Source organism: Kineococcus endophyticus (assembly GCF_040796495.1).
Taxonomy (GTDB): domain Bacteria; phylum Actinomycetota; class Actinomycetes; order Actinomycetales; family Kineococcaceae; genus Kineococcus; species Kineococcus endophyticus.
In genome coordinates, this window is record NZ_JBFNQN010000001.1 from 342,549 (window position 1) to 400,219 (window position 57,671).

The following is a 57,671-nucleotide window of genomic DNA, read 5'->3' on the forward strand; positions in this document are numbered from 1 at the left end:
GTCGTACGGGGCGTTGTGGGCGACCAGCACGGCCCCGCGGTCGAAGCCGGCGAACTCCAGGAAGCTCGGCAGCACCTCCGGCGTCGAGGGGGAGGCCGCCACCATCCGGTTGGTGATGCCGGTCAGGACCTGCACGAAGGCGGGGATGGGGGAGGCGGGCCGCACGAGCGTCTGGAACTCCCCGAGGACCTGACCGCCGCGGACCTTCACGGCGCCGATCTCGGTGATCTCCGCCCCCGACGGCGGCCCGCCGGTCGTCTCGAGGTCGAGGACGACGAAGGTCACGTCCGCCAGCGGCTGCCCGAGGTCCTCGAAGCTGGCCTGGAAGCTCGCGGGTGCGGTGGTGCCGGGCATGGGGCGGACGCTAGGCGAGCGCTCCGACACGACCCCGCCGCGACACGCGGCGGACCGTCCGTCAGGGGGTCTGGAGGGCCGTGGCCGTCCGCACGACCCTGACCCAGGCGGCGAGGGCGACGCCGAGCACGGCGACCCCGAGGAGCTGGACCGTTCCCGCGGCCGGACCCACCCCGCCGCCCACCCAGCTGCTGGTGCTGGTCAGTGCCTGGCTCGCCACCCAGGTGCCCCACCACAGCGCCAGCGGGGGCCGGGGCAGCCGCCCCGGGTGGGCCGCGGCCGAGGCGGTCAGGGCGTCGCGGACGACCTGGAACGGGAACCACCAGCAGACGACGGGGACCATCCAGCCCGCCCACGCCCAGCCGCGCGAGCGGACGTGGTGGTGGAAGGGCGACATCCGCTCGGCGTTGCGGCGCACGCGCAGCAACCAGACGGAGGTGACGACGAGGGTCGCCAGCCAGCACACCGTCGACAGGGCGAAGACCTCGGGCGCGACGCCGAAGGCGCTCGTCGGATCGGCGCCGAAGGACGAGAGCGCCGTGAGGAGGTCCACCGCCACCACCACGGCCGACAGCACCAGGACCGCGGTGGCCAGGCCGCCGACGGGTTCGAGGGGGCCGGCCGGGGGCGGGGTGAGGACCCAGGGCGAGCCCGGGTCCGACTGCTGCCACGAAGCCTGCGGTCCGTCCACGTGTCCCCCTCGTCGTCGGTCGTGACGACCGTAGCGAGCGTCCTGCCGGCGCGAACGGCGTTCCCGAGAGGGACCGGGTGCCTCAACGGGTTGAGGGGTGGGGTGGGCACGTCGCCGGCACGGCCCCTCGAACCCCTGTTCGACCCTCGTGTCGGAGGTGGGTGCTTCAGTGCGCAGCACCGGTCGCGGTGGCCGGTCCTGACGAGCTGGAGGTCCCCCGGTGCTCATCGACTGCGACAGCTGCACGGCCCGCCCCCTGGCCTGCTCCGAGTGCGTCGTCTCCGTCCTGCTGGGCCCCCCGCAGGAGCGCTCGCTCGACGCCGAGGAGGTCGGCGCGGTGGAGGTGCTGGCCGCCTCCGGCCTCGTGCCGCCGCTGCGGCTGCAGACCGGTCCCGCGCACCGCTCGCCCCGGGTGGCGCGGGTCGTGGGGCTGCCGTCCGCCCCGGCGCCGGGACGCCAGGCGGGATGATGGGCCCGTGCCCCCGCGTCCGCCGGTCCCGCGGCGCTCACTCCTCTTCGTCCCGGCCCTCGCCCTCGCGGCGTGCGGGCCGGGGGACCCCGCCGGCCCCACCGTGCCCCCGTCCCCGGGGGCGGCACTGGCCGCTCGCCGTCGGGCACTGCTCGCGGGCGACCTCGACCGTGCCGTCGCGGTGGTCGGCCCGGACGAGCGGGAGGCGCTGCGCCGCGCCGACGCCACGGCGCTCGCCGCGGGGTTGGACGACTGGGCGGTCGAGGGGCTCCCGGGGGCCGTGGAGTCCGCCGGTCAGGGGCGGGGTCTGCTGCGCGTGCGGGTCGCGGGGGAGGCGCGCGCGGTCGCGTCCGGGGTGGTGGTCCGCTGGGACGGCGCGCTGCACCTCGCCGCCGACACGCCACAGCCCTGGGACCTGTCCGCACCGGTCACGGCCCAGCGGGTCGCGGGCGGGGTCGTCCTGCACGTGGGCGACCCGTCGGCGGTCGGCCGGGAGGTCGCAGACGGTCTGGCCGACGCCACCGCGCGCGTCGACGCCGCCTGGGGCACCGACTGGCCGCGGGGGACGGCCGTCGTCGTCGTCCCGGACGCGGCCGACGTCACCCGGCTGGCCGGGACCGGCGGCGACGTCGACGCCGTCGCGGTCGGGCTCGACGCCGACCTGGCCGACGGGGCGCCCGCCGGTGTCCGCGTGGTCCTGTCGACCGAGCGGTTCACGGCCCTGTCGCCGCTGGGACGCGCCGTCGTCCTCACGCACGAGCTCGTCCACGTGGCGACCCGGGCGACGCCCCGCCCTCCGGGGGCCGTCGTGCCGCGCTGGCTCACCGAGGGCCACGCCGACCACGTCTCCCGTCGGGGCCGGGACGTCTCCGCCACGGCCCTGGCCGCCGCCCTGCTCGCCGACCCGGGCCGGCCGCAGGTCCCGGCCGACGCGGACTTCACCGCGGCCGACCCGGGCCGGGTCCAGATCGCCTACGCCGCCGCGTGGACGCTCGTGACGTCGGCGGCGCGCGCCGTCGGGCCACTGGCCGGGACCCCGGCCGTCACCGCGCTCGTGCGGGACGTGTGGACCGGCACCCCGCTGGAGGCGGCGTGCTCCGCCCGTCTCGGGCGGCCGTTCGCCGACGTCGTCGCGACCTGGCGCCGCGACGTCGCGACTCACCTGGTGGGGTGGGTGCCGTGAGCACCCTCGTCGTCACCAACGACTTCCCGCCGCGCACCGGCGGCATCGAGTCGTTCGTCCACGCCGTGGTCCGGCGGCTCCCCTCCCAGGGTGGCGGGCCGGTCGTCGTGCACACCGCCCGCCAGCGCGGGGACGCCCGGACCGACGCGGCGCTGGCGGAGGCGGGCGTCACCGTCGTGCGGGACCCCTCGCCGCTCCTGGTGCCGACCCCCGGGATCGTGCGCCGCGTGCAGCGCACGGCCCGCGAGCACGGTGCCGACCGCGTCTGGTTCGGGGCGGCCGCACCCCTGGGCCTCATGGCTCCCGCCCTGCGCGCGGCGGGGGTCGGGCGGACGGTGGCCACGACGCACGGTCACGAGGTGTGGTGGTCGAGCCTGCCCGGGTCGCGGACGGCGCTGCGCCGCATCGGTGAGGGCAACGACGTCGTCACGTACCTGGGGGACTGGTGCCGCTCGCAGGTGCAGCGCCCGCTCACGCCCGCCGCCCGGTCGCGGATGCGGCGGCTGACACCCGGCGTCGACACGGACGTGTTCCGGCCCGACGAAGGGGCCCGGCGCGCGGTCCGCAGGCGGTACGGCCTGGTGGAGCGTCCCGTCGTCGTCTGCGTTTCGCGGCTCGTGGCCCGCAAGGGCCAGGACGTGCTCGTGCGGGCCCTGCCCGCGCTGCGCCGGCTCGTCCCGGACGCGGCGCTGCTCGTCGTCGGCGACGGCCCGCACCGGACGGTCGTGGAACGGCTCGCGGACCGGACCGGCGTCCGCGAGCACGTCGTGTTCACCGGTGCCGTCCCGTGGGAGCAGGCTCCCGCGTTCTACGCGGCCGGGGACGTGTTCTGCATGCCGACGCGCACCCGCCTGGGCGGACTGGAACCGGAGGCGCTGGGCATCTGCTACCTCGAGGCGGCCGCGTGCGGCCTGCCCGTCGTGGCGGGCGACTCCGGCGGCGCGCCCGACGCCGTCCTGGACGGTGTGAACGGCGTGGTCGTCGACGGCCGGGACGAGGCCGCCGTGGCCCGGGAGGTCGCGGGCTTCCTCGCCGACCCCGTCCGGTCGCAGGCCTTCGGCGCCGCCGGGCGGGAGTGGGTCAGCCGCCGCTGGAGCTGGGAGGAGCAGACGCGGCGGCTCGCGGACCTCCTGGCCGGGACCGACGTGCCGGCCGACCCCGCGGGACCGTCGCGCTGAGCCGCGGCACCGCGCCGTCGCCGGCGGAGGCGGCAACGGCGAGCAGCAGGAGCGCCCCGACCAGCCAGAACTGGTTGTAGAACGCCTGCTTGTTGACGAGGTTGGCCGCGAACAGGACCGCTGCGCACCACGTCAGCAGCCCCGCGAGCCCGACGGGGTGCCGGCGCAGGGTCACCACGGCCGCTCCCAGCACGCCGAGGACGACGAGTCCCACGACCGGCAGCGGCAGCTGCACCCCCGTCTCGTTGAGCACGAGCGTGTAGAGGGTGTCGGCGAAGCGCAGCGGCGGCAGCCCGAGCATCGTGCGGACGGTGTCGTGCCAGAACACGCCGAGGTCGGCCAGGATCCACGGGGCCATGAGCACACCCGCACCCCCCGTCGCCGCGAGCGCGCGGCGCCAGCCGAACCGGGGCCAGACCGCCAGCAGCGGCAGCAGGGCCACGACGTGCTGCTTGCTCGCCAGGGCCACGGCGAGCGGAACGACCGACCACCACGCCCGGTCGGCCCGGACCAGCCACGCCCACAGCGCCAGGCCCACGAGCACGGTCGGCTCGGTCCACGCCTGCTCGACCAGCGTGCTCGACCCGGGCGCCAGGAGGAGCAGCGCCGCGGCGGCCACCGCACCCCGGCGCCAGCGCCCGACACCGGCCACGGCGAGCGCGCTGACGACGACGAGCGCGAGCATCGCCCAGCGGACGTCGCCGGCGATCCAGCGCCCCGGGGCCGACAGCACGGCCGTCCACGGCAGGTAGGCGAACGCGTCGGAGATGCCGGGGGAGCCCACCCACTGCCGGCCGTACACCGACTCGCCGCGGGCCGTGGCGTCCGCGGCCTGCTGCAGGATCACCCACACGTCGATCCGCGGCGCGGGGTCGCCGAGCACCACCAGAGCCCCGCTCGCCACCGCACCGACGAGCGCGACGGCCCCCGCCAGGACGCGCGAGGCGCCCCGCCCGGGCAGCAGCAGTCCCGCCGCGGCGATCGAGGCCACGCCCAGGGTCAGCTGCACCCCGGACAGCGCACGGGCGTCGAGGTAGGAGAACGGCGTCACCGTCAGGTGCACCAGTCCGACGACGGCCAGGACGGCCGACGGCACCCAGGCCCCCGTCCGGGGGGCTGAGCGGTCGGCGTCGTCGCGGGCCGTCCGGGCGAGCGCCACGACGACCGCCGCGACGACGACGTAGCCGGCGACGATCCACCAGCGGTAGCGGACGACGCTGTGGGTGGCCAGAGCCATCAGCGCCGTCCACGCCGCGAGCGCGGCCGCGTCCCGACGGGTCACCAGGAATACCGGATCGTCACGAGCTGTAGAGCGCCTCGACCTCGTCGGCGAGGTCGTGCAGGACCTCGTGCCGCTTCACCTTCAACGACGGCGTCAGGTACCCGTTCTCCACGGTGAAGTCCTCGGTCAGGACCCGGAACTTGCGGATGGACTCCGCCCGGCTGACCGACTCGTTGGCCTTGTCGACGGCGGCCTGCAGCACGGCCAGGACGTCGGCGTCGGCGCGTGCGGTGCCCAGGTCCAGCCCCGGCTTGCCGTGGTTGGCGCCCCAGGACGGCAGGGCCTCCTCGTCGAGGGTCAGCAGGCAGCCGACGTAGTGCCGCTGGTCGCCGACGACGACGGCCTGGGAGATGAGCGGATGGGCCCGCAGCCGGTCCTCCAGCGCCGCCGGCACGACGTTCTTGCCGTTGGCGGTGACGATGATCTCCTTCTTGCGCCCGGTGATCCGCAGCAGGCCGTCCTCGTCGATCGAGCCGAGGTCGCCGGTGCGGAACCAGCCGTCGTCGAAGGCGTCACGGGTCTCGTCGGGGCGTCCGCGGTACTCGGTGAACACCCCGACGCCGCGGGCCTCGACCTCCCCGTCGGGCGCGAGGCGCAGGTCGGTGCCCGGCAGCGGCGGCCCGACCGTCCCGATCTTCAGCCGCGAGGGGCGGTTCACCGTCAGCGGTGCCGTCGTCTCCGTCAGGCCGTAGCCCTCCAGGACGACGAGCCCAGCGCCCCGGAAGAAGTGCGCGAGGTGCTCGCCCATCGGGGCGCCGCCGGAGACGGCGAACTCGACGCGGCCGCCCATGAGAGCGCGCAGCTTGGAGTAGACGAGGCGGTCGAACAGCAGGTGCCGGACGCGCAGCGCGGGCGAGGGCCCGCCCGTGTCGAGCGAGCGCGACCAGGCGTCGGCGGTCGCGGCGGCCTGCTCGAAGATCCGGGCGCGCAGCTTCCCGCCCGCGGCGGCCTTCTGCTCGGCGCCGTTGTAGACCTTCTGGAAGACGCGCGGCACGGCGAGGATGAACGTCGGCCGGAACCCGCCGAGGTCGGGCAGCAGGTCCTTGGCGTCCGGGGTGTGGCCCACGCGGATCCGGCACACGAGGCAGAGCGCCTGGATGAACCGGGCGAAGACGTGGGCCAGCGGGATGAACAGCAGGGTCGCGGCGTCGGGACGGCGCAGCACCTCGGGGATCGCGGCCTCGGCGTTGCGGGAGAGGTCGAGGAAGTTGCCGTGCGTCAGCACGCAGCCCTTGGGGCGGCCGGTCGTCCCGGAGGTGTAGATGACCGTCAGCGCGTCACCCGGCCCCGCGACGGCGCGGGAGCGGTCGACGTCGGCGTCGGGGACCTCGCGGCCGGCGGCGCGCAGCTCCTCGAGCCCACCCGACTCCAGCGTCCAGACGTCCCGCAGGCCCGGCAGCCGGTCGCGCACCGAGGCGATCCGCGCCGCGTTGGCGCTCGTCTCGACGAAGCAGGCGACGGCGCCGGAGTCGGACAGGATCCACTCGAGCTGCTCGGGGGAGCTCGTCTCGTAGACGGGGACGGTCACCGCACCCGCGAACCAGCCGGCGACGTCGACGAGCGTCCACTCGTAGCTCGTGCGCGCCATGATGCCCACCCGGTCACCGGGCGTGATCCCGGCCGCGAGCAGCCCCTTCGCCACGCCCATGACGTCCCCGAGGAACTCGGCGGCCGTGACGTCGCGCCATCTGCCGTCGGCCAGCTTGCGGCTCGCCGAGACGTGGCCCGGGTCCTCGCGGGCCGTCTCGGCGACGCAGTCCGTCATGTTCCCTGTCGTGGCAGGAGGGACGAGCGGGGGCTCGCTGCTGCTCGGCACGGTGGTTCCTCCCGGGTCGGCCTCGCCGCTCTGCGAGGACGTGGTGTGCGGTCGTCGTGCGGTGGTGCTGGTGCCGCAGGTGGCCGGGGGGCCTCGCGGGTGGCAGCGACCCTACCGGCGGGCCCACCGCGCGCCCCGGGCACGCCACCGCGTCCCCCGTCCGGGTCAACGATCGCGGGCGCCCAGGGTTCCCCGGGCGCTCAAGGTGCGGGGCCCGGTTGCCGACGACGACAGGTGTGAGCCAGGACTCCCGCGCGCCGCAGCCCACCTCGTTCCTCGACGCGCTGCACCCCGCCGACGGCGACGACACCGACCTCGGCTGGGCCCCCCGCCGCGGCCCCCGGCACGACACGTCGACGTCGGCCGCGTTCGGCGGTGTCGAGGTCGGGCCGCCCGTCAGCCGGCTCGCTGCCCCCGAGGAGGCGCCCGCCCCCGTCGAGCCCAGCCCCCTCGCGGCGGCCCCCGTCGCCGCCGTGCCGGAGCGCTGCCCGTCCTGCGGGTCGCGGACCCGCCCCGAGGAGCGGTGGTGCTCGCTGTGCCACACCTCCCTGCTCCCCGTCCCGGCCCCGGTCGTCGCCGCGCCCGCTCCGACGGCCGTCCGACCGACCGCCGTCCCGGCCCCGGCAGCGCCTCGGGTGCTGGAGGACGAGGACGGCCAGCTCGCCCTCGACCTCGAGACCCTCGGCGAGACCTCCGGCAGGACCCCTGGCGGGACCCCTGGTGAGGCGCCCGACGCGCCGGCCCTCGACGAGGCCGAGGTCGACCGGATGCTCGGCGCCCTGTCCCGCGCGGGCGGCGCGGGCCTGCGGGGCCTCGGCAGCCGTCGCGCGAAGGTGCTGGTGGCGGCCGGCGGTGCCACGGGTCTGACGGCCCTGCTGCTGGGCGGGATGGCGGTGCTCGGGTCGGTCCTGGGCTGAGGCCACCGGGCGAGGGTCCGACGGCGCCGACCGGGTAGCCTCGGGCGGGCCCCGCGACTGCGTGGCCGCCCTGCTGCGCCGCGGGGCCGACGTCGCAGGGAGAACCGCACCGGCATGGTCGAGCTGGCAGCCCAGAACCCCGTCCCCCACCCGGTGCAGAACGCCGTCGGCGTCGACATCGGCGGCACCAAGATCGCGGCCGGGGTCGTCGACCACCGTGGCGAGATCCTCGTCCAGACCCGGCGCGAGACGCCCGCCTCGCACCCCTCGGCCATCGCCGACGCCGTCGCGGACGCCGTCGCGGAGCTGCGCACCACCCACGTCTTCGGCCCGGTCGGCGTCGCGGCCGCCGGCTTCGTCGACGCCGCGCGCCGGCAGGTCGTGTTCGCGCCGAACCTGGCGTGGCGCGACGAGCCTCTGGCCGACCACCTCGAGGCGCGGATCGACGCGCCCGTCGTCGTCGAGAACGACGCCAACGCGGCCGCCTGGGCCGAGTACCGCTTCGGCGGCGGCCTGGACGAGCACGGCAACGCGGTGGACGACCTCGTCATGCTCACGCTCGGCACCGGCCTGGGCGGCGGCATCGTCACCGGCGGCGTCCTGCAGCGCGGGGCCAACGGGGCGGCGGCCGAGCTGGGCCACGTCCGCGCCGTCCCCGGCGGGCGCGCCTGCGGCTGCGGGAACTCCGGCTGCTGGGAGCAGTACGTGGCGGGCAACGCGCTCGTGCGCGACGCGCGCGACCTGCTGCGCTCGGGCGACCCGGACGGTGCGCCGCTGCTGGCGGCCGTCGGCGGGGACCCCAAGGCCGTGAGCGGCCCCGTCGTGACCCGCCTGGCCCAGGCCGGCGACCCCGGCTGCGCGCGGCTGCTGGCCGACGTCGGCCGCTGGCTCGGGGAGGCCGTGGCGAGCTTCGTCGCCATGCTCGACCCCGAGGTCGTCGTCATCGGCGGCGGCGTGTCGAGCGCCGGTGACCTGCTCCTGGGCCCGGCACGGGTCAGTCTGGCCGAGAACCTGTCCGGCCGGACCCACCGCAAGCCGCCGCCGCTGCGCACCGCGACCAAGGGCAACGACGCCGGCATCATCGGCGCCGCGGACCTCGCCCGCGTCTGAGCCCCGGCCACCTGACGACCCCGGGAGACCGCATGGCCACCCCCCGCACACCCCGCGTGCCCGGCACCCCCCGCCGCCGACGCGCACCCGACCCGCGGCGCGTCGCGCTGCAGCAGCGGCTGCGGCAGCAGACGCGCCGCGTCTTCATCGGGGACGGCCCGGCCGTCGGCGTGGACATCGGCGGGACGAAGGTCGCCGCGGGCGTCGTCGACGGGGAGGGCCGCGTCGTCGCGCAGCTGCGCCGCGAGACCCCCACGACGAGCCCGCAGGGCGTCGAGGACACGATCGCCGAGGTCGTCGAGGAGCTCGCGGCCCACCACGACATCGTCTCCGTCGGCATCGGCGCCGCCGGCTTCGTCGACGCCGAGCGCGCCAACGTCCTGTTCGCCCCGCACCTGGCCTGGCGCAACGAGCCGTTGCGCGAGGCCGTCGAGCGGCGTGTCCGCACCCGCCTCGGCCGGCGCGTCGGGCGGCGCACGGTCGTCGAGAACGACGCCAACGCCGCCGCCTGGGCGGAGTACCGCTTCGGGGCCGGCCGCGGGGAGTCCCGTCTCGTCTGCGTGACCATGGGCACCGGCATCGGGGGCGGGATCGTCACCCAGGGCCGCGTTGTCCGCGGCCGCTACGGCATCGCCGGCGAGTTCGGGCACATGATCGTCGTCCCCGGCGGGCACCGCTGCGAGTGCGGCAACCGCGGCTGCTGGGAGCAGTACGCCTCCGGCAACGCCCTGGTCCGCGAGGCGCGCGAGCTGGCCCGGTCGAACTCGCCCGTGGCCCACCACCTGCTCGACCTCGCCGGCGGCAACCCCGAGGCGATCAGCGGACCGATGGTCACCGACGCCGCCCGCGCGGGGGACCCGGCCGCCGTCGAGCTCTTCGAGGACGTCGGGCGCTGGCTCGGCATCGGCGTGGCCAACCTGGCCGCCGCCCTGGACCCGGGGACCGTCGTCATCGGCGGCGGGGTCTCCGACGCCGACGAGCTGCTGCTCGGCCCGTGCCGGGACGCCTACCGCCGCACGCTGACCGGTCGCGGGTTCCGCCCCGAGCTGACCATCGCCCGCGCGAGCCTCGGCCCGGCCGCGGGCCTGGTGGGGGCGGCGGACCTGTCCCGCGGCTGGGGGTGAGGACCGCGCAGGCCCCGGTGCGGGTCGCCACCTTCAACGTCCGGGAGCTGCTCGACGACACCGTCGCCGTCCGTGAGGTGCTGCGGGCGGTGGCCGCCGACGTGGTGTGCCTGCAGGAGGTGCCCACGCACGTCCTGGCCCGGCACCGGCTCGGGGTCCTCGCCGCCGACACGGGGTTGTGGGTGGCCGCCTCCGGCCCCGAGGGGGCGGGCACCGCGGTGCTCACCGCGACGCGCGTCGACGTGCGGGCCGCCGGCGTGCGCGCCTTGCCGACCCCGCGGCGGCGCGGTTGGAGGCCGGTCCGACCGCGCGGCACGGCCGAGGCCGTCGTGCGGGTGCCGGTGGAGCAGGGCTGGTCGGCGGCGGTCCTCGTGCGCAGCGTGCACCTCGGCCTGGATGCGGGGGAGCGGTTCGGCCACCTGTCCCGGCTCACCCCGGGGTGCGCCGTCGACGGGGAGGTCGGCCGGTGGCGGGACGCGCCCACCGTCGTCGCGGGTGACCTCAACGAGGAACCGGGCGGCCCGGTCCACCAGCGGCTGTGCACGGTCCTCGTCGACGTCGCCGAGGCCGTGGGCGACCCGCAGCCCACCTTCCCGGCCCGCTCCCCGCGGCGTCGGCTGGACCTGCTGCTGGCGGACCGTCAGCTGAGCGTCGTCGGCGCGCACGTCCCGACCGGGCACCCGGGCGCGAGCGACCACCTGCCCGTGGTGGCGGACCTGCTGGTGCCCGTCGGACCCCGCTGAGGGTCAGACGACGGCACCGTCGTCATCGTCGTCGTCCCGGCTGCTCGGCAGGCGGATGACGAGGGTCGCGAAGCCGGCGACGAAGACCGCCGCCGTGATGGCCGTCATGAGCTGGGGGACGTCGTTCCAGCCCAGCGCGACGACGAGGAGGAACAGCGGGGAGCCGACGACGGCGATCCAGGCGGCCCAGCCGACGACGTCGCGCGGCAGCGGGGACGGGTCGGCCGGGACGAAGCGGTCCTCCCCGAGCGCCCGCAGCTCGGCGGGTTCGTCGTCGCGCTGACGGGGGGTCGCGAACCACTCCGGGGACGGGACGTCCTCGCGCGGGGCCGGCGGCAACGGTGCGGCCGGCCGGACGAGCCGGGTGCGGTCCTCGGGGGACTCGGCCGGTTCCTCGGCTCCGGCGCGGTGCCGGGGGGACCGGTCCTCGGCGGACTCGGTCGCGGTGGTGGCCTCCTCGGCCGCGGCGGGGGAGTCCTCACCCGCCGGGTCTCCTGCGTCGGGCGCGCCCGTGGGCTCGGCCGGGGTCGTGTCCCGCGCGTCCTCGGTGCGTTCCGGCGCCGCGGCGTCGTCCCCCCAGTGCGCGACGATCTCGGCGAACGCCGCGTCGACGTCGAGGGGGCCGGATCCGTCGTCCGGGGTGCGGGACACGCTGTCATCGTGTCACGCCGGGACCGGACCGGTCGAGGTCGACGCGAGGTCGACGCGATGTCGACGTGGGCTCGACGCGAGCCGGACCTGTGGTCGCGGTGCCCCCTGGTGCCGGTGCTCACAGGTAGCGTTCCGGAGGTGCCCCGGTTCCCGGTCCTGTACTGGCCGATCAAGCTGCTCGTCGCCGAACCGCTGGTCACCGCCGTCTTCCGGCCGTGGGTGCGCGGGCTCGAGCACGTCCCGACCTCCGGCCCGGCGATCCTGGCCAGCAACCACCTCTCGGCGGCCGACACCGTGCTGCTGCCGACCGTCGTGCGCCGCCGCGTCACGTTCATCGCCAAGGCCGACCTGTTCCGGGGCACGGGCGTCAAGGGGAAGCTGACGGCCGGGCTCATGCACGGCATCGGGCAGCTGCCCGTGGACCGCTCCGGAGGTCGCGCGTCCTCGGCGGCGATCGACAGCGCGGTGTCGGTGCTGCGCGACGGCGAGCTGTTCGGCATCTACCCCGAGGGCACGCGGTCGCCCGACGGACGCCTGTACCGCGGGCGCACGGGGGTGGCCCGCATCGCGCTGGCCTCGGGGGCCCCCGTGCTGCCGGTCGCGATGGTCGGCACCGAGGACCTCCTCCCGACCGGCCGCGTGCTGCCCAAGGTGCGCCGCGTCGGCGTCGTCATCGGTGAGCCGCTGGACTTCTCCCGCTACGCCGGGCGGGCCGACGACCAGCTCGTCGTGCGCTCGGTCACCGACGAGGTGATGGCCGCGATCCAGGCGCTCTCGCACCAGGAGTACGTCGACGCCTACGCCGAGCGCAGCCGGCTGCGCGCCGAGCTGTCGCGGGGGACGGGCGTGCCCGAACCGACCACGCCGTCCTCCGGTGGGCCCGGTGGCCGTGCCGCCCCGACGGGGGAGCCGCCACGGCCCCCGGCAGCGGGCGACGACGCGCCGGGCGGGGGTGCCGCGACGCGCTGACCGCGCGGTGGCAGAGTGCTGCCGTCCAAGGGTCGTCCCGCGGGTCTTCCCAGGGGTCAGGCACGCCGGCGAGGACGCCGGGGAGTGGAGTCCAGGATGCGGGTCGGGATCCTCACCGGGGGCGGCGACTGCCCCGGTCTCAACGCCGTCGTGCGGGCGGCGGTCATCGCCGGGACGCAACGGCACGGCATGGAGTTCGTCGGCTTCGTCGACGGCTGGCGCGGGGTGCTGGACGGCGAGACCGTGCCGCTCGACGAGGCCGCGGTCCGGCCGCTGCTGACCGTCGGCGGCACCGTCCTGGGCTCGTCCCGGACCAACCCGCTCAAGGACGGCGAGGAGCAGGGCGTGGCCCGGGTGCGGGCGCAGCTGTCCGCCCTCGGGGTCGACGCGCTGCTGGCCATCGGCGGCGAGGACACGCTCGGCGTCGCGACGGCGCTGCACGAGGCGGGCGTCCCCGTGGTGGGCGCGCCGAAGACCATCGACGACGACCTGTCGGCCACCGACGCGACCTTCGGCTTCGACACCGCCGTCCAGACCGCGGTCGACGCGTGCGACCGCCTGCGCACGACGGGGGCCAGCCACCACCGCGCGATGATCGTCGAGGTGATGGGCCGGCACGCCGGGTGGATCGCCCTGCACACGGGCATGGCGGCGGGCGCGCACGTCACGCTGCTGCCCGAGGAGGACGTCGACCTCGACGCCGTGGGTGCCACGGTGCGCGAGGTGCTGGCCCGCGGTGAGGCGCCGCTCGTCGTCGTCAGCGAGGGCGCCAAGGTGCACGGCGCCGAGGCCGTCAAGAACGCTCCGCGGGACGCCTTCGGGCACGTCCAGCTCGGCGGGGCGGGCGACGCCCTCGAGCACGAGATCGCCGCGCGGGTGCCGGGGCTGTCCACGCGCGTCACCGTCCTGGGCCACCTGCTGCGCGGCGGGACGCCGTCGGCCGCGGACCGCATCCTCGCGACGCGGTTCGGCCTCAGCGCGATCGAGGCGCTCGCGTCTGGGAACCTGGGGACCATGGCGTCGCTGCACGGGGTGGACGTGGTGCAGGTGCCGCTCGCCGACGCGACGGGCGTCCTGCGAACCGTTCCCGAGAGCAGGCGCGCGGAGACGGCGGGGCTGCACTGGTGAACTCCGGCGCCCGCGGGGGCGCCGGGGTGCGACACTGGCCCGCGTGAGCACGCACACGACCGCGACGACCGCCCCGAGCTCGATCCCGGGTCAGTCCAGCACCAGCTGGCCGGACCTGCCCGCCGCTCAGCAGCCGCAGTGGCCGGACGCCGCCGCGCTGGCCGAGGTGCAGGCGGAGCTCGCGTCGTATCCGCCGCTCGTGTTCGCCGGGGAGGCCGACCAGCTGCGCGCGCAGCTGGCCAAGGCGGCCCGCGGCGAGGCGTTCCTGCTCCAGGGCGGGGACTGCGCCGAGACGTTCGCCGGCGCGACGGCCGACGGCATCCGCCGCCGGCTCAAGACGATGCTGCAGATGTCGGCCGTCCTGACGTACGGCGCTTCGTTGCCCGTGATCAAGGTCGGCCGCATGGCGGGCCAGTTCTCCAAGCCGCGCTCGAGCAACGACGAGACGCGTGACGGGGTGACGCTGCCCGCCTACCGCGGTGACGCCGTCAACGACTACGCCTTCACGCCCGAGTCGCGGACGCCGGACCCCCAGCGGCTGCTGCGGGCGTACCACACGTCCTCGGCGACGCTGAACCTCATCCGCGCCTTCACGACCGGTGGCTACGCGGACCTGCGCAAGGTCCACGAGTGGAACCGCGGTTTCGCGGCGACGGCGGCCAACGCCAAGTACGAGGCGCTGGCCCGGGACATCGACAAGGCGATGAAGTTCATGATCGCTTGCGGCGCCGACTTCGACGCCCTGCAAACGGTCGACTTCTTCGCCAGCCACGAGGCGCTGCTCCTCGACTACGAGCGGCCGCTGACCCGCACGCTGGACGAGGAACCGCCGCTCAGCGGTCCGGCCGGCACCGACGTGCGCCAGGGCGGTCCCTACGACGTCTCGGGGCACATGGTGTGGATCGGGGAGCGCACCCGTCAGCTCGACGGCGCGCACGTCGACTTCGCCTCCAAGATCCGCAACCCCATCGGCATCAAGCTGGGGCCGAAGACGTCCGTCGAGGACGCGCTCGCGCTCGTGGAGAAGGTCGACCCGTACCGCGAGCCGGGCCGGCTGACCTTCATCACGCGCATGGGCGCCTCGACGATCCGCGAGGCGCTGCCCGCGCTCGTCGAGGGCGTCACCCGCGCCGGGGCGCAGGTCACCTGGGTCTGCGACCCGATGCACGGCAACACGATCACCTCGACCAGCGGCTACAAGACGCGCCGGTTCGACGACGTCGTGGACGAGGTGCGCGGGTTCTTCGAGGTGCACCGCGCGCTGGGCACCGTGCCCGGCGGCCTGCACGTCGAGCTCACGGGGGACGACGTCACCGAGTGCCTCGGCGGTGCGTTCGACATCGACGACGCGGCCCTGGCGACCCGCTACGAGTCGCTGTGCGACCCGCGCCTGAACCACCAGCAGTCCCTCGAGCTGGCGTTCCTCGCGGCGGAGATGCTCTCCCAGCGCTGACCGGTACGACGAAGGGCCCGGGACCTCGAGGTCCCGGGCCCTTCGTCGTGCTCAGGGTCAGACCACCGTCAGGGTGATCGTCGAGCCCTTCGGGACGCTCTGGCCGGCGGCGGGGTCGCTGCTGCGGACGGTGCCGAAGACGCCGCCCAGGATGTTGTCGCGGGCCACCTTGAAACCCAGGGCCTGCAGCTGCTGGGTCGCCGCGTCGACGTTCTTGCCCTGGACCTGCGGGACCTGGACGAGCGGGGGTCCGGCGGACACGACGAGCCGGACGGCGTCGCCGCGGAAGAGGGTCCCGTCGGCGGGGGTCTGGGAGATGACCTGCCCCTTCGGCACCGTCTCGCTGATCTGCTGGTCGACGCCGCCCACGGTGAGCCCGCGGTCGGTGATCGCCGTGGCCGCCGCGTCCTGCGGCTGGTCCACGACGTTCGGGACGTCGATCGGCTCGCGGCCCTTGGAGACGACGAGCGCGACGGGGCTGTCGTGGTTCACCACCGTCCCGGCGGCCGGGTCGGTGCGGATCACGGCGCCCTCGGGGACGTCCTCGCTGAATTCCTGGCTGACGGCGCCCACGCCCAGACCCGTGTCGCGCAGCCGGGACTCCGCGTCGGACTGCGAGGCCCTGACGACGTCCGGGACGGCGAACTGCTGGATCCCGCGGCTGACGACGATGGTCACCGTGCCGTCCTTGCGGACGCGGTCCCCGTCCTCGGGGTCGCTGGAGGCGACGAGCCCGGTGGCGACCGTGTCGCTGAACCCCTGCTGCTCGTCGACGCCCAGCCCCGCCGACTGCAGGATCGAGCGCGCCTCCTGCGGTGACTTCCCGGCCACGGCGGGGGTCGTCGTGTACGCGCCGGGCCCGGCGAGGAAGTACCAGGAGATGCCGGCGCCGACGGCCAGGACCAGCAGCACGAGGCCCACGAGCAGGCCCCGGCGCGAGCGGTGGCCCTCCGAGGACGGCACGGTGTCCGCCTCGTCCTTCGCCGCCAGGGCCCCGATGCGGGTGGTGCTGCCCGGCGCGGACGGGGTGGCCGGACGGGGTGCCCGGGCGCCGAGCTGCTCCGGCGTCAGGGACGACCGCACGGCGCGCAGCTGCTCGAGCATCTCCCCGGCGTCGGCGGGCCGTTCGTCGGGGTCCTTGGCCAGGGCGTCGAGGACGAGCGCGTCGAGCGCCTTCGGCAGGCCCGGCGCCTTCACCGACGGCGGTGGCACGGTCTCGTGGACGTGCTTGTAGGCGATCGTGAACGGGCTGTCGCCGGTGAAGGGCGGCGCGCCCGTGAGCATCTCGTAGAGCATGACGCCCACGCCGTAGACGTCGCTGCGCGCGTCGGTCTCGCCGGTCTCGAGCTGCTCGGGCGCCAGGTACTCGGCGGTGCCCATGAGGTCGCCCATGCCGACGGTGGTGCTCTGCCCGCCGCCGGCGGAGGCGGCCCGGGCCAGGCCGAAGTCGGCCACCTTGACCCGGCCGTCGTCGGCGACGAGGACGTTGGCCGTCTTGACGTCCCGGTGCAGGACGCCCTTGCGGTGCGCCTCGGCGAGGGCGTCGAGGACGTCCGCCGTGACGCTGAGGGCCTCGCCGGGAGTGAGCGCGCCCTTGTCGAGGACGACGTCGCGCAGCGTGCGCCCGTCGATGAGCTCCATGACGAGGTAGGCCGTCTCGGTGCCGCCCTCGTGGTCCACGCCCTGGTCCAGGACGGCCACGATGCCCGGGTGCGTCAGACGTGCCGCGGACTTGGCCTCCCGGACGAACCGGGAGCGGGCCGTCGGGTCGTGGGCGAGGTCCGCGCGCAGGACCTTGAGGGCGACCACGCGCTCGAGGCGCTCGTCCTCGGCCCGGTAGACGACGCCCATGCCCCCGCGGCCGACACGGCCCAGGACGTGGTACCGCCCGTCCAGGCGTCGTCCGACGAGGGGGTCGGAGAGGGTCGCGTCCACGGTCAGCGAGTCTAGGTCGACTCAGCGTCCGATCCGGTCCGCGACTCAGCGGAAGCGGGCCTGCAACGTCTGGACGTTCGCGACGTAGCGCCGGGTGTCGTCGTACATCCCGCGGGAACGGACCGAGGCCTGCCCCTGGTAGTACGACGCGATCGCGACGTCCGGCGGGTTGTTGGCGACGAGCGTGCGCAGGATCGCGACGCCGGCCTTGGCGTTGTCGCGGGCGTCGAAGAGGTCGATGGGTTCCCCGAGCAGGTTCGAGGCCCACTCGCCCGAGCTCGGGATGACCTGCATCGCCCCGATGGCGTTGGCGTGCGAGACGACCTTCATCTGGAAGCCCGACTCCTGCATGCCGATGGCCAGGGCGAGGGAGGGGTCCACCCCGAGCCGCACGGCCGTCGAGCGGATGATCTCCCGCATCTCCGCCTTGCTCGGCTGCTTGCTCGCCTGGATGCGGGCGCGGTTGGTCGAGACGGCGTCCGAGACGGCGGGAGCCTGGGTGGTGGGCTTCGGCGTCGTGGCCGGCTTGGCCGACTGGCCCGCGGCGCCGGTGCGCAGCGTCTGGCCCTCGACGATGAAGCCGGCCGCGTCGAGGCCGTTGAGGGCCACCAGGTCGGCCACGCTCGTCCCCGTCGTCAGGGCGATGTGCGAGAGCGTGTCACCGGCCGCGACGGTGTAGGTGCCGCCCGCCGCGGGGGCGCGCCCGCCCGAGGTCGAGGCCCCGGCCGTGCCGCCGGGCAGCGTCAGCACCTGACCGGCCCGCAGGAAGCCGTCGGCCGAGAGCCCGTTCGCGTCGCGCAGAGCACCGACGGTCGTGCCCTGCGCCAGGGCGATGTGGGAGAGCGTGTCGCCGTCCTGCACGGTGTACGAGCCGCCCCCCGACGTGCTCTGCGGCCCCGGGACGCGCAGCTGCTGCCCCTCGACGACGAAGGCGTCCGCACCCAGCCCGTTGGCCGTGACGACGGCGTCGACGGTGGTGCCGTGCGCGGCCGCGATGGCCCCGACGGTGTCCCCGGCCTCGACGGTCACCACGGTCTCGCCCGGGGCCGCGGCGGCGTGCGCGGCGGGGACGAGGGCGGTGGGGGCGGCGGCGCCGACGAGCGCGGCGGCCAGCCAGCGTCCGCGACGCGCACCGGGGGTGGGGGTGTCAGTGGTCTCGTCGGCCATGGCGTCCCTCGCAGTCGTGACGGGTGGTGCAGCTGGTGCGGGAGTGCACCGGTGGGGCAGGGCTGAACCTAGCGGACCCCTCCGACACTCCGCCGTCCACGATGTCGGAGGAGCAGCGCCGAGCACGGGAGGTGACCGGGCGCGTCGCGCGGTGACCGGTGTCGTCCCCGCGGCGGACACGGCAGACTGGTGGGGTGGTTGCACCGCTGAGAGCAGAGATCGCCCGGGAGAAGAGCACCGAGGAGCTGGACGGCCTCGTCCCGGAGTGGCTGACCGTCCCCGACGTCGCCGAGCGGACCGGCCAGGACCAGCGCGTCGTGCGTCGCTGGCTGCAGGAGCGCGAGCTCGTCGCGGTCCGGCGGGGCGAGCGCTCCGTGGCCCAGGTCCCGGCCGCGTTCGTCACCGACGAGGGGCCGCTGAACCACCTCAAGGGGACCCTGTCGGTCCTCATGGACTCGGGGTACACCGACGTGGAGGCGCTGGCCTGGCTCTTCACTCCTGACGACACCCTGCCGGGGACCCCCATCGACGCGCTGCGGGCCAACCGCAAGACCGAGATCCGGCGACGGGCCCAGGCGCTCAGCTTCTGAGCCGCCCGAGCCCGGTGCTCAGGAGGCGGTGGTCCAGCGCGCCTCGTCCCGGCGGGCGAGGCGCGCGCGGACCAGGCCGGGCACGGCGACGGCGAGCCGCCGGCCCATCCCGACCTTGACGCGGCGCGACAGCACGTCGAAGCCCGCGGCCTCGACCTCCCCGAGGATCCCGCCGTACAGCAGGTAGGCCGTGCGCAGGCAGTCCCGCGACGTGGGGTGGACCATGTCCAGCCCCGGCTCGGCGTACGCGTACAGCTCCCGCGTCCGCTCGGCCTCGAAGGCGAGCACGTCGCGGACCGCCTGCGGGGTCGTGCCCGCGGCCCGCGCGGCGAAGAGGTCCTCCCGCGTGAGCCCGAAGCGGGCGAGGTCCTCCTCGGGCACGTACACGCGTCCGCGGTCCAGGTCCTCACCGACGTCGCGGACGAAGTTCGTCAGCTGGAACGCCTCGCCGAGCGCCCGGGCGCGCGGTACCGCGTCCGGGGTCAGCGGTTCGAGGATCGGCAGCATCTCCAGCCCGATGACGGCCGCCGAGCCGTAGACGTAGTGGCGCAGGTCCTCGTACGTGGCGTACCCGGTCGTCGTGATGTCCATCCGCATGGACTCCAGGAACGCCTCAACGTGCTCGCGCGGCAGGTCCCAGCGGCGCATCGTCGCCGCCATCGCCCGCCCCACGGGCTCGGCGGCGTCCTGAACGTCGAGGGACGCGAGGAACTCGTCCGACCACCGCACGAGGGCGTCCGGGTCCGGGTCCGTCAGGGAGTCCACGAACTCGTCGGCGTACCGCGCGAAGCCGTAGAGCGCCCAGACGTACGGCCGCTTGGCCGGCGGCAGGAGGAGCGTCGCGAGGTAGTACGTCTTGCCGTGCTCGGCGTGCAGGAGGCGGCACGCCTCGAACGCCTCGCGCAGGTCCGGGTCCACCAGGGCCGGGTCGTCCTGCGCGGCGGCGTCGAGGCAGACGGCGCTGCTGCGGGGGATCACACGCTCCGCCAGGCGCGGGAGGTGTAGCTGCGGTCGCGGCCGGTGACGCGTTCGGCGGCCAGTCGGCCCGACACCAGGACCATCGGGACCCCGACGCCGGGCTGGGTGCCGGACCCGGTGAACACGACGTTCTCGCCCCAGAGGTTGCCGGGCCGGAACGGGCCCGTCTGGCGGAAGGAGTGCGAGGCCGCGAAGGGCGCGCCGTCGGCCATGCCGCGCCGCTCCCAGTCGGCGGGCGTCGTCACGTCCTCGACCTCGACGCCCTCGGCGAACCCGGTGTACCCGCGCTGCTCGAGCGTCGCCATGACGTGCTCGCGGTACCGCGGCGCGATGCGGTCCCAGTCCAGCGGGGAGGACCCCGCCGACAGCGACGGGGTCGGGAACAGCACGTAGTAGATGTGCTTGCCCGCGGGGGCCAGGGACGGGTCGGACACGGTCGGGCGCGACACGAGCACCGACGGGTCGCTCATGAGGCGGCCGTCGAGCAGTTCGGCGAACACCTCCTTCCACGCGTTCCCGAAGTGGATGGAGTGGTGCACCGGGTCCGGGTAGTCCTTCGAGGACCCGGCCAGCAGCAGGTAGCAGCTGGGGGAGTACGACAGGTTGCGGCGCACCGGCTTGCCGAGCAGCTTCTCGCGGGCCACGGGCAGGTCGGGGTTCAGGACGACGACGTCGGCCGGGAACCGGCGCCCGTCCGTCGTCGTGACGGCCGTCGCGCGCCCGCCCTCGCGCTCGACGCGGTCGACCGTGGCGCCGTAGTGGAACTGGACGCCGTGCTTCTCGGCGGCCGCCGCCATCGCCGTCGGCAGGGCGTGCATGCCGCCCTTGGGGAAGAACACCCCCGCGACGGAGTCCATGTACGCGATGACCGCGTACAGCGCCAGGGCGTCGTACGGCGACAACCCCGCGTACAGGGCCTGGAAGGAGAACATCCGCTGGGTGCGGGGGTCCTTGAGGAACTTGCCGACCTCGGGGGCCAGCTTCTTGAACCCCCCGGCCGCCAGCAGCCGCACGAGGTTCGGCTTGAGCAGGTCCAGCGGGGTGTCGATGTTGCTGTCGATGAAGTCGCGGATCTCCCACCGGTACAGGTTCGCGACGTGGTCGACGAAGCGGCGGTAGCCGTCCGCCTCGGCCGCCCCGCACAGCTCACCGATCGCCTGCGCGGTGCGCTCGACGTCCGCCGAGACGTGCAGCGAGGTGCCGTCGGCGTAGTTGCCCCGGTAGAGCGGATCGACCGGGTGCAGGTCCAGCCAGTCGTGCATGTCCTCGCCGAGCGCGTCGAAGCAGTCGGCGATGAGGTCCGGCATCGTCAGGACAGTCGGCCCGGTGTCGAACCGGTACCCGTCCTTGACGACCAGCCCGGCCCGACCGCCCGGGACGTCCTCGCGTTCGAGGACCGTGACGTTGCGCCCGGCTCCGGCCAGCCGCATGGCTGCGGACAGCCCCGCGAGGCCGGCCCCCACCACCACGACGTCGTCGGTGCGTCCGGCGACGTGCCGGGTGCGGCCCGGCAGCCAGTCCAGCGCGCTCACGAGCGCCTGCTCGTGGCCGCCACGACGAGGGCGTGCAGCGCCCCGCGGGCGTCCTCGGTGAGGTCGGCGCCGTCGAGGGTCGCGCAGGCCACCCCGACCTGCTGCTCGATCAGCGCCTCCACCCCCGCGAGGGCCCCGGTGTCCGTCAGGACGTCGCGCAACATGTCCACACCTTCCGTCGTCAGGTCGGGGTCCCCCAGCAGCCGGCGCACCGTCTCGGCCTGCGCGGGGGTCGCGTTCTGCACGGCCAGGCCGACCAGGACGGTCCGCTTGCCCTCGCGCAGGTCGTCGCCGGCCGGCTTGCCCGTCTCGGCCGGGTCGCCGAAGACGCCGAGCACGTCGTCGCGCAGCTGGAACGCCTCCCCGAGGGCGAGCCCGAAGCGGGAGTAGTCCGCCAGGAGGTCGGTCGAGGCCCCGGCGAGGGACCCGCCGAGCAGCAGCGGGTGCTCGATGGAGTACTTGGCGCTCTTGAACGTCAGGACCCGGCGGGCCCGGTCGACCGCGCCGTCGCTGCCGCGCTGCGTCGAGGACGCCTGCTCCAGCATGTCGAGGTACTGACCGCCCATGAGCTGGGTGCGCATCGTGTTGAAGACGCGGCGGCCGCGCAGCATCGCCTCGGCGGGCAGCTCGCTGCGGGAGAACAGCTCGTCGCTCCAGCTCAGGCACAGGTCGCCCGCGAGGACGGCGCCGGCCAGGCCGAAGCGCGTCCGGCTGCCCTCCCAGTCCTGCTCGCGGTGCAGCGCCTCGAACCGGCGGTGCACGGCGGGCTGGCCGCGGCGCGTGTCGGAGTCGTCCATGACGTCGTCGTGGATGAGCGCGGCCGCCTGGAACAGCTCCAGCGCCGCGGCGGCCGTGACGATGCCGTCGTCCGGCAGGTCCTCGGCCACGCCGTGGTACCCCCAGAAGCAGAACGCGGGGCGCAGCCGTTTGCCCCCGCGCAGGAGGGCCGCGATCGCGTCGAGGACGGGGTCGCAGTCGGCGCTGACCTCGCGCAGGACGGCGGTCTGGTCGTGGAGGAACTCCTCGAGGACCCTCGACACGGCGGTCCGCAGTTCAGCCGTCGCCCGGAGCGGGGAACTCATCTCGACAGCCGTTGACTCGACACTGGGGGTGGGCGGCACAGGGGCACTCTAGGCATGACCCCCGACACGGGCGAACGGACGTCGGTGCTGGTCACAGGCAGGTCACGGGGGGTCGTCTCCTACGGTGGGAGGCGTGGTGATGGACCGGGAGGCGTACCTGCAGCGCTGGAGCGCGCTGCACGGCGGCACGCACGCCAACGCGCTGGTGCGCGGCTGGCTCAGCGGCGCCCACGTCCTGGCCCGACCCCTGGCGGCGGCCGGGACGGCGCCCTGGGTCGTCACCCTGGTCGGCGCGGCGCTGGCCGTCGCCGCCGCGGCGCTCGCCGTCGCGGGTGGTCGCGGCGGGGCCGCCGCCGTGGGGGCCGGGGTGCTGCTCGCCGCGGCCGGGGTCTTCGACAACCTCGACGGTGCCGTGGCCGTCATGACCGGCCGCACCTCCCGGCGGGGCGCGCTGCTCGACGCCGTCGTCGACCGGATCGGCGACGGCGCCTGCGCCGTCGTGCTCTGGGGGTGCGGGGCCCCGGCGTGGCTCGTCCTCGTCGCCGGTGGCCTGGCGCAGCTGCAGGAGTACGTCAGGGCTCGGGCGCAGGGCCTGGGCGTGGACGACGTGACCGTCGTCTCGGTCGCCGAACGTCCCGTCCGCCTGGCCCTGGCGGCGAGCTGCGCCATCGCCACGGCCATCGTCGTCTGGCTCGACTGGGCGACCCTGGGGGCCGGGGTCTGGGCCGTCCTCGGGCTCATCGGCATCGTCCAGGTGACCGGCGCGGTGGTCCGCCGGCTCTGAGCCGCGCCGCCCTCAGGCGGGGCCGACGAGGTCGGTGACGATGCGCGCCGAGAGCCCCACGAGCGGCAACCCCCCGCCCGGGTGCGACGACCCGCCCACCAGGAACAGCCCCGGGACGGGAGAGCGGTTGGCCGGGCGCAGGAACGCCGAGCGCGCCCCGTTGCTCGCCGTGCCGTAGATCGCGCCCCCGTCGCTGCCGGTGCGTTCTTCCAGGTCGGCCGGGGTGCGGACTTCCGCCCACCGCAGCCGGGACCGCACGTCCAACCCGCGGCGGGCGAGCGCGTCGAGGACGACGTCGGTGTGCCGGCGCACCAGGTCCTCCGAGCGCCAGTCCGTGCCGCCGTGCTGCGGGTCGTGGACGGGCGCGTTGACCAGGACGAACCACGCCTCGGTGTCGTCCGAGGGCCGTAGCGCAGGGTCGTCCGGGGCGCTGACGTAGACGGTCGGGTCGGCCACGGGACGGCCCGCGGCGAGGTCGGCGAACTCCGCGTCGTAGTCGTCGGGGAAGAGCACGGTGTGGTGCCGCAGCCCGGGGGTGCGGCCCTCCAGGGCCAGCAGCAGGACGAACCCCGAGCTGGACCGCAGCCGGCGCGGCGGCCGCAACCGGGGCCGGGGCAGCAGGTCGCCGTAGAGCCGGGCGGCGTCGACGGCCGAGACGACGACGTCGGCCCGCACCTGCCTCCCGTCGGCCAGCCGCACGCCCGCCGCCCGGCCGCCCTCCTCCAGCACGCGGTCGACGGGGGCGTCCGTCGTGATGCGCGCCCCGCGCTCGCGGGCGCGGTCGGCCACCGCCTGGGCCAGCAGGTGCAGGCCGCCGCGCACGTACCAGGCGCCGAAGGCCTGCTCGACGAACGGGACGGTGGCCAGCGCCGCGGGGGCCCGGCCCGGGTCGGACCCGGAGTAGGTCGCGTAGCGGTCCAGCAGTGTCCGCAGCCGCGGGTCATGCAGGTACTGGCGCCCCACGCCCCGCAGCGACGACCACGGCGCGACCGTCCGCAGCCCGCGGACGTCCTTCGCCAGGCGCAGCAGCGTCTTCGGCCCCTCGAGGGCGGACTCCAGGAACGGTTCGCGCGCCACGTCCCAGATCTCGGCCGCGCGGCGCTGGAACGCCGTCCACTGCGCCCCCGTGCCCGCGCCCAGCGCGTCGTCGAGCGCACGCGCCACCTGCGGCAGCCCGCCGCCGGGCAGGTCGACCTCGGTCCCGTCGGCGAAGCGGTAGTGGGCCACCGGGTCCAGCTGGACGACGTCGAGCACGGACTCGACGGGGTCGCCGGTCTTGAGGAACAGGTCGCGCTGGACCGCCGGGAGCGTCAGCAGCGAGGGGCCGGTGTCGAAGGAGAAGCCGTCCCGGCTGAACCAGCCGAGCTTGCCGCCCACCTGCGGCCCCTGCTCGAAGACCTCGACCGCGTGCCCCTGCGCGGCGAGGCGTGCCGCGACCGACAACCCGCCGAACCCGGCGCCGACGACCACCACGCGGCTCAGAGCGACCGCCCCTTCCAGACCAGGCCGCCACGGCGGCGGCGGCGCCAGGAGTCCCCGAGCAGCCCGAGCAGCAGCGCCACCGAGGCGGGGTGCCAGAACGCGTCCGGCACGGAGCGACCACCGGTGCGCTCGGCCGCCGCGTACCGCCCGACGACCCCCGCGAGGTAGCCGACGGCGCCGACGGGGGAGCCGGCCAGCGCCGCGGCCGGCGGGACGAGGTACGTCACGACGAGCCCGGCGCCGACGGCCGCGGCCGCCGGGGCGGAGCCGAACGCGGACCAGAGCGACTTGGTGTACCCGTCCCGCAGGTCCCCCCAGCCGCCGTACATCCGGCAGGTGGCCAGCGCGGTCCCGTCGGCGACGCCGCCGCGACCGCCGACGGCCTTGACCGCCCGCAGCAGCGCGAGGTCGTCCAGCACCTCACCCCGCACGGCCGCGTGCCCGCCCGCCCGGCGGTACGTGGCGGCGTCCACGACGAGGAACTGCCCGTTCGCCGCCGCCAGCGACGGCCGGGGCGAGACCTCCGCCCTCCGCAGCGGCAGCGTCGTCAACCACGACCACTGCAGCAGCGGCTGCACGAGGCGTTCGCTCCACGTCAGCGCGAGCTGCCGGGGGTAGGGGCAGACCACGTCGAGACCGGTGCGGCGCAGCAGGTCCACCGCCGCCGCCACCGCGTGCGGGGCGAGCACGACGTCCGCGTCCACGAACACGAGCACCTCGCCCGTCGCGTGGCCGGCGGCCTCGTCGCAGGCCGAGGTCTTGCCCAGCCAGCCCGGGCGCGGCCCGCCGCTGCGGACCAGCCGCACCCGCGGGTCGGCCGCCGCGAAGGCCTCGACCACCTCGGCCGTCCGGTCGCTCGAGGCGTCGTCGACGACGACGACCTCGTAGTCGGGGACCTCGACCTGGTCGAGCAGGGAGGCCAGGCACGCCGGCAGGTCCTCCTCCTCGTCGCGCGCGGGGACGAGGACGCTGACGCGGCCCGGCACCGGGGGCGGGTCCAGGACCGGCACCCGCAGGCCGCGGGCGTTGAGCAGCGAGTGCACCGTGAGCGCGACGGCGCTCGCCGACCCGGCCCAGGTCAGGGCGCGCCACGCCCTCACGGGCGCGTGCCCCGGCCGGCCAGGACCGAGCGCAGGTAGGGCAGGACGGTGAGGCCCATGGCGACGCCGCCGTAGGCGGCGACCACCGGCCGCCGGAAGAACACCGCGTTGCCGAGCGTGGACCCGAGCCACGTCCAGCCCAGGAGGACCGCGGGGACGGTCTGCGGCGCGGTCGTGCCGGGGGTGTCGCGGGTCGTGGCGTGCGCAGCGCCGCAGATGGCCACCGCCGTCAGCAGCCAGCCGGCGTAGTTGGTCAGGGGGATCCCCGGCACGCCGGGCAGGTGCGGCCGCGGCGTCTGGAAGGCCCAGTGCCCGGCAGCCGTCATCTGCGGGTCGAGGAAGAGGTCCCAGGACGCGAGCGTCCACGCTGCGGTCGCGACCGTCGCGACGTCCCGGACCCCGGCCGGCAGGTCCCTCGCGAGGTGCCGCCCGAGCCGCACCGAGGGGTGGGCCATCATCGTCCAGGCCAGCGGCACCACGACGGGCACGTCGAGCACCTGGGGGCCCAGCGTCCCCGCGTAGCGGTACGGGCCGAAGGGGCGGCCCGTCCGCGTCCCGACGGCCTCGGCGACGAGCCCGAGACCCCCGGCGACGGCGAGCGTCGTCGCGGCCGCGCGGGGCCCGCCCCGACGTGCGGCGTCCGTCACCGACGCCGCCGCGAAGGCGACGACCGACCCGATCGTGGTCCGGCGCAACCTCTCCCCGCGCAGCAACGGGTGAGCGACCTGGGTGAGCACGGCCCCGGCCGCGAGGGCACCGCTGAGCGTCCGGGACAGGGAGGAGGGCACGGCGAGCACTCTAGGAGCGGGGTCCGACACGGGCCCTCCGGGGCCGGACGACGTCCTCCGGTTCCACGGGGTTCACGGGGTGCGACCGTCCAGGGTGCCGCGGACCTCGACCACCCCGAACCGGGCGAACAGCTCCTCGGCGTACCAGCCCTCCGTGGGCGTGCGCTGCATGACGTCGCGGTGGGCGGCCCGGCGGTGGGCGAACTCGCGCAGCGCGTCCGTCGAGTCCCACAGGGAGAACGTCCCCTGGTAGCCCAGCGGCGCCTCCCCGATCCCGAACGCGCAGCGCAGGCCCGGCACGGTGTGCAGCTCCTCGGCCACCGGCGGCACCGCCCGCCAGAACGAGGCCGCCCGGGTCGGCCGGAGCCGGGCGCGGGTGATGGAGGCGACGGGGCCGTCCTGCGGGGGGTGCGCGGTAGCGCCGAAGGGTTCGCGGCCGGACCACCGCCCGCGGCTGCCGGCCGGGGCGAGGCGGAACTGCGCGTGCTCGCGGGCTATCCGGCCCCAGGCGCGCGCCGGCGCCGAGCCGTCGAACCGGTCGGCGTCGGCGGCCGAGTCCCACGCCACGAGCGCCGCCCAGCGCAGCGGGTCGGCGTCGCGGACGGTGAAGGTGCGGCCGTCCCCGGTGCCCAGGAGCTTGGCGAAACCGGCCCCGGGCAGCCGCCGCAGAGCGCGGCGGTCCGCCGCCATCCGCCACACGGCGCGGGGAACGTCGTGCGCCGCAACGGTCCAGACGTCCAGCGTCACGAGTTCCGGGGGTCTCACGCGGTGAGGCTATCCGCGGTCGGGACCGTCCACCTGCTCGCGCACCACCCGGGCGCACTCGGCGGGGTGGTCCCACGTCGGGACGTGCCCGCAGTCCGGCCACTCGATCCAGCGCGTGTGCGCGGGGGCCGCCTCCCGGCGGCAGAACTCAGGCGGCAGCACCCGGTCGCGTCCGCCCGCCACCACCGTCACGGGGGCCCGGACCTCGGACGCGCGGGTGAAGGCGCCCGTCGCGATGCCCGCGTCGGCGGCGACGTAGCCGGGCGCGGTGGCGATGGCCCGCAGGGCCTCGCGCACCACCTCGGCGGGCAGGTTGCGCGGGGCCGTGCTCGTCGTCGCCAGCGCGAGCGTGACCCCGAGCCGCGTGGTGAGGACCTGCGGCGGCAACCGGCCGGCCCAGCGCGCGAACTGCTGACCGGTGGGCAGCAGCGGTGGCCGCCGTCGCGGGGTGGACCACAACCCCGCCGGGGTGAAGGCCGTGACGTCCGCGACCACCCCGTCGCGTTCCCCGGCCGCGGCCTCCAGCGTCACCCACCCGCCGAGGGAGTGACCCACGAGGTGCACCGGTTCGCCCTGCGCCGTCGCGAAGCGGTGCAACCGGTTCCCCAGCGACCGGGGGGTCATGGAACCCGGCGGGACCGGCGGGGCCTGGCCGTGCCCCGGCAGGTCCAGCAGGAGGAGGCGGTGGTCGGCGGCGAGGTGGGGCACGACGAGCGACCACGCCGTGGCGGCGCCACCGAGCCCGTGCACGAGGACCAGCAGGGGGTCGGCGGGGTCGGTCGACCCGGCGCGGTGGACGGCGAAGCCCTCGAGCAGTCCGCTCGTCCCGGTGCGGTGGGTCATCCGAGTTCGACGGGGTGTCCGCTCGTGAGGCGGAGGAGTTCGTCGTAGCGGGTGCGGAAGACGGCGTGCGGGTGGCCCGCCGGGACCCAGACCTGGGGGTGGGGGGCGAGGGCGACGTCGACGAAGGTCGGCAGCGGCTCGGCCAGTCCCAGCGGTGACGCCGACCCGAGGACGGACCCGGTGCGGCGCAGCACGTCCGTGTCGTCGTCCTGGAACAGCTCCGGTTCGCACAGCACGGCCGCCAGCGCCGGGGCGAAGAGCGGGTGCGCCGCGGAGGAGATGACGAAGAGGTGCCGGTCGTCCCGGGTGCGCAGGACGGCGGTGGCGGCCACCGCGGCCAGCGGGACGCCGAGGTGGCGGGCGAGCCCGGCCGGGCCCTGCAGCGTCGCGGGGACCTCGACGACACCGCCTGCCGCGTCGAGGTCGAGGAGCGCCTCGGCGGTGCTCTCGACGGCCGGGACGGCGAGCACGGAGAGGGAGGGTCCTGAGGGTGCGGTCGTCAGTGAGCCGCCGCCCTCGGCGGGTCCCTGGCGCACCGTCCACCTCATGCACCCTCAGCGTAGAACCGTTCTCGCCCCCCGTCGCGCCGAGCGACGCCGTGTGTGACGTTGCAGCACCTCCCGGGTCCTCGGGGGTGTCGGGACGTCACGCACGAGAGGCGGTCCCTCAGTCGTCCGGAGCGGTCAGGACGTTCCGCCCGGCGAGGACGTGGACGCCGACGCCGGGGGAGACGGTGGTCGCCGTCCCCTCGACGGGTCGGTACGGCAGCCCCGCGATGGAGTACTCCCCGGACCACGTCGTCGTCAGCGTCACCGTCCGGTCGCCGGGGGTGGTGTACGTGTGCGTGAGCGTCTGGCGCGGGTACGCCCGTCCCGGGTCGCTCGTCGGTCCGAGCCGGCTGCCGTCGCCCAGGTCCCACGTCCAGCTCGTCGGCGTCGCCCGGATGCGGACCGGGAAACCCAGGACCGTCGTGTCGCGGACCACCGTCCCGCCCGTCGTGCGCAGGACGAGGGGGACGTTGAGGAGGGCCTGGCCGTCGTCCGGCTGCAGGTGCACCGGGCTCGCCGGCAACCCCACCCGCCGCAGGTCCGAGACCGTCACCGTCGGCAGGACCACGGGCGCCGCGTCCGCGGCCCCGGTCGTGCAGCGCGTCCCCTGGTTGATCCACTGCGCCGCGTCGCCCGTCCGCGTCCACGTCGTCGAGAACGTCTGGCCCGGCGGGCAGTTGGCGCGCGACGCCCCGCAGAAGTCGTCGCCGAAACTCCCCTCCGGTCCGTTGCGACCGCAGGCCGGGGTGCGGACGACGGTGGTGGGTGGGGCGCCTGTTCGGCGAGAGCCATGTTGTGGACTTGCAGCGGCGGGTTTCTTGACCCTCCTTGCTGTGATCGAAACATTGTCGTCAGCTGCGATGGCGGAGGAGTCGTGCAGGGGACGCGCGGCGCTGGCTGGGTTTGCGTCGAGCACCAAGACCAGGGGGGCGGACAGGAGCACTGTCGAGATGTGGACCCGGAGGCGGTTGAGGTGCAATGTCACTCAACCTCCAGCGCCATCCAGTGTCCTTGCTGCCAGACGACTTCCATCCAGAACTCGGAGTCGGGGGCGGCTTCATCAGAGCTGATCATCGAACCATTTCGGTCGAACGTGTTGTATGCCGGTCGATCGACAGTGACCGTGAGTTTCGCGTAGTCAGATGCTGGATCCCATGCGTCGATGCTCGTGCCGGTGAACTGCAACACGAACTGAGGAGTTGTGTACCCCTTCTCGCGGTACTCGTCGATGACGTCCGAGTAGAACCTGCATCCGGTGCACGACTCGACCGAGATCGAACGCAAGGTCGATGAGTCAGCCGTTTCCCGAGCGTGGTTGAGGACGCGTAGGAAGTATGCAGCGAAGAGGCTTGCTCCAGTTTCGTCCTGCACTTTGGCGCGCTCATCCAGCGTAGGGACAGAAACTCCTGCTGTCGCGGGAGAAAGAGTCGGGTCGTCCCTCATCTCGGGCGTTCTGGTGGCCTGCGCGTCGCCGTGCTCGTGGTGAGTTCCCCCAGGTGTCGAGGCCGCTGTCGAGGTCGCCGCCGCGGCGGGTGCCGGGGCCGCCGGCGCCTCCTGCGAACACCCCGCGAGCAGGCCGGCGAGGGCGAGGCCGGCGGCGGTCGCGACGAGGGGGCGGGCTGGGATCACGCCAGGCACGGTCGCACGTTCCGGGGGCGTGCGGAGCCGCTGGACGGGGTGCTGTGGATAAGTGCTGGGCCGTCCGGGTGACCCCTCGCGGCCAGTGACCCTCCGTCGCCGAGGCTCGACGCTGTGTCGTGTGGACAACCCGGTTCGCCGTTGACGCGTCCTGAGGGCGGTGGTGTAGCTTCGAGATGTGTTCGAACCGGTGTTCGAACATGATGAGACCGCTCGAGGCGCGGTCCGGGGAGAGGGGAAGCTCCGCGGGCCGCGCCCCGAGTGCGTGCTCGCGAGCCGCTTCCCCCGGCTCGCCGCACCGCGCGCTCCGCCGCGGTGCCGGCTCGAGACAGGGGAAGGGTGACGACGGTGCGACGGTTCTCCGACGCGGTGCACGTCCGCTACGGCGATGCGGACGAGGGGGAGGAGACCCCCGTGCAGTTCATCTGGCGCGGGCGGCTCTACGTCGTCCGCGAAGTCCTCTCCCGCTGGCGCGAGCGCAGCGCCTGGTGGGAGCACGCGGCCGTGGCCGCTGTCCACGGTGACGTCACCGACTCCGACGCCACCGGCCCGGGCGGGCGGCCCGCCCGCCGCCGCGTCCTCGAGATCGGCGACCTCGAACGCGAGGTCTTCCGCGTCGAGGCCAGCGTCGGCCGGGCGGGCGGCGCCGGCGTCTACGACCTCGCCCGCGCCGTCGCCCCGGGGACGGCGGCCGTGTCGGAGGTCGCTGGTACCTCTTCGTCCGAAGCGTCGGGGGACTGGCAGCTGCTGCGCGTCAGCGACTGACACCACCGACCGCCAGACCAGACCGCACGACCGGAGGAGAACGCGATGCCCACCACCTTCGACGTCCCTGCGGGCGTCCCGCGCCCGCTGACGACGGCCGCCCTCGACCTCCTCGCTCGCTGCGAGGACGAGCTGATCGCGGCGCTGCGCACGGACGACGTCGCCGAGCGCTACGTCCACGCCCACCTGGCCGCCCTGCGGGCCGGGGCCGCGATCGTCGCCGTGCACGGCCGGCCCGCCCGCGGCCGGCGCAGCGGGGGGCCGCGCAGCGTCTGGGAGATGCTGCCCGCCCTCGACCCGGGCCTGCAGGAGTGGGCCGACCGGTTCGCCGCGACGGCCGCGGTCCGGTCTGCGGTCGAGGCCGGCCGCACCGGGGTCGTGGACGCCGCGGCCGCCGACGACCTCCTGGCCCACGCCGAGCAGTTCCACCGCGTCGTCGAGGTCACGCTCGGTCTCAGCGCCCTCCAGCCGCTCGCCGGCTGACCGCGCCCGCTCCACCGCTCCACCCGTACGGTCCAGCAACTCCCGCACCACCCGGTCTTCCCCACGGGCGCGTTCCAGAAGGACGTCCCATGACCACCCTCGCTCCACCCGCCGCACCGTTCCCGCACCTGCACGTCGCCTCGGGGTACTCCCTGCGGTACGGCACCTCCACCCCCTCCGCCCTCGTGGCCCGGGCCGCCGACCTCGGCATGCCCGTCCTGGCGCTGACCGACCGCGACGGCCTCTACGGCGCCGTGAAGTTCGTCCGCGCCTGCGGTGAGGCCGGTCTGGCTCCCGTGCTCGGGGTCGACCTGGCCACCACCCCGACGGGGCTGGCCGACGGTCTGCCCGCCTGGGCCGATCCCTCCGTCGCGGTGCGCCGCACGGCGTCCCGCGCCCCGGTCCGCGGTGGGGCGGCCGTCGACCTCAGGCTCCCGCGCGTCACCGTCCTGGCCCTCGGGGCCGATGACGCCGGAGCGGGACGGGGCTGGGCGGCGCTGTGCCGACTGGTGAGCGCCACCCACCTCGGCGGGGAACGGGGCACCCCCGTCAGCAGCCTCGACCTCGTCGCCGCCCACGCGGGCGGCTCCGACGGCCGCCCTTCACTGGCGGTCCTGCTCGGGCCGGGGTCCGAACTCGGCCGGGCACTGCTGGCCCGCCGGGAGGACCTCGCCCACGCGGTCCTGCGCCGGTGGCGCGAGGTGCTGCCGGCTGGCTCGCTGCACGTGGAGGTGGTCTGCCACCACGCCCCGCCGGGCACGGCCGGCAGCGTCGAGCACGCCGCCCGGATGCTCTCCTTCGCCCGCGCCGCAGGGGTTCCGGCTGTCCTGACGGCCGCCGTCCGCTCGGCCGGGCCGGACGGCGGCCTGACCGCCGACCTGCTCGACGCGGTCCGCCGCCTCGTGCCGCTCGACACCCGGCACACCGACCGGGTCAGCGGGCAGGGCCACCTCCTGCCCAGCGTCGACATGGTCCGCACCGCGGCCGACGTCGCCCACGCCGTCGGCGACCCGTCCGCGGCCGCCGACCTGCTGACCACCACCGCCGGGCTCGCCGCCCGCGCCGTGCAGGACCCGGCCACCGACCTCGGCATCGGGGGACACCACCTGCCCGACCCCGAGGCGCTCGGGCTGACCCGCGACACCGACCAGGACGCGGTCCTGCGCGCCCGCTGCGAGGCCGGGATCGCCCGCCGGTACCCGGGGGCGGACCTCAAGGGAGAGGCGAAGGTCCTGCGCCGCCTCGACGACGAGCTCGACATCATCCGCAAGGTCGGGTTCGCCAGCTACTTCCTCACCGTCGCCGACGTCTGCGACCTCACCCGCTCGATGGGCGTCCGGGTCGCCGCCCGCGGGTCCGGGGCCGGCAGCCTCGTCAACCACCTGCTGCGCATCTCCGACGTCGAACCCCTCGGGCACCGGCTGCTCATGGAACGGTTCCTCAACCCGCGCCGCGGGCAGCTGCCCGACATCGACCTCGACGTCGAGTCGGCCCGCCGCGAGGACGTCTACGCGGCGGTCCTGGACCGCTTCGGCGGCGACCGCGTGACGTGCGTGTCGATGATGGACAGCTACCGGGTCCGCCACGCCGTGCGGGACGTCGGTGCGGCGCTGGGACTGCCCCCGGTGGAGGTCGACGCCATCGCCACCGCGTTCCCGCACCTGCGGGCCCGCGACGCCCGCAACGCCATCGCCGAACTGCCCGAGCTGCAGCGCAGCGGGCTGGGTGAGGAACGCCTCGACGTGTTCTTCGACCTCGTCGAGCGCCTCGACGGTCTGCCCCGCCACATCGCCCTGCACCCCTGCGGCGTCGTGCTGTCCAACCCCGCGCTCATGGACCGGACTCCCGTGGAGGCCAGCTGGAAGGGCTTCCCCATGAGCCAGTTCGACAAGGACGACGTGGAGGACATGGGGCTGCTCAAGCTCGACGTCCTCGGGATCCGGATGCAGTCCGCCATGGCGTACGCGGTGCAGGAGATCGCCCGGGTCGAGGAGACGGACGTCGACCTCGACGACCGGGCGCAGGTCCCGCTCGACGACCCGGCGACCTACAAGCTCATCCAGTCCACCCGCACCCTCGGCTGCTTCCAGATCGAGTCCCCGGGCCAGCGCGAACTCGTCGGCAAGTTCGGGCCGCAGACCTTCGACGACATCATCATCGACATCTCCCTCTTCCGGCCCGGGCCGGTGAAGTCGGACATGGTCACGCCCTTCCTCAAGGCCCGGCAGGGCTGGACCGCACCGCAGTACCTCGACGACCGGCTCAAGCACGTCCTCGAACCCACCTGCGGCGTCGTCGTGTTCCACGAGCAGGTCATCGAGCTCATCCAGGCCACGACCGGCCACGACCTCGCACTGTCCGACGAGTACCGCCGCCACCTCGGCACCCGCGCCGGCCAGGAGGAGATGGAACCCCAGTTCCGCCGCGGGGCCCTCGAGCACGGCTACCCCGAGGAGACGGTGGACCGGATCTGGGCGGTGCTCAAGGCGTTCGCCTCCTTCGGCTTCTGCAAGGCGCACGCCGCGGCCTTCGCCCTGCCGACCTACCAGTCGGCCTGGCTCAAGACCCACCACCCGGCGGCGTTCCTCGCCGGGGTCCTCACCCACGACCCCGGCATGTACCCCAAGCGGCTGATCCTCGACGACGCCCGCAACCTCGGGATCGCCGTCCTGGGCCTGGACGTCAACGCCTCCGGCGACACCTACCGGGTGGAACGGGTCGACCCGCCCGACCCGCTCGTCGCCGGCGACCCCGAGAACCTCGACCCCTGGCTCGGTGGCCGGGGTGTGCGCAACCCCGACGGGCTCGGCGCCGGGGTCGCCGACGGCACGGGGTTCGGCATCCGCCTGTCCCTCACCGACGTCAAGGGGATCTCCGAGGCGGAGGTGGCGCGGATCGTCGCCGGTCAGCCCTACCGGTCGCTGGCCGACCTGTGGCAGCGGGCCCGCCCGTCCCGCCCGGTGACCGAGCGACTCGTCCTCGCGGGCGCGCTGGACTCCCTGCACGGGATGCGTCCCGTCGGCCGCGCCGGGGACGCCGTGCCGCGCCGGGGTCGGACCACGCGGCGCGACCTGCTGCTGCAGGTCGCCGAACTGGACCGCTGGAGCCGTTCCGCGGGCACCGCCCCGGCGCGGGCGAGCGCCCGGCAGGTCCGCAGACCGATCGACGCCCGCGCCCTGGAGGGCGGGTCGGGGGGCCGGACGCTCGACGTGCGCGCGGCCGCGGCCTCGCAGTCGCAGGCCGCGCGGCCCGTCGACGACTCCGCCCGCACGGTGCAGCTGGCCCTCGACCTCGGCGACGCCCCCGAGGAGGTCGCGCTCAGCGGGCTGCCGGACATGACCGGTCCCGAACGGGTCCGCGCCGAGCTCGACGTGCTCGGGTTGGACGCCAGCGCCCACGTCGTCGACTTCTACACGCCGCTGCTGCGGGCGCTGCGGGTCACCCCGGCCCGCGACCTGCGCTCCCAGCGCAGCCGCGCCGAGCTCCTCGTCGCCGGGGTGAAGGTCGCCACCCAGACACCGCCCGTCCGCTCAGGGCGCCGCGTCGTCTTCCTCACCCTGGACGACACGACCGGCCCGCTGGACGCCACCTTCTTCGAGGACGCCCAGGGTCCGTACGCGGCGACGGTGTTCCACTCCTGGCTGCTCGTCGTGCGGGGCGTGCTGCGCCGGACCGGCCCGCGCGGGGTGTCCTTGCGGGCCACGGGCGCCTGGGAGCTGCCGGCCCTGTGGGACGCCTGGACCGCCGGCGGGATCGAGGCCGTCCACGAGCTGATCGCCACGGCCCCGAACCCCGAGTACTCCCGCGCCGCGACGGAGGGTGCGGCCGCGAGCCGGTCGAGCCGACCGGTCGTCGCGAACCCGCCCGCCGGCGCCCCCACGCACCTGGAGGAGCACGGCTCGGCGGCCGGGGGGATGGGGCGGCGGCGCGTCCTCGTGCACGCCAGCGGTTTCCGGCAGTCGCCGTACGCCGACCTCAAACCGGCGGGGGAGGACACCCGCAACTCCCGCTCCATCGGCCGGGCCGCCGCGGCGCAGCCGTCCGACAGCGCACCGGAGCGCAAGCTCTGGCACTCCAGCTCCGGCAGCTCGGGGAGGTGACGAGCGAGGTGGTGAGCGAGGTGACGGCGGAGGTGCACGGGCGCGCCGGGACGGGGTGTCTAGGGTGGAGGCGCGCAGTGCCGGACGCACCACACCCGGCACGGGGAACCGCACGAGGCTGGAGGAACGAGTGGCGAAGGAACGGGGCCGCCCCCGCACGTCGACGGTCCTCTGGGAGGGGGTCCAGCGACTGCTCGCCGCCGCGAGCGCGGACCTGGGCACCACCGAGCTCACCGTGGTCGACCTCGGTGGTGGCACCGGTGGTCTCGCCGTGCGCGTGGCTGCCCTCGGGCACCGCGTCGTCGTCGTCGACCCCTCGCCCGACGCACTCGCGGCGCTGGAGCGCCGCACGGCGGAGGCCGGTCTGTCGGACCGGGTCCGGGCGTTGCAGGGGGACGCGACCGAGCTGTCCGCCCTCCTCGCCCCCGGCAGCGTCGACGTGCTGCTCTGCCACGGGGTCCTCGAGGTCGTCGACGACCCCGCTGCCGCCCTGCGCGCCGCCCACGAGACCCTCCGCCCCGGCGGGCGGCTCAGCCTCCTCGTCGCCCAGTGGCCGGCGAGCGTCCTGGCCCGCGTCCTGGCCGGTCAGCTCGGGCAGGCCCTGCACGTCCTGTCCGGCGAGGAGCACCGCTGGGGTCCGAGCGACCCGCTGTGCCGCCGGTTCGACCGTGCCGGGGCCACGGCGCTCGCCGAGCAGGGCGGCTTCACCGTCACCGCGGTCGAAGGCACCCGGACGTTCAGCGACGTCGTGCCGTCCGCCGTCACCGAGTCCGACGACGCCCTCGCCCTGCTGCGGGAGCTGGAGTCGCGCGCCGCGGGGACCGAGGAGCTGCTCGCCCTGGCCGCGCACCTGCACCTGCACGCCACCCGCTGACCCCTTCCCCGGGGCCGGCCGGGGGAGCACGCGGTGAGCCGCCGGCAACTGGTCCGCCCCGACCCCTCCACCGGGTGGGGCCTGGACGACGACGACACCGGGTGCACGGTGCTGCACGTCGACATGGACGCGTTCTACGCCTCCGTGGAGCTGCTGCGCCGGCCCGACCTCGTCGGCACCCCCGTCATCGTCGGCGGGGGCGACCGCGGCGTCGTGCTGTCGGCCACCTACGAGGCCCGTCGGTACGGCGTCCACGCCGCGATGCCGATGGCCCGCGCCCGCCGCCTGTGCCCGACCGCGACCGTCCTCGTGCCCCACCACGAGGACTACGCGCGGATCTCGGCGGGTGTCATGGAGGCGTTCCGCTCGGTCACCCCCGTCGTCGAACCGCTCAGCCTCGACGAGGCGTTCCTCGACGTGTCCGGCGCGGTCCGCCGGCTCGGCAGTCCCGCCCGGATCGGGCAGCTCCTGCGCGACCGGGTCGCCGACGAGCAGGGCATCACCTGCTCGGTCGGGGTGGCCTCGACGAAGTTCGTCGCCAAGCTGGCCTCCGGCGGCGCCAAGCCCGACGGCCTGCTGGTCGTCCCGCACGCCCAGACGGTCGCCTTCCTGCACGCCCTGCCCGTCGAGGCGCTGTGGGGGGTCGGTGAGCGCACCGCCGAGGCGCTGGGGCGGCTCGGGCTGCGCACGGTCGCCGACATCGCCCACACCCCCGTCACCACGCTGGTCCGCGGGCTGGGGGAGGCGACCGGCCGGCACCTGCACGCCCTGGCCTGGGGGCGGGACGAGCGGCGCGTCGTCGCCTCGGTCCCCGAACGCAGCATCGGTTCGGAGGAGACGTTCCCCCGCGACGTCGACGACCCCCGCTACGTGCACCGCGAGCTGCTGCGCCTGGCCGAACGGACCGCCTCCCGGGCCCGGGCGCAGGGGATGGCCGGACGGACGGTCGTCCTGAAGGTGCGCTTCGCCGACTTCACGACGATCACCCGGTCCCGCACCCTGCGCGAACGCACCGACGTGACGCGGGAGATCCACGCCACCGCCCGGGACCTCTTCGACGCCCTGGCCCTGGACCGGGCCCGGTTGCGGCTCGTCGGGGTCCGGCTGGAGGGGCTGGCGGACTCGGCGACGGCGCCGCGCCAGCTGGTCCTGGGGGAGCGCGCCCACGGCTGGCGCGACGCCGACGGCGCCGTGGACCGGGCCGGCGCCCGCTTCGGTGCCGGCAGTGTGAGACCTGCCACCCTCCTGACCCGCCGTTGAGGGAGAGCCCGACCGCCCACTCGGACGGCGCACGCCTCTGACCTGCGGTGGAACCGGGGACGACCCTGCGTCGTTCTCCCGTTCGAGGGACGAGACACGCCAACTGCGCCACAGCACGACCTCGTGTGAGGGACGATGTGGTAAGTCGAGTTTCGCCCATCGCCGCGGGGTCGTAGTCTTGAACAACAACGTGCGCACGCCAGGAGGTACAGGTGCCGCTCTCGGAACATGAGCAGCGTCTGCTCGAGCAGATGGAACGTGCGCTGTCCGCGGACGATCCCAAGTTCGCCAGCGCCATGAAGGGTTCCCGCCACGGACGCGCCGCCAGACGTCGCCTCCTCATCGGCATCGCTGCCGTCGTGGTGGGTCTCGTGCTCCTCATCATCGGGGCAAGCACGAGTCAGATCTGGCTGGGGGCGGGCGGTTTCATCGTCATGCTCGCCGGCACGATCTGGGCCTTCTCACCGGCACGGGGGACGACCGGTGCGGCCGCCGGGCAGCCTCCCACCACGGGCGCTCCGCGCCCGCCGCGGACGGGGAAGCCGCGGCGGAGCGGATCGTTCATGGAGCGTCTCGAACAGCGCTGGGACCGCCGACGCGGTCAGTGGTGAACTCGTCCTCACCGCCCGCGCGGCGGTGAGACCGGAACGGGCGTCGTGGAGCCATCCACGGCGCCCGTTCCACGTTCCGCGTCAGCACGCCCCGGCGCAACGACGAAGGGCCCGTCCACCCGGACGGGCCCTTCGTCGTGCCGGAACGTCGTGCCGGCCCGTCCCCCAGGGACGCCCGGACCTCAGTCGCGGTCCCACCAGTCCAGCAGGCGCCGCACGCCTGCCAGGGGGAAGAGCCGGGCCCGCCAGCGCACCCACCGCGGCCGCTCGGCGGCGACCGCCTCGACGACGACGTCGACGTCCGCGCGGACGAGCCGGCCCACCTGCCGGTCGGTGCGCTGGTCCACCAGCACCCCACCGGCCGGCCTCGACCCCGATCCGAAGCGGGCGCTCTCCACCGCCGACCGCAGGCGGGTGAGCTGGTCGGCTGCGGCCGACCCGGAACCGGTGAACTCCGACAGGCTGGTCGCCCGCTGCCGCGGGGTCGTCGACGCCGGCCAGCTGACCCCGAGGTCGTGGACCCGGTCGTCGAGCTCGGCCCACGCCGCCTCCGCCGACGACGGAGCGTCCGCCACCCCCGCCCAGCGGCGCCGGGCCAGCCACGCCGTCGACGCCCACGGGGTGAGCAGCGCCACGACCAGGAGCAGGGCCCCCAGGATCCAGCCCCACGGCAGGGCCAGGAAGCGGTCCCACCCGGTGGGGGCGGCCGCCGTCGCCGCGTCCGTGGCACTCGTCGTGCTGGTGCTCGAGGTTGCGCTGGGGGCGGCACTGGGCTGCTGAGGAGCGAGGGAACCCGTCTGCCCCGGCGTCGGAGGGGCCACCGCCTGAGCCGGCACCGAGTACCCCGGGGACTGACCGGTGCGGGTGGCCGGCGTCGGCTCGAACCGCACCCAGCCCACGCCCTCGAAGAACAGCTCCGGCCAGGCGTGCGCGTCCTGCGCGCTGATCCGCCAGCGGTCCGGCGTGCCGTCCTGGCCGGACTGCGTCTCCTGCCCCGGCAGGAAGCCGATGGCCACGCGGGCGGGGATGTTCAACGAACGCGCCATGACCGCCATGGCCGAGGCGAACTGCACGCAGAACCCGGACTTCTCCGACAGGAACGTCGCGACCGCGTCGGTCCCGCCGTCGTTCGGGGCGGTGGTGGAGTAGGTGAAGCCGCCGCTGGAGCGGAAGTACCGCTGCAGCAGCGCGGCCCTCTCGTAGTCGTCGCGAGCCCCCGCGGTCACCTGGCGGGCGGTGTCGCCGACCACGGCGGGCATCTGCGGCAGCTTGGTGTACCGCTCCTGGATGTCGCCGGGCGCCGCCGGGGCCGCCCGCAGCTCCTCCTCCGTCGGCTGCACCTCCAGGTGGGTCACGGTGTAGGACCGGCCGCGGGTGGTCTCCCCGTCGCCGACGACGTTCAGGCTGTCCGTCTCGTACAGCCAGTCCCCGGTGATGTCGACGCGCAGCGCCGGGTAGGGCAGCGGCAGGTACGTCTGGTCCAGGCCCCGGACCGAGATCTCCGTGGTCCGGACCACCGAGGCGTTCCGGACGGCGTCCGAGAGCCCGGGGGCGGGGCTGAGCCCGTCCTGCACCCGCTGCCGGCGCGGGATGTCGGCGCCCGTGCTCGGGGCCCAGGTCTCCCCGTCGAAGACGTCGGCCGTCACGATCCGCAGCGGCGCAGGGTCCGGCTCGTCCGTCGTGTACGTGACGATCGTGGCGTCCGACCGGGCGCCCAGGGACGCCTTGAGGTTGAGGATCGGGTTGATGACGGCGATCGTGTCGCCGGGCCCGGTGTCGATCGTCAGCGGGCGTTCGTCCAGCCCCGGCACCGCGGCCGGGACGGCGACGGCCGCGACGAGGGCGATGGCCGCCGTGGCGCTCGCGGTCACGCCCGCCACCGACCGGCCGCCGGACCTGCTGCCGGACGCGCTGCGCGCGCGGCGGGCGGGGGAGCGTCGGTCGCCGGCCAGCAGCACGAGGTAGGGCACCCCGGCCAGCACGAACGCGAAGGCCCCCGAGCCACCCGGAGCGAGGGCCAGCGGGACGGCCATGACCGCCAGCAGCGGGACCCCGGCGAGCGCCGGGCGTCGCAGGGTCACCGCGAAGAGGTCGACGGCGAAGGCGACGAGACCGGCGCCGGCGACGAGCAGCAGCCGGAGCCCGCGCAGGTCGACGGCGGGGACGCTGTACCGCTGGATGACCTGCACGCCGTCGGTGGCCAGCTGGACGATCCGGTCGACGGTGCCCGGCGTCGGGACGATCCCGAACAGCGCGGTCCCGCCGCTGAAGAGCAGGACGACGACGAGGAGGACGACGACGGCCTGGACCGCGACGGCCAGCCCCGGCCGGTGGAACAGGCCCCGGACGAGCAACCCGGCGCCGGCCACGGCGCAGACCATCCCCAGGGCGCCGACGAGCCAGCCCGAGGAGACGACGAGCGGGTGCAGCGTCACGACGGCGGCGGCGCTCGCCGCGGCGGCCCACAGGGCGGTCCGGGCACTGCGGGTCACGACGGGACCTCCCTGGTGGACGGGGCGGGCGAGTGGTGGCCCCGGGCGTCGACGCGCGTCAGGCGCGCCCAGACGTCGGGGACGGCGTCCGCGGGGCCGGCGACGGCGGTCCGCCAGCCCGCACGGGCCAGCACGAGGCGGGCGCGTTCGAGGCGTGCGGGCCCGGCCTCGGCCGCGCCCTCGCCGGAGTCCCGCGGCGCGGGGGCGGAGGCCCAGTCGTCCGTCCGCAGCAGCACCGCCAGGGCGGGCACCCCGAGGGGGCGCGCCGCGAGCAGCGGCGCGACGTCGTCCTCGTCCACATCACCGAGGAAGGCCACGAGCAGCGTCGCCTCGGCGCGTCCCAGTTCGGTGACGGACCGGGCCAGGCCGTCGGGGGCTCCGGGGCGCAACCGGGCGAGCGAGCGCATGAGCCCGCGCACCGACGACGTCTCGTCCAGCTCGCGCGGCGGGTCGTAGGTGCCGTCGTGCAGGAGGCGGACGCGGTGACGACGTCGCTGGAGGTGGGAGGCCGCCGAGGCCGCCGCGCTGATGGCCCACTCGAGGGAGGAGCCGGCACCACGACCGCGGTGCGCGCCCTCGCGCGTGTCCAGCAGGACGACGACGTCCGGCCGGCCCGGGTGCTCGTCGGACCGCACCATGACCGCGCCGCGGCGAGCGGTGGAACGCCAGTGCACGCGCCGCAGGTCGTCGCCGATGCGGTACTCGCGGATGGACACGTCGTCCGGTGCCGCGGCCGCCGACGCGCTGGCCGAGGACCCGCGGGCGCCACCGAGCTCGCCCAGGGTGAGCTCGGTGAGGGGGTGGACACGGGGGAGCACGTCGAGCACGACCGGTTCCCCCAGGACGCGGCGGGCCCGGACGAGACCGAAGACGTCGCCTGCGACGACGGTGGCGGGCCCGAGGGCGTAGGAGCCGCGGACCTCCGATCTCACCCTGTACTCCAGGTCGAGGGTCTCGCCCTCGCGCAACCGTGGCACGGGGAGACGGGCCGTCCCGCCGAGGGCCAGGGGGGCGGCGTCCTCGACGACGAGGCGCACCCCGGCCCGAGCCCGGCCCAGCACCGAGAGCCGCACGCTGCTCGCGACGCCGGCCTCGACGAGCTCGTCCTTCGACCTCGACACCAGCTCGAGGGTCCTCACCGCACGACCGGTGGACCACACCGCGACGAGGACCAGCACGACGAGGAGCACGCCGATGCGCAGGATGTCGCGCTGGCCGAGGGCCGGGCCCCCGACGAGCGCCACGAGACCGACCGCGGAGAACGCCCACCCGCGGGCCGTGGGGCGGGCGCCGCCGTACCTCACCGGGACCTGCTCACCGCGGCGAGGGGAGCGCCGTGGTGCGGAGCACGTCCGTCACGACGTCGGCGCCGTCCCGGCCGGCGAGCAGCGCGTCGGCGGTCAGCAGGAGGCGGTGGGCGACGACGGGGACCGCGAGGGCCTGGACGTCGTCGGGCAGCACGTGGTCCCGGCCCTCCAGCGCCGCCCGGGAGCGGGCCGTGCGCAGGAGGTGCAGGGCCGCGCGCGGCGAGGCGCCGAGTCGCAGGTCCGGGTGGGTCCGGGTGCGGCGCACCAGGTCCACGACGTACTGCTTGAGCGCCTCGGCGGCGTGGACGCCGCGCACGGCCCGCGACAGGGCCCGCACCTCGGCGACGTCGACGACGGGCCGGACGGCGTCCAGGGGTGCGGTCGCCCCGTGCTCGCTGAGCATCGTGAGCTCGGCGTCGGCCGAGGGGTACCCCATGGAGATCCGGGCCGTGAACCGGTCCCGCTGGGCTTCGGGCAGCGGGTAGGTCCCGTCCATCTCGACGGGGTTCTGCGTCGCGAAGACGATGAACGGCCGGTCGAGCTGCCAGGTGGTCCCGTCGACCGTGACCTGACCCTCCTCCATGCACTCCAGGAGCGCCGACTGCGTCTTGGGGGAGGCGCGGTTGATCTCGTCGCCGATGACGACGTTGGCGAAGACGGCGCCGGGGCGGAACTCGAAGGCCGCCCGCTCCTGGTTCCAGATGCTGGAGCCCGTGACGTCGCTGGGGAGCAGGTCCGGGGTGAACTGGATGCGCCGGACGGTCCCGTCGATGGCGCGGGCGAGCGACTTGGCGAGCATCGTCTTCCCGACCCCGGGAACGTCCTCGACCAGCAGGTGCCCCTCGGCGAAGAGCACCGTGAGCGCGAGCCGCACCGTGTCGTCCTTGCCCTGGATGACGCGGTCGACGGTGACGGCGAGCTCGTCGGCGACGGTGCGCAACCTCTCGAGCGCAGCGGGGAGCTCCTGCGGATCCAGGGCCACCGGCTCGGCGGGGTGGCTGCCCGGAAGTGCGCTCGTCGTGGTCACGTGCCCTCGTCTCCCTCGGTGGACGTCGCGAGTTCGAACGTCCGTCCCCGGCGCCCGGTGCCCCGGACGCGGGCCGCGACCGACCTGCGACCGGGCACCTGTGCCGGACGCCCCCACTCTGCCCCACGGTGCACCCCCTGCGCCCGTTCACCGGCGAGCTGCCCGGCCCTACCCGGCCCCACTTCCCTCCACCGGCGGCCCCCCACGACGCGTGGTGGAGCCTCCGTGGCCCCCGGACACCCGCGGCGGGGCCCCTCGAGGCCGCCGAACGGCATGTGCACCGCGTGACGGAACGGTGGGGGTCCAGACCTCCTCCACTGCCCTCCACCGCTCTGACCTGCGTCGACACCGCAGTCATCCCGTCACTCTCGGTGGATACACGTTGACGGTGGAGGAAAGTGGAGTACCGTGGAGGAGTGCGGTCCACAGGGGGCCGGACGCGAGGACTCGACGACGGACGACTGACCGTTCCGGTGGGGGTGCGCGGTGTTCCTGGGCACCCACACACCCCGGCTGGACGACAAGGGTCGGCTGATCCTCCCGGCGCGCTTCCGGGACCAGCTGCTCGACGGTCTGGTCATCACCCGGGGGCAGGACCGCTGCCTCTACCTCTTCCCCATGCAGGAGTTCGGCCGGATGCACGAGGAGCTGCGGCAGGCGCCGCTCACCAACAAGGAGGCGCGCGACTACCAGCGCGTCTTCCTGTCGGGTGCCTCGAACGAGGTGCCGGACAAGCAGGGTCGGTTCACCGTCCCGCCGCTGCTGCGCCAGTACGCGGGCCTCGACCGCGACGTCGCCGTCATCGGCGCCGGCAGTCGCGTCGAGATGTGGGACCTGCCGACCTGGGAGGCCTACCTCGAGGGGGCCGAGACGGCCTTCGCGGAACGGAGCGAGGAGGTCCTCCCGGGGATCCTCTGATCCTCACCCTCGAGTCGAGGTCGAGACTCGAGGGCGCCGTCGGACGCGGCCTCCAGCCGCCCGGACCCGACGGTCCTGACGCCACTTCCCCGGTGCCAGGGCCGACGGGCACGAGCGGATGGGGACCACGACCGACGGCGGGACCGGCAGACAGGTGGCGGCACGCGCAGCGGGGCACGACGACAGCGGGGCAGGGGGTGGGACGGTGGGTGGACAGCACCCCTCCGCCGACGACCCCACCGGCGGCGAGCAGGGCGGACGGCCCGGCGCCCGCGCCGAGGAGGCCGCCGAGCGGCACGCCCCCGTCCTCCTCGAACGCTGCACCGCCGTCCTCTCGCCCGCCCTGCAGCACCCCGGCGCGGTCAGCGTCGACCTCACGCTGGGCATGGGGGGCCACGCCGCCGAGCTCCTGCGCCGGCACCCCGGTCTGCGGCTCGTGGGCATGGACCGCGACCCCCAGGCGCTCGAGCTCGCCGGTCACCGCCTCCACGAGTTCGGCGACCGCGTGACCCTGGTGCACTCGGTCTCCGACCGCTTCACCGACGCCCTCGACGACCTCGGCCTGCAGACCGTCGACGCGGTGTTCCTCGACCTCGGGGTGTCCTCCCTGCAGCTCGACGCGGACGACCGGGGTTTCTCGTACGCGCGCGACACCCCGCTGGACATGCGCATGGACCCGACGACCGGCCCCACGGCCGCCGACGTCCTCAACACCTACTCGCACAGCGAGTTGACCCGCCTGCTGCGGACCTGGGGGGAGGAGAAGTTCGCGCCGCGGATCGCCTCGGCCGTCGTGCGCGAACGCGAGCGCGAACCGTTCCGGAACTCGGCGCGGTTGGTGGACCTGGTGCGCGCCAACGTTCCTGCCGCCACCCGCCGCACCGGGGGAAACCCGGCCAAGCGGACGTTCCAGGCGTTGCGCATCGCCGTGAACGACGAGCTGGGCGTCGTGGAACGGACGTTGCCGGCCGCCTTCGAACGGCTCGCGCCGGACGGTCGCCTGGCCGTCCTGACGTTCCACTCCCTCGAGGACCGGATCACCAAGACCGTTCTGCGGCAACTGTCCTCGAGTTCCGCGCCGCCTGACCTCCCGTTCGTTCCGGCGGGTTCGGGACCGCGCGCCGAACTCCTCACCCGCGGGGGCGAACAGGCCGACGAGGCCGAACTCGCCGAGAATCCGCGCGCCGCGTCGGCGCGCCTCCGCGCCGTGCGACGCCTGCCCGAGCAGGATCGAGCGAGTTCCAGCGGCCGCGCCGCGACCCGGAACCCCCGCCAACGCGACACCCCCGGCAGCACCCCCCGCCAGACCGACCGACAGACCAGCCAGCTCGAGCCGGACCACGGCACGACCGACGGAAGGACGCCGTGATGAGCCAGCCCCTGATCGCGGCCCGGAACGCTCCGGTCCGCCAGCTCAAGACGCCCACCGACGTCCGTCCCGAGCTGCAGGTCGTCACCCCGCCGGCCACGCGCCGCCTGCGCCTGCCGCTGCCCGTCGCGTGCGTGCTCCTGCTGACGCTGGGCCTGCTCGGTCTGCTCATGACGAACATCGCCATCGCGGGCGACGCCTACGAGGTCACCGACCTGCAGGTGACGAGCGGTCGGCTCGCCGACCAGCAGCAGGCCGTGGCCGAGGACCTCGCGCAGCAGTCCTCCCCGGAGCACCTGGCCCTCCGCGCCGGTGAGCTGGGGATGGTCCCCGCCCCGGACGCCGTCCACCTCACCGACCGCGGCGCCGTCGGGACGGCCACCCCGGCCCCGAAGGCCTCCACGCCGCCGCCGACCGCGACCGACCCTCAGCCTCACGGTCAGACCCCGGCCGCCCGCTGAGGCCGCAGCCCACCCACGAGGTCGAAGAGGTACCCGCGTGTCCCGTCGCCGCCCCCGCCCCGACGAGGTGGACCCCCGTCCGCGCCCCGACATGCGGATGCGCGTCTACACCCTCGGCGTGCTCGGCGGGCTGACCGTCCTCGGCGGCCGGCTCGTCCAGCTGCAGGGCGCCGACGCCAGCAAGCTCGCCGACCGCGCTCTCGAGCAGCGGACGTCGACGACGACGCTGTACGCCAAGCGCGGCGACATCCTCGACGCCCGGGGCGTCGTGCTCGCCACGTCCGTGGAGCGCCGCGACGTCATCGCCGACCCGAAGGCGATCAGCTCGTACAACCTGCGCAACGGCAAGCCGTACAAGGAGGACCGCGGCACGGGGCCGGCCGGCGCGGCCGCCCGGCTGGCGCCCGTCCTCGGCATCGACGTGCCCACACTCACCGAGAAGCTCACGGGCAACGGCCACTACGCCGTGGTGGCCGTCGGGATCACCCCCGAGCTGTGGCAGCAGGTCTCCGACCTGGGCATCCCGGGCATCACCGCCCAGCGGCAGACCCAGCGCATCTACCCGACCGGCGCCGCGTGCTCCACCCTCGTCGGCGTCCTGGGCACCCCGACGCAGGACAAGAAGACCAAGGCGTTCAGCGACCAGCCGCTCTCCGGTCTGGAGGTGGCGCGCAACTCGCTGCTCGTCGGCCGGAACGGGTGGATGCGCTACGAGCGCAGCGCCGGCGGCCAGGAGATCCCGCTGGGCGACCGCGAGACCGTCGAACCCGTCGACGGCACCTCCCTGCGCCTGACCATCGACTCCGACCTGCAGTGGAAGGCGCAGTCGGCCATCGCCGCGAAGGTCGCCGAGACCGGCGCCGAGTCCGGCACGGTCGTCATCATGGACAAGGAGCAGCGCCTGCTCGCCCTCGCGAGCGCGCCGAGCCTGGACCCGGCGAACCGCGTGGGCCTGACCAACGACCAGCTGCAGAACACCGCGCTCACCAAGGTGTTCGAACCCGGCTCGACCGCCAAGGTCGTGACCCTGGCGGCGGCCCTGGAGGAGGGCGTCGTCACGGCGGGCAGCCGTTTCGTCGTCCCGGGGGAGCTGCCGCGGTACGACAAGACGTTCCACGACTCCCACCCGCACGGCGACGAGAAGCTCACGCTCGCAGGCATCCTGGCCCAGTCCAGCAACATCGGGACGATCCTCGCGGGCGAGAAGCTCGACACCGACCTCGTGAAGACGACGCAGGTCCTGCACGACTACCACGTCGCGTTCGGGTTCGGGGCGAAGACGACGCTGAAGTTCCCGGGCGAGAGCGGCGGCATCCTCGGCGACCCCGCGAAGTACTCCGGGACGCAGCGCTACACGGTCATGTTCGGGCAGGGGTTGTCGGTGACCGCGGTCCAGGCGGCGTCCGTGTTCGCCACCATCGCCAACGACGGGGTGCGCGTCGAACCCACGCTCATCGCCGGGCAGTCGGACCCGGACGGGAACTACCGCGCCGAGCCCGCGGGCGCGAGTTCCCGCGTCGTCAGCGCCGCCACCGCCACGACGCTGCGGAACATGATGCAGGCCGTCGTCAGCGAGGCCGGGACGGCCGCGGCCGCCGAGATCCCCGGGTACCTCGTCGCGGGCAAGACGGGGACGGCCAACCGGTACGACGTCGACCTCGGCCGGTACTCCGGCTACACCGCGTCCTTCATCGGGCTGGCCCCCGCCGACGACCCCGAACTCGTCGTGGCGGTCATCCTGCAGGACCCCAAGACGAACTACTACGGCGGTTCGGCGGCGGGTCCGGTCTTCAAGGACGTCATGACGTACGCCCTGGCCCAGCGCGGCATCGCGCCGTCGGCCGAACCCCCGGCGGACCTGCCCCTGACCTGGGGCGGGGACACCGGTGCCGAGCAGGACATCAGCACCGGCGCGGTCGGGGACACGGCCGCTCAGTGACGCCTCGAGAGCCGGCCGCCCGCCGCGGGACGGCGTGGGCGACACACGGTCGGTGCGGTGCGGGCCGGGCCCGCCGGGCGGGTAGCCTCCCACCGTGCCGATGACCGACGGCGGACGACCCACCCTCGCGGACCTGGCCCAGGTCCTCGGCACCGTCGCCCCTCCGCACCCCCTGACGCCCGTCACCGGGGTGACACTCGACTCCCGCCGTGTCGCGCCCGGCGACCTGTACGCCGCGCTGCCCGGGGCCAACGTGCACGGTGCCCGGTTCTGCGCGCAGGCGGCGGCCGCCGGGGCCGTGGCCGTCCTCACCGACCCGGCCGGCCGCGCCGACGCCGAGGCCGCCGACCTGCCCACCCTCGTCGTGGACGCGCCCCGCGCCGTCCTGGGCGACCTCGCCCGCCGCGTCCACGGGGACCCGGGGGCGCGCCTGACGACGTTCGGCGTCACCGGGACGAACGGCAAGACGACGACGGCGTACCTCGTGGAGTCGCTGTGGCGCACCGCGGGCTGGACGACGGGCCTGCTCGGCACGGTGGAGACCCGCATCGCCGGGGAGCGCGTCAGCAGCGTGCGCACGACGCCGGAGGCGCCCGACCTGCACGCGCTGCTGGCCCGGATGGTCGCGGCCGGCGTCCGGGGGTGCGCCCTGGAGGTGTCCTCCCACGCCCTGGCCCAGCACCGCGTCGACGGCCTCGTCGTCGACGTCGCCGCGTTCACGAACCTGTCCCAGGACCACCTGGACTTCCACGGGTCGATGGAGGAGTACCTCGCGGCCAAGGCCCGGCTGTTCACGCCGCGGCACTCCCGGCGCGGGGTCGTGTGGAGCGACCCCTCCGACCCCGACGGGTGGGGCCGGCGCGTCGCCGACCTGGCCACCGTGCCCGTCGAGACCGTCGGCCCGGACGGTTCCGGCGCCGACTGGTGCGTCCGCGACGTGTACGCCGAGCGGGCGAAGAGCAGCTTCCGCCTCACGGGACCCGACGCCGACCTGCACCTGACGAGCCCGCTGCCGGGGGAGTTCAACGTCGCCAACGCCGCCGTCGCCGCCGTCGCCGCGCTGCGGCTGGGGCTCACCCCCTCCGAGGTCGAGGCGGGCCTGGCCCGCGCCGAGGGCGTGCCCGGCCGCATGCAGGCCGTCGCCCGGGACGGCGCCCCCCTGGTCGTCGTGGACTACGCGCACACGCCCGACGCCCTCGAGCGCGTGCTGGCCACGCTGCGCGGCAGCACCCCCGGCCGGCTCGTCGCGGTCGTGGGGGCCGGCGGTGACCGCGACCGCGGCAAGCGCCCCCTCATGGGCGACGTCGTGGCGCGCCTCGCCGACGTCGCCGTCGTCACCGACGACAACCCGCGCTCGGAGGACCCGGCGACGATCCGGGCCCAGGTGCTCGCGGGCGCCCGGGGCTCCGGCGGCTCCGCCGAGGTCCTCGAGGTCGGGGACCGCCGTGCCGCCGTGGCGGCCGCGCTGGCGCTCTGCGGAGGGCCGCACGACACCGTGCTGCTGGCCGGCAAGGGCCACGAGACCGGGCAGGAGGTCGCCGGGGTGGTGACCCCCTTCGACGACCGGGCCGTGGCCGACGAGGAACTGCAGGCGTGGCGGGACCGGACCCGCGCGAGCGACGGGGCGCCCGGCGCCCGGGGAGGTGCCCAGTGATCGCGCTGACCGCGACCGAGGTCGTGGAGCTGACGGGAGGGCGGCTGGAGACGGCCGCCGCAGGTGACGTGCGCACGGACGGCCCGGTGGTCGTCGACTCCCGGGCCGTGGTCGCCGGGGCGTTGTTCGTCGCCCTGCCCGGGGAGCGCGTCGACGGCGCCGACTACGCGGCCACGGCCGTCGCGGCCGGCGCCACCGTGGTCCTGGCCGAGCGCGCGCTCGAGCTGCCCGCCGGTGCGGCCCTGGTCCTCGTCGAGGACGGTGTCGCCGCGCTGGGGCGCCTCGCGACGGGCGTCCTGGAGCGCCTGCGCGAGCAGGGGACCGGCCCCCTCGTCGTCGGCATCACCGGCTCGCAGGGCAAGACGACGACGAAGGACCTGCTGGCCTCCGTCCTCGGGGACGTGCTCGACGGGCCGGTCGTCGCCCCCCGCGGCAGCTTCAACAACGAGATCGGCGCCCCCCTCACGGTGCTGCGGGCCGACGCCCGCACGCGTGCCCTCGTCGTGGAGATGGGCGCCCGCGGCCTCGGCCACATCGCGCAGCTGTGCCGGATCGCGCGCCCCGACGTCGGGGTCGAGCTCGTCGTGGGGGCCGCCCACGCGGGCGAGTTCGGCTCCCTGGAGGCCACGGCCCAGGCCAAGGGCGAGCTCGTCGAGGCGCTGCCCGCCGACGGCCTGGCCGTCCTCAACGCCGACGACGACCGCGTCGCGGCCATGGCCTCCCGCACCCGCGCGCGCGTCCTGACCTTCGGCCGCAGCGCCCACGCCGACGTGCGGGCTCTCGACGTGACGCTCGACGGCCGGGCCCGGGCGCGGTTCCGCCTCGAGCACGCCGGGGCGAGCGCGGACGCGGCGCTGCTCCTGCACGGGGAGCACCAGGTGACGAACGCGCTCGCCGCCGCGGCCGTGGCGTTGAGCGCCGGTGCCTCCGTCGCCGACGTGGCCGCCGCCCTGTCCCGTGCGGAACCGGTGAGCCCGGGCCGCATGCAGGTCCTCGAGCGCGCCGACGGCGTCACCGTCGTCCACGACGCGTACAACGCCAACCCGGACTCCGTCCGCGCGGCGCTCAAGGCGCTCGTCGGCATGGCCGCGGACACGGGCCCCGACGGGACCCCGCGACGGACGTGGGCCGTCCTGGGGGAGATGCTCGAACTGGGCGCCGCCTCGCGCGACGAGCACGACGTCGTGGGCCGCACCGTCGTCCGGCTCGACGTCGACCAGCTCCTGGTCGTCGGCGCCGGGGCCCGCCCGATCTACACCGGCGCGGTCATGGAGGGTTCCTGGGGCGAGGAGGCGGCGTTCGCCCCGGACGTCGCGTCCGCCCTGGAGTTCCTGCGGCCGAGGCTGCGGCCCGGGGACGTGGTGCTCGTGAAGTCGTCGAACGGAGCGGGTTTGGCCCGGCTCGCGGAGGAACTCGTGCAGGACAGTTCGCAGGACAGCGGCGCGGTGCGTGCGGAGGCGTCGGACTCGTGAGGACCGTCCTCATCGCGGGAGCCTTCTCGCTCGTCGTCGCCCTCTTCGGGACGCCGCTGTACATCCGCTGGCTCGTCCGGCGCGGGTACGGCCAGTTCGTCCGCGACGACGGGCCGACGACGCACCACACCAAGCGCGGGACGCCGACCATGGGCGGCGTCGTCATCATCCTCGCGGCCCTGCTCGCCTACGCCGCAGCGCACGTGTTCACCGGCCGCGCGCCCACGGCGTCCGGCCTGCTCGTGCTGCTGCTCATGACGGGGCTCGGCATCGTCGGTTTCCTCGACGACTTCCTGAAGATCTCCAAGCAGCGCAGCCTCGGGCTCACGGCGCGCGCCAAGCTCATCGGGCAGGGCGTGGTGGGCGTCGCGTTCGCCGTCCTGGCGCTGCAGTTCCCCTCCGCCGCCAAGGACGGGGCGACCCCGGCCTCCACGCACATCTCCGTGCTGCGGGACACCCCGCTGGACCTCGCGTGGTTCGGGGCGGTCGGCGGCACCATCGCCTTCGTCGTGTGGGTGCTGCTCATCACCTCGGCCGTCAGCAACGGCGTCAACCTCACCGACGGCCTCGACGGGCTGGCCACCGGGGCGACGACGATGGTCCTGGCCGCCTACGTCCTCATCTGCACGTTCCAGTCCAACCAGAGCTGCTACTCCCTCAGCGAGATCGAGTCGCGCTGCTACGAGGTCCGCGACCCCCGCGACCTCGCCGTCGTGGCGGCCTCCGTCATGGGCGCCTGCTTCGGGTTCCTGTGGTGGAACGCGAGCCCCGCGAAGATCTTCATGGGGGACACCGGGTCCCTGGCCCTGGGCGGCGCGCTGGCCGGGTTGGCCATCCTGTCCCGCACCCAGATCCTGCTCGTCGTCCTCGGCGGGTTGTTCGTCATCATCACGCTGTCGGTCATCCTGCAGGTCGGCGGTTTCAAGCTCACGAGGAAGCGCATCTTCCGGATGGCCCCGCTGCAGCACCACTTCGAGCTCGCCGGCTGGGGCGAGGTCACCATCGTCATCCGCTTCTGGATCATCGCCGGGTTGTTCGTCTCCCTCGGCCTCGGCATCTTCTACGCGGAGTGGGTCACCGGTGCCTGAGCCGCGCGTCTTCGAGTCCTGGCTCGGCAACCCGAACCCGCGCGCCGACGACACCGACCGCGTCCGCGAACTGCGCCACCTCACCTCCCGGTGGAAGGGCCTGCGCACGCTCGTCACGGGGATCGGCCTGTCGGGCTTCGCGGCCGCCGACGCCCTCCTCGAGGTCGGCGCCGAGGTCGTCGTCGTCGACTCCGCGACGGGGGAGGCGCAGCGCGAGAACGCGCAGCTGCTCGAGGTCCTCGGGGCGAGCGTCCTGCTCGGGCCCCAGCACGTCGATGCCCCGCCGCGCCCCTGGGACGGGTTCGACCTCGTCGTCACCTCGCCCGGCTGGCACCCCGACGCCCCGCTGCTGGTCTCCGCGGCGCTCGCGGGCGTCCCCGTCTGGGGCGACGTCGAACTCGCCTGGCGGATGCGCCCCGAGACGGGTGCGGCCCCGTGGCTGACCCTCACGGGCACCAACGGCAAGACGACGGTCGTGGAGATGCTCGCCTCGATGCTGCGGGCCGCCGGCCTGCGCGCCACGAGCGCGGGCAACGTCGGAACCCCGCTGGTGGAGGCGTTGCGGCACCCGCACGCGTTCGAGGTCCTCGCGGTGGAACTGTCGAGCTACCAGTTGCACTGGCTCTCCACGGACCTGGAGAACTCGCTGCACCCGCAGGCCTCCGCGGTCCTCAACATCGCCCCCGACCACCTCGACTGGCACGGTTCCCTCGAGGCCTACGCGCTGGCCAAGGGCCGGATCTACCAGGGCACCGAGGTCGCCTGCGTCTACAACGTCGCCGACCCGCGCACCGAGGACCTCGTGCGCGAGGCCGACGTCGTCGAGGGCGCCCGCGCGGTGGGTTTCACCCGCAGCGCCCCGCGGCTGTCGATGCTGGGCCTGGTCGAGGACGTGCTGTGCGACCGGGCGTTCGTCGAACAGCGCCAGTCGCACGCCGCGGAACTGTGCTCCCTGGCCGACCTGCGCCCGGAGGGTTCGTCGGACCCGGTCGCGCCGCACACCGTGGAGAACGTCCTCGCCGCGGCCGCGCTCGCCCGCGCGCACGGCGTCCCGCAGGTCGCCGTCCGCAACGGCGTGCTGGCCTTCCGGCCTGCGCCGCACCGGGTCGCGACCGTCCTCGACCCCGCCCGCACGGGCGGTGTCCGCTGGGTCGACGACTCCAAGGCGACGAACGGCCACGCCGCGAACGCCTCGCTGGCCGCGTTCGAGCACGTCGTGTGGATCGCCGGCGGCGACGCCAAGGGCGCCTCCTTCGACGACCTCGTGCAGGCGCACGCCGGCCGGCTGCGGGCCGCGGTGCTCCTCGGCCGGGACCGCGGGCTCGTCGCGGACGCGTTGCGGCGACACGCACCCGAGGTCCCCGTCGTCGAGGTCGACCTCGCGCAGGATGGGGACGTGACCACCGACACCGCCCACCTCATGGACCTCGTGGTGGCGCGCGCCGCGGACCTCGCCGCGCCCGGTGACACCGTCCTGCTCGCCCCCGCCTGCGCGTCCTGGGACCAGTTCCGGTCCTACGGCCACCGCGGCGACGAGTTCGCCGCGGCCGTGACGCGGCGGTTCCCGGAGGCCTGACCGTGGCCGTCGAGGGAGCGCGCCAGCGGGTCCCCAGCGCGACCGGCCGCTGGAGCGAGCGCTGGCGCCGGCCCACGTGGCTGGACGCGACGGGGGAGTGGGTCCGGGAACGGACGCGGCTGCTGGACTCCCCGCTCGCCACCCACCACGTGCTGCTGGCCACGACGTCGGTGCTCGTCGTCATCGGCCTCGTCATGGTGCTGTCGAGTTCCAGCGTGGAGTCCCTGACCGCCACGGGTTCCCCGTTCGCCATCTTCAAGAACCAGGCGATGTACGCGGTCCTGGGCGCCGTCGTCCTCACGGTCGCCAGCCGCGTCCCGGCCCGGATGTGGCAGCGGCTGGCCCTGCCCGCCCTGCTGGGGGCCGCGTTCCTGCAGTTCCTGGTGTTCGTGCCGGGCATCGGCAAGGTCGTCAACGGCAACCGGAACTGGATCGTCGTCGGAGGTTTCCAGGCCCAGCCCTCCGAGGCCGCCAAGGTCGCCCTGATCCTCGCGCTCGCGATGGCGCTGACCCGGCGTCGGGACTGCCTGGGGGACCCGGTGAAGCTGCTGGGCGCCATGGCGCTCCCCGTCGGCCTCACCGTCGGGATCGTCCTGCTGACGCGCGACCTCGGGACCGCGCTCATCATGATGGCCGTCGTCGTCGTCATGCTCTGGGTGGCGGGGATCCCCGGCCGCTGGTTCGCCCTCGCGGGGGCCGTGACGGCGGGTGTCGCCGTCCTCGCCGTCGTCACGAGCCAGAACCGCATGGACCGGGTGGCCCACTGGGTCTCCGGCGCCGCGTCGTCGGACGACATCCGCGGCCTGGCCTGGCAGCCCGTGCAGGGCCAGTACGCGCTCGCCTCCGGCGGGTTCTGGGGCCTCGGCCTCGGGGCGTCGCGGGAGAAGTGGTCGTGGCTGCCGGAGGCCCACAACGACTTCATCTTCGCCATCATCGGCGAGGAGCTGGGCCTGCCCGGGACCCTGACCATCCTCGTCCTGTTCGGCGTCATCGCCCTCATGGTGATGCGGCTCGTCCGGCGCTCGGAGGACCTCTACACCAAGCTCGCCGTCGCGGGCGTCGGGGCGTGGATCCTCGGGCAGGCCCTCATCAACATGGGCGTCGTCCTCAGCCTGCTGCCCGTCATCGGGGTCCCGTTGCCGCTCATCTCCGCGGGTGGTTCCGCGCTCGTCCTGACCCTGCTCGGCATGGGCATCCTGCTGTCGTTCGCCCGCGCCGAACCGGGGGCGCCCGAGGCGATCCGGACCCGGGAGTCGGTCGTGGCGCGGTCCCTGGCCGTCCTGCCGCACCGCGGGCCGGGCCGGTCGCGCTCGGCGCGGGGCCGGGCCGGGAAGGCGGGCCGGTGAACGTCCTGCTCGCCGGCGGGGGGTCGACCGGCCACGTCGCGCCGCTGCTCGCCACGGCCGACCGCCTGCGCCGCCGCGACCCCGGGACCGGGCTCCTCGTCCTCGGCACCGCCCAGGGGCTCGAGGCGCGCCTCGTGCCCGAGCGCGGCTACGAGCTCGCCGTGGTGCCTCGCGTCCCGTTGCCCCGCAAGCCTTCCGCGGACCTGCTGCGCCTGCCCGGCCGACTGCGGGCGGCCGTCGCCGGGGCCGCCCGGGCGATCTCGGACGTCCAGGCGGACGTCGTCGTCGGGTTCGGCGGCTACGTCGCCGTCCCGGCCTACCTGGCCGCCCGTCGCGCCGGGGTCCCCGTGGTCGTCCACGAGCAGAACGCCCTCCCGGGGGTCGCGAACCGGCTCGGCGCCCGCTGGGCGCGCAGCACGGCCGTGACCTTCCCCGGGACGCCGTTGCGCGGCGCGGTCCACACGGGCATGCCGCTGCGGTCGGAGGTCGTCGACCTGGCCCGCGCGCAGGACCGGGACGCGCTGCGCCGCGAGGCCCGCACCGAGCTCGGCCTCGACCCGGACACCCCGACGCTCCTGGTGACGGGCGGGTCGCTGGGCGCCCAGCGCATCAACGACGTCCTCGGGGCGTGCGCCCCGGACCTGCTGGGGGCGGGCGTCCAGGTGCTCCACGCCTGCGGCCGCGGCAAGTCCGTCCCGCTGCCGGAGGGGACGGACACCTCGCGGTACGTCGTGCGCGAGTACCTCGACGGCATGGACACGGCCTACGCCGCCGCCGACCTCGTCGTCGGACGCAGCGGCGCGGGCACCGTCAGCGAACTGACCGCGCTCGGTCTGCCCGGGGTGTACGTCCCGCTGCCCATCGGCAACGGCGAGCAGCGCCGCAACGCCGAGTCGGTCGTCGCCGCCGGCGGTGGCGTGCTCGTCGCCGACGCCGACCTCGACGCCGCCTTCGTCCGCTCCCGCGTGCTGCCCCTGCTGTCCGACCGCACGGCCCTGGCCGACTCCGCCCGCGCGGCCGCCGGGTTCGGCGTCCTGGACGGCGACGAGCGGCTCGCGGACCTCGTCGAGGCGGCGGCGCGGTGACCGGCGTGCTCTCCGTGGCCGACCTCGGCCGCGTCCACCTCCTCGGCCTGGGTGGCGTCGGCGTGTCCGGCGTCGCCCGGCTCCTGGCCGCTCGCGGCGTCGAGGTCTCGGGCACCGACGCCGTCGACTCGGCCACGCTGCACCGGCTGGCGGAACTGGGCATCCGCACGTGCGTGGGGCACGACCCCGCGAACCTCGCCGACCTGGGCGCCGGCGACACGCTGGTCGTGAGCTCGGCGGTCCGCGAGGGCAACCCCGAGCTCGTCGCGGCGCGCGGACGCGGTCTGCGGGTGCTGCACCGCTCCCAGGCCCTCGCCGCCCTCATGGCCGGCCGCCGTGGTGTGGCCGTCGCCGGGACGCACGGCAAGACGACGACGACGTCCATGCTCGCGGTCGCGCTCGTGGCCGCCGGGCTGGACCCCTCCTACGCCATCGGCGGGGAGCTGACGGGCGGCACCGACGGCGGCGCCCGCGACGGGTCCGGTCCGTTCGTGGCCGAGGCCGACGAGTCCGACGGGTCGTTCCGCGAGTACGCGCCGGTGGTCGACGTCGTCACGAACCTCGAACCGGACCACCTCGACCACTACGGGACCGCCGAGGCGTACACCGCCGCCTTCGACGAGTTCCTCGCGCGCCTGCAGCCCGGTGGCCTCCTCGTCGCCTGCGCGGACGACCCCGGCTCGGCCGCCCTCGCCGACCGCGCCCGTGCGCGGGGCGTGCGCGTGCGCACGTACGGCACGAGCCCCGCCGCCGACGTGGTCCTGACCGACGTGCGGCCGGGTCCGGCGCCGACCGCGCGGCTGGACGACGGCACCGGGCCGCGGGAGCTGCGGCTCGCGGTGCCCGGCGAGCACAACCTGCGCAACGCGGCCGCGGCCTTCTGCGCCGCCGTCGAGCTGGGCGCCGACCCCGACGCCGTCCTGGCCGGGCTGGCCTCCTTCGGGGGCGCCCGCCGCCGGTTCGAGCTCAAGGGCGAGGCCGGGGGAGTCCGGGTCGTCGACGACTACAGCCACCACCCGACCGAGGTCGAGGCGCTCCTGCGCGCCGCGCGACCCGTCGCGGGGGACGGCCGGGTGGTCGTCGTCTTCCAGCCGCACCTGGTGAGCCGGACGCGCACCTTCGCCCGGGAGTTCGGGCAGGCGCTGGCGCTGGCCGACGAGGTGGTCCTGCTCGACGTCTACGTCGCGCGGGAGGACCCCGACCCCGCGGTCACGGGTGCTCTCGTCGCGGACGCCGTGCCCCTGGACGTCGCGCACGTCCGGTACGTGCCGCGCCTGGAGGACGCGACCGCCGTGCTCGTGGACCTCGTCCGGCCCGGCGACCTCCTGCTGACCGTCGGGGCCGGGAACGTGACGACCCTCGGTCCCCGCGTCCTCGACGCCCTGGAACGGCGCTGATGGCCCGCCCGACCCGGCCCCGTCAGCCTCCCGCGCCCCCGGTGGAGCAGCCCCCGAAGGTGACCGGTGCCCCGCAGCGCCGGCGCGCCGCGCGGGCCACCGACGCGGCGCCCGTCCGGCCCGCGCGGCCCGTGCGTCCGGCGCGGA

Annotated in this window: 51 protein-coding genes (2 of these 51 cut by a window edge); 30 read left to right on the forward strand and 21 right to left on the reverse strand. The window is 75.3% G+C overall.

The window, feature by feature from the left end; all coding sequences use genetic code 11:
• Both AB1207_RS01650 and AB1207_RS01655 read right to left on the reverse strand, forming a co-directional pair.
• Positions 1-354: the beginning of a DEDD exonuclease domain-containing protein gene (locus tag AB1207_RS01650; RefSeq protein ID WP_367636024.1), read on the reverse strand. The gene continues 1,431 nt to the left of window position 1, outside the view; the window shows 354 of its 1,785 coding nt (coding positions 1-354); the start codon lies at positions 352-354; its stop codon lies off the left edge, out of view.
• 61 nt (positions 355-415) lie between these two features.
• Positions 416-1,045 carry a DUF4328 domain-containing protein gene (locus AB1207_RS01655; RefSeq protein WP_367636025.1) on the reverse strand — a complete coding sequence of 210 codons (630 nt, stop codon included), beginning with the start codon at positions 1,043-1,045 and terminating at the stop codon, positions 416-418.
• A 220-nt stretch (positions 1,046-1,265) separates the two neighbouring features.
• Between AB1207_RS01655 and AB1207_RS01660 the strand changes: the two genes are divergently transcribed.
• From AB1207_RS01660 to AB1207_RS01670, 3 genes are read left to right on the forward strand one after another with little or no spacing between them, the layout of a single operon-like run.
• Entirely contained in the window at positions 1,266-1,514 is a 249-nt protein-coding gene (locus AB1207_RS01660) for a hypothetical protein (RefSeq protein ID WP_367636026.1), read from the forward strand.
• A 7-nt stretch (positions 1,515-1,521) separates the two neighbouring features.
• Positions 1,522-2,697 (forward strand): hypothetical protein, encoded by a 1,176-nt coding sequence (locus AB1207_RS01665; protein WP_367636027.1) that lies wholly within the window; start codon positions 1,522-1,524, stop codon positions 2,695-2,697.
• The gene (locus AB1207_RS01670) at positions 2,694-3,875 is read left to right on the forward strand and encodes a glycosyltransferase family 4 protein (protein ID WP_367636028.1); all 1,182 of its coding nucleotides are present in this window, start codon (positions 2,694-2,696) and stop codon (positions 3,873-3,875) included. The genes AB1207_RS01665 and AB1207_RS01670 overlap by 4 nt, the downstream gene beginning before the upstream one ends.
• Here AB1207_RS01670 and AB1207_RS01675 read toward each other — a convergent pair.
• Together AB1207_RS01675 and AB1207_RS01680 are read right to left on the reverse strand one after the other, a co-directional pair.
• Positions 3,778-5,157, reverse strand: coding sequence for a hypothetical protein (locus AB1207_RS01675; RefSeq protein ID WP_367636029.1), 1,380 nt, complete (start codon positions 5,155-5,157; stop codon positions 3,778-3,780). The two genes, AB1207_RS01670 and AB1207_RS01675, sit on opposite strands and share 98 nt — an antisense overlap.
• A gap of 16 nt (positions 5,158-5,173) precedes the next feature.
• On the reverse strand, positions 5,174-6,973 hold the full coding sequence (locus tag AB1207_RS01680; RefSeq protein ID WP_367636030.1) for an AMP-dependent synthetase/ligase: 1,800 nt from the start codon (positions 6,971-6,973) through the stop codon (positions 5,174-5,176).
• 236 nt (positions 6,974-7,209) lie between these two features.
• On the opposite strand from AB1207_RS01680, the gene AB1207_RS01685 reads away from it, so the two are divergent.
• From AB1207_RS01685 to AB1207_RS01700, 4 genes are all read left to right on the forward strand, one after another.
• A complete protein-coding gene (locus tag AB1207_RS01685; RefSeq protein ID WP_367636031.1) occupies positions 7,210-7,890 on the forward strand; it encodes a hypothetical protein in 681 nt (226 codons plus the stop codon).
• A gap of 114 nt (positions 7,891-8,004) precedes the next feature.
• Complete coding sequence (locus tag AB1207_RS01690) at positions 8,005-9,000, forward strand: ROK family glucokinase (protein WP_367636032.1); 996 nt, start codon at positions 8,005-8,007, stop codon at positions 8,998-9,000.
• 32 nt (positions 9,001-9,032) lie between these two features.
• Entirely contained in the window at positions 9,033-10,124 is a 1,092-nt protein-coding gene (locus tag AB1207_RS01695) for an ROK family glucokinase (protein WP_367636033.1), read from the forward strand.
• Entirely contained in the window at positions 10,121-10,867 is a 747-nt protein-coding gene (locus AB1207_RS01700) for an endonuclease/exonuclease/phosphatase family protein (RefSeq protein ID WP_367636034.1), read from the forward strand. Before AB1207_RS01695 ends, AB1207_RS01700 begins: the two co-directional genes overlap by 4 nt.
• A gap of 3 nt (positions 10,868-10,870) precedes the next feature.
• Here the strand turns inward: AB1207_RS01700 and AB1207_RS01705 are convergent, their stop codons facing one another.
• Positions 10,871-11,518, reverse strand: a complete 648-nt coding sequence (locus tag AB1207_RS01705) for a hypothetical protein (RefSeq protein ID WP_367636035.1) — start codon at positions 11,516-11,518, stop codon at positions 10,871-10,873.
• A 138-nt stretch (positions 11,519-11,656) separates the two neighbouring features.
• Between AB1207_RS01705 and AB1207_RS01710 the strand changes: the two genes are divergently transcribed.
• The 3 genes from AB1207_RS01710 to AB1207_RS01720 all read left to right on the forward strand — a co-directional run bounded on the left by AB1207_RS01710 (position 11,657) and on the right by AB1207_RS01720 (position 15,068).
• Positions 11,657-12,487: a lysophospholipid acyltransferase family protein gene (locus AB1207_RS01710; RefSeq protein WP_367636036.1), complete on the forward strand. Its 831-nt coding sequence runs from the start codon at positions 11,657-11,659 to the stop codon at positions 12,485-12,487.
• A 96-nt stretch (positions 12,488-12,583) separates the two neighbouring features.
• The gene (locus AB1207_RS01715) at positions 12,584-13,615 is read left to right on the forward strand and encodes a 6-phosphofructokinase (protein WP_367636037.1); all 1,032 of its coding nucleotides are present in this window, start codon (positions 12,584-12,586) and stop codon (positions 13,613-13,615) included.
• An 82-nt stretch (positions 13,616-13,697) separates the two neighbouring features.
• Positions 13,698-15,068 (forward strand): class II 3-deoxy-7-phosphoheptulonate synthase, encoded by a 1,371-nt coding sequence (locus AB1207_RS01720; RefSeq protein WP_367636149.1) that lies wholly within the window; start codon positions 13,698-13,700, stop codon positions 15,066-15,068.
• Between the two features lie 57 nt (positions 15,069-15,125).
• Here AB1207_RS01720 and pknB read toward each other — a convergent pair whose 3' ends face one another.
• Both pknB and AB1207_RS01730 read right to left on the reverse strand, forming a co-directional pair.
• Positions 15,126-17,003, reverse strand: a complete 1,878-nt coding sequence (gene pknB / locus AB1207_RS01725; protein ID WP_367636038.1) for a Stk1 family PASTA domain-containing Ser/Thr kinase — start codon at positions 17,001-17,003, stop codon at positions 15,126-15,128.
• Positions 17,004-17,048: 45 nt separating this feature from the next.
• Positions 17,049-18,170, reverse strand: coding sequence for a LysM peptidoglycan-binding domain-containing protein (locus AB1207_RS01730; protein WP_367636039.1), 1,122 nt, complete (start codon positions 18,168-18,170; stop codon positions 17,049-17,051).
• A gap of 194 nt (positions 18,171-18,364) precedes the next feature.
• Between AB1207_RS01730 and AB1207_RS01735 the strand changes: the two genes are divergently transcribed.
• Positions 18,365-18,760 carry an Rv2175c family DNA-binding protein gene (locus tag AB1207_RS01735; RefSeq protein ID WP_367636040.1) on the forward strand — a complete coding sequence of 132 codons (396 nt, stop codon included), beginning with the start codon at positions 18,365-18,367 and terminating at the stop codon, positions 18,758-18,760.
• A gap of 18 nt (positions 18,761-18,778) precedes the next feature.
• On the opposite strand, the gene AB1207_RS01740 is transcribed toward AB1207_RS01735, so the two are convergent.
• From AB1207_RS01740 to AB1207_RS01750, 3 genes are read right to left on the reverse strand one after another with little or no spacing between them, the layout of a single operon-like run.
• Entirely contained in the window at positions 18,779-19,738 is a 960-nt protein-coding gene (locus AB1207_RS01740) for a phytoene/squalene synthase family protein (protein WP_367636041.1), read from the reverse strand.
• Positions 19,735-21,270 carry a phytoene desaturase family protein gene (gene crtI / locus AB1207_RS01745; protein ID WP_367636042.1) on the reverse strand — a complete coding sequence of 512 codons (1,536 nt, stop codon included), beginning with the start codon at positions 21,268-21,270 and terminating at the stop codon, positions 19,735-19,737. The genes AB1207_RS01740 and crtI overlap by 4 nt, the downstream gene beginning before the upstream one ends.
• The gene (locus tag AB1207_RS01750) at positions 21,267-22,352 is read right to left on the reverse strand and encodes a polyprenyl synthetase family protein (RefSeq protein ID WP_367636043.1); all 1,086 of its coding nucleotides are present in this window, start codon (positions 22,350-22,352) and stop codon (positions 21,267-21,269) included. Before AB1207_RS01750 ends, crtI begins: the two co-directional genes overlap by 4 nt.
• 139 nt (positions 22,353-22,491) lie before the next feature.
• On the opposite strand from AB1207_RS01750, the gene AB1207_RS01755 reads away from it, so the two are divergent.
• Positions 22,492-23,136 carry a CDP-alcohol phosphatidyltransferase family protein gene (locus tag AB1207_RS01755; RefSeq protein ID WP_367636150.1) on the forward strand — a complete coding sequence of 215 codons (645 nt, stop codon included), beginning with the start codon at positions 22,492-22,494 and terminating at the stop codon, positions 23,134-23,136.
• 12 nt (positions 23,137-23,148) lie between these two features.
• On the opposite strand, the gene AB1207_RS01760 is transcribed toward AB1207_RS01755, so the two are convergent.
• The 8 genes from AB1207_RS01760 to AB1207_RS01795 form a co-directional block, all read right to left on the reverse strand.
• The gene (locus AB1207_RS01760) at positions 23,149-24,618 is read right to left on the reverse strand and encodes a phytoene desaturase family protein (RefSeq protein ID WP_367636151.1); all 1,470 of its coding nucleotides are present in this window, start codon (positions 24,616-24,618) and stop codon (positions 23,149-23,151) included.
• Positions 24,615-25,718, reverse strand: coding sequence for a glycosyltransferase family 2 protein (locus AB1207_RS01765; RefSeq protein WP_367636044.1), 1,104 nt, complete (start codon positions 25,716-25,718; stop codon positions 24,615-24,617). The genes AB1207_RS01760 and AB1207_RS01765 overlap by 4 nt, the downstream gene beginning before the upstream one ends.
• Positions 25,715-26,506 (reverse strand): carotenoid biosynthesis protein, encoded by a 792-nt coding sequence (locus AB1207_RS01770; protein ID WP_367636045.1) that lies wholly within the window; start codon positions 26,504-26,506, stop codon positions 25,715-25,717. The genes AB1207_RS01765 and AB1207_RS01770 overlap by 4 nt, the downstream gene beginning before the upstream one ends.
• A gap of 72 nt (positions 26,507-26,578) precedes the next feature.
• Positions 26,579-27,271, reverse strand: a complete 693-nt coding sequence (locus tag AB1207_RS01775) for a monooxygenase (protein ID WP_367636046.1) — start codon at positions 27,269-27,271, stop codon at positions 26,579-26,581.
• Between the two features lie 9 nt (positions 27,272-27,280).
• Entirely contained in the window at positions 27,281-28,114 is an 834-nt protein-coding gene (locus AB1207_RS01780) for an alpha/beta fold hydrolase (RefSeq protein WP_367636047.1), read from the reverse strand.
• Positions 28,111-28,662: an aminoacyl-tRNA deacylase gene (locus AB1207_RS01785; RefSeq protein ID WP_367636048.1), complete on the reverse strand. Its 552-nt coding sequence runs from the start codon at positions 28,660-28,662 to the stop codon at positions 28,111-28,113. Before AB1207_RS01785 ends, AB1207_RS01780 begins: the two co-directional genes overlap by 4 nt.
• 118 nt (positions 28,663-28,780) lie before the next feature.
• Entirely contained in the window at positions 28,781-29,230 is a 450-nt protein-coding gene (locus tag AB1207_RS01790; protein ID WP_367636049.1) for a PKD domain-containing protein, read from the reverse strand.
• Positions 29,231-29,643: 413 nt separating this feature from the next.
• Positions 29,644-30,291: a DUF6318 family protein gene (locus tag AB1207_RS01795; protein ID WP_367636050.1), complete on the reverse strand. Its 648-nt coding sequence runs from the start codon at positions 30,289-30,291 to the stop codon at positions 29,644-29,646.
• A 348-nt stretch (positions 30,292-30,639) separates the two neighbouring features.
• Between AB1207_RS01795 and AB1207_RS01800 the strand changes: the two genes are divergently transcribed.
• The 6 genes from AB1207_RS01800 (at position 30,640) to AB1207_RS01825 (ending at position 38,393) form a co-directional block, all read left to right on the forward strand.
• A complete protein-coding gene (locus tag AB1207_RS01800) occupies positions 30,640-31,065 on the forward strand; it encodes a DUF6504 family protein (protein WP_367636051.1) in 426 nt (141 codons plus the stop codon).
• 45 nt (positions 31,066-31,110) lie between these two features.
• Entirely contained in the window at positions 31,111-31,548 is a 438-nt protein-coding gene (locus AB1207_RS01805; protein WP_367636052.1) for an SAV_6107 family HEPN domain-containing protein, read from the forward strand.
• 89 nt (positions 31,549-31,637) lie between these two features.
• Positions 31,638-35,648 carry a DNA polymerase III subunit alpha gene (locus AB1207_RS01810; RefSeq protein WP_367636053.1) on the forward strand — a complete coding sequence of 1,337 codons (4,011 nt, stop codon included), beginning with the start codon at positions 31,638-31,640 and terminating at the stop codon, positions 35,646-35,648.
• 130 nt (positions 35,649-35,778) lie between these two features.
• Positions 35,779-36,522 (forward strand): methyltransferase domain-containing protein, encoded by a 744-nt coding sequence (locus AB1207_RS01815; protein ID WP_367636054.1) that lies wholly within the window; start codon positions 35,779-35,781, stop codon positions 36,520-36,522.
• A gap of 33 nt (positions 36,523-36,555) precedes the next feature.
• On the forward strand, positions 36,556-37,782 hold the full coding sequence (dinB, locus tag AB1207_RS01820) for a DNA polymerase IV (RefSeq protein WP_367636056.1): 1,227 nt from the start codon (positions 36,556-36,558) through the stop codon (positions 37,780-37,782).
• A 212-nt stretch (positions 37,783-37,994) separates the two neighbouring features.
• Positions 37,995-38,393, forward strand: coding sequence for an SCO2097 family morphological protein (locus AB1207_RS01825; RefSeq protein ID WP_367636058.1), 399 nt, complete (start codon positions 37,995-37,997; stop codon positions 38,391-38,393).
• A 182-nt stretch (positions 38,394-38,575) separates the two neighbouring features.
• On the opposite strand, the gene AB1207_RS01830 is transcribed toward AB1207_RS01825, so the two are convergent.
• The 3 genes from AB1207_RS01830 to AB1207_RS01840 are packed head-to-tail and all read right to left on the reverse strand — an operon-like array spanning position 38,576 to position 43,219.
• Positions 38,576-40,885 carry a transglutaminase TgpA family protein gene (locus AB1207_RS01830; protein WP_367636059.1) on the reverse strand — a complete coding sequence of 770 codons (2,310 nt, stop codon included), beginning with the start codon at positions 40,883-40,885 and terminating at the stop codon, positions 38,576-38,578.
• Entirely contained in the window at positions 40,882-42,189 is a 1,308-nt protein-coding gene (locus AB1207_RS01835; protein WP_367636061.1) for a DUF58 domain-containing protein, read from the reverse strand. The genes AB1207_RS01830 and AB1207_RS01835 overlap by 4 nt, the downstream gene beginning before the upstream one ends.
• Before the next feature lie 10 nt (positions 42,190-42,199).
• Positions 42,200-43,219 carry an AAA family ATPase gene (locus AB1207_RS01840; RefSeq protein WP_437178840.1) on the reverse strand — a complete coding sequence of 340 codons (1,020 nt, stop codon included), beginning with the start codon at positions 43,217-43,219 and terminating at the stop codon, positions 42,200-42,202.
• Positions 43,220-43,705: 486 nt separating this feature from the next.
• Here AB1207_RS01840 and mraZ point away from each other — a divergent pair, with 486 nt between their 5' ends.
• From mraZ to AB1207_RS01900, 12 genes are all read left to right on the forward strand, one after another.
• Complete coding sequence (gene mraZ / locus AB1207_RS01845) at positions 43,706-44,137, forward strand: division/cell wall cluster transcriptional repressor MraZ (protein WP_367636062.1); 432 nt, start codon at positions 43,706-43,708, stop codon at positions 44,135-44,137.
• Positions 44,138-44,342: 205 nt separating this feature from the next.
• Positions 44,343-45,506, forward strand: coding sequence for a 16S rRNA (cytosine(1402)-N(4))-methyltransferase RsmH (gene rsmH, locus AB1207_RS01850; RefSeq protein ID WP_437178841.1), 1,164 nt, complete (start codon positions 44,343-44,345; stop codon positions 45,504-45,506).
• Complete coding sequence (gene ftsL / locus AB1207_RS01855) at positions 45,506-45,967, forward strand: cell division protein FtsL (RefSeq protein WP_367636063.1); 462 nt, start codon at positions 45,506-45,508, stop codon at positions 45,965-45,967. The genes rsmH and ftsL overlap by 1 nt, the downstream gene beginning before the upstream one ends.
• A 37-nt stretch (positions 45,968-46,004) precedes the next feature.
• The gene (locus AB1207_RS01860) at positions 46,005-47,906 is read left to right on the forward strand and encodes a peptidoglycan D,D-transpeptidase FtsI family protein (RefSeq protein WP_367636064.1); all 1,902 of its coding nucleotides are present in this window, start codon (positions 46,005-46,007) and stop codon (positions 47,904-47,906) included.
• Positions 47,907-48,006: 100 nt separating this feature from the next.
• Positions 48,007-49,560, forward strand: a complete 1,554-nt coding sequence (locus AB1207_RS01865) for a UDP-N-acetylmuramoyl-L-alanyl-D-glutamate--2,6-diaminopimelate ligase (protein WP_367636154.1) — start codon at positions 48,007-48,009, stop codon at positions 49,558-49,560.
• Entirely contained in the window at positions 49,557-51,032 is a 1,476-nt protein-coding gene (locus tag AB1207_RS01870) for a UDP-N-acetylmuramoyl-tripeptide--D-alanyl-D-alanine ligase (protein WP_367636065.1), read from the forward strand. The genes AB1207_RS01865 and AB1207_RS01870 overlap by 4 nt, the downstream gene beginning before the upstream one ends.
• Positions 51,029-52,120, forward strand: coding sequence for a phospho-N-acetylmuramoyl-pentapeptide-transferase (mraY, locus tag AB1207_RS01875; RefSeq protein WP_367636066.1), 1,092 nt, complete (start codon positions 51,029-51,031; stop codon positions 52,118-52,120). Before AB1207_RS01870 ends, mraY begins: the two co-directional genes overlap by 4 nt.
• A complete protein-coding gene (gene murD, locus AB1207_RS01880; protein ID WP_367636067.1) occupies positions 52,113-53,696 on the forward strand; it encodes a UDP-N-acetylmuramoyl-L-alanine--D-glutamate ligase in 1,584 nt (527 codons plus the stop codon). Before mraY ends, murD begins: the two co-directional genes overlap by 8 nt.
• 2 nt (positions 53,697-53,698) lie before the next feature.
• The gene (gene ftsW, locus AB1207_RS01885; RefSeq protein ID WP_367636068.1) at positions 53,699-55,042 is read left to right on the forward strand and encodes a putative lipid II flippase FtsW; all 1,344 of its coding nucleotides are present in this window, start codon (positions 53,699-53,701) and stop codon (positions 55,040-55,042) included.
• Complete coding sequence (murG, locus tag AB1207_RS01890) at positions 55,039-56,127, forward strand: undecaprenyldiphospho-muramoylpentapeptide beta-N-acetylglucosaminyltransferase (protein ID WP_367636069.1); 1,089 nt, start codon at positions 55,039-55,041, stop codon at positions 56,125-56,127. Before ftsW ends, murG begins: the two co-directional genes overlap by 4 nt.
• Positions 56,124-57,524 carry a UDP-N-acetylmuramate--L-alanine ligase gene (gene murC, locus AB1207_RS01895; RefSeq protein ID WP_437178842.1) on the forward strand — a complete coding sequence of 467 codons (1,401 nt, stop codon included), beginning with the start codon at positions 56,124-56,126 and terminating at the stop codon, positions 57,522-57,524. The genes murG and murC overlap by 4 nt, the downstream gene beginning before the upstream one ends.
• Positions 57,525-57,565: 41 nt before the next feature.
• On the forward strand, positions 57,566-57,671 hold the start of the coding sequence (locus AB1207_RS01900; protein ID WP_367636070.1) for a cell division protein FtsQ/DivIB. It continues 791 nt past the right edge of the window; the window shows 106 of its 897 coding nt (coding positions 1-106); its start codon is at positions 57,566-57,568; its stop codon lies beyond the right edge, outside the window.

Excerpts from the sequence above, each read along its gene's own strand:
- AB1207_RS01690 (WP_367636032.1), top strand. The coding sequence starts at position 8,005 with ATGGTCGAGCTGGCAGCCCAGAACCCCGTCCCCCACCCGGTGCAGAAC.
- AB1207_RS01695 (WP_367636033.1), top strand. The coding sequence starts at position 9,033 with ATGGCCACCCCCCGCACACCCCGCGTGCCCGGCACCCCCCGCCGCCGA.
- AB1207_RS01715 (WP_367636037.1), top strand. The coding sequence starts at position 12,584 with ATGCGGGTCGGGATCCTCACCGGGGGCGGCGACTGCCCCGGTCTCAAC.
- AB1207_RS01730 (WP_367636039.1), bottom strand. The coding sequence starts at position 18,170 with ATGGCCGACGAGACCACTGACACCCCCACCCCCGGTGCGCGTCGCGGA.
- AB1207_RS01750 (WP_367636043.1), bottom strand. The coding sequence starts at position 22,352 with ATGAGTTCCCCGCTCCGGGCGACGGCTGAACTGCGGACCGCCGTGTCG.
- AB1207_RS01755 (WP_367636150.1), top strand. The coding sequence starts at position 22,492 with ATGGACCGGGAGGCGTACCTGCAGCGCTGGAGCGCGCTGCACGGCGGC.
- AB1207_RS01780 (WP_367636047.1), bottom strand. The coding sequence starts at position 28,114 with ATGACCCACCGCACCGGGACGAGCGGACTGCTCGAGGGCTTCGCCGTC.
- AB1207_RS01785 (WP_367636048.1), bottom strand. The coding sequence starts at position 28,662 with ATGAGGTGGACGGTGCGCCAGGGACCCGCCGAGGGCGGCGGCTCACTG.
- AB1207_RS01805 (WP_367636052.1), top strand. The coding sequence starts at position 31,111 with ATGCCCACCACCTTCGACGTCCCTGCGGGCGTCCCGCGCCCGCTGACG.
- AB1207_RS01810 (WP_367636053.1), top strand. The coding sequence starts at position 31,638 with ATGACCACCCTCGCTCCACCCGCCGCACCGTTCCCGCACCTGCACGTC.
- ftsL (WP_367636063.1), top strand. The coding sequence starts at position 45,506 with ATGAGCCAGCCCCTGATCGCGGCCCGGAACGCTCCGGTCCGCCAGCTC.
- AB1207_RS01865 (WP_367636154.1), top strand. The coding sequence starts at position 48,007 with ATGACCGACGGCGGACGACCCACCCTCGCGGACCTGGCCCAGGTCCTC.